Here is a 56,231-nt window from a genome sequence, read left to right on the forward strand (position 1 = left end):
CGCCACCGCCGTCACCATCTTCGCCCCGTGCTTCGCAATACCACCCGCCTCGTACTCCCGCCCCACCATGAACCCCGAGATGTTCTGCAGGAACACCAACGGAATCCCCCGCTGGTCACACAACTCGATGAAATGCGCCCCCTTCAACGCCGACTCCCCGAACAACACCCCGTTGTTCGCCACGATCCCCACCGGATGACCATGCAACCGCGCCGTGCCGGTCACCAACGTCGACCCGTACTCCCGCTTGAACTCCGCGAACCGACTCCCGTCCACGATCCGCGCGATCACCTCCCGCACGTCATACGGCGTCCGCGAATCCGTCGGCACCGCCGCATAAAGGCCGGCCGGGTCGACCGCGGGCTCCTCCACCGCCGCGACCGGCCAGGGCCGCGCCGCCCGCGGGGCCAGGTTCGCGACGATCCGGCGCACCGTCTGCAGGGCGTCGGCGTCGTCGTCGGCCAGGTGGTCGACGACCCCGGAGGTCTTCGCGTGCAGCAGACCGCCGCCGAGGTCCTCGGCGGCGACGACCTCTCCCGTGGCCGCCTTGACCAGCGGCGGCCCACCCAGGAAGATCGTTCCCTGGTTGCGGACGATGACCGTCTCGTCGCTCATCGCCGGGACGTAGGCGCCGCCCGCCGTCGACGAACCGAGCACCGCCGCGATCTGCGCGATGCCGGCCTTCGACATCGTGGCCTGGTTGTAGAAGATCCGGCCGAAATGCTCCCGGTCGGGAAACACGTCGTCCTGCATCGGCAGGAACGCCCCGCCGGAGTCGACGAGGTAGACGCAGGGCAGCCGGTTGTGCAGCGCCACCTCCTGCGCCCGCAGGTGCTTCTTCACCGTCAACGGGTAGTACGTCCCGCCCTTGACGGTCGCGTCGTTCGCGACGACGACGCATTCCCGTCCCGCGATCCGACCTATTCCGGTGACGATGCCCGCACCCGGCGCGTCGCCGTCGTACATCCCGTCGGCGGCCAGCGGGGACAGCTCCAGGAAGGGGCTGCCCGGGTCGAGCAGCACCTCGATGCGCTCACGCGCCAGCAGCTTGCCGCGCTCGACGTGCCGGCGCCGGACGGGCTCGGGGCCGCCCAGGGCCGCCGCGGCGAGCCGCTCGCGCAGCTCGGCGACGAGCGCGGTGTGGGTCTCGGAGTACCCGCGCGCCGCGGGCGAGGCGGCGTCGACGGCGCTGCGCAGCGGCGGCCCGGTGAGGTCCTCCGCCGCCGCGGCCCGTGCGCGCGCGGCGGCCGGACCGTCGCCGACGTTAACAGTCGCTAACATGGGTCCAGATGTTAGCGCGCGCTAACACCTCCGTCGACTGTCCGGCCCGGCTGGGACGTCCGCCACCGACCGGGTACTTCCGGCCACCGACCGGTGGGCCGCGCTTGGTAGCCTCTGCCCGAAGGAGGACCACATCGTGCCGTCGCGTGCCACCCGGGTGACGCCCCCGGCGGGTCTGGCCCCCACCTTCTCCGACGCCGCCACCTCCACCGCCGCGACACCGCCGGCCCCGGCGCCGGAACCCCATACCACCCCGGCCGCGGTCGCCCTCGACGCGACCCGCCCGGCACCCACCTCGCCCGTCACCGTCCCGCCGTCCACCCCGGAGCCCGACGCCGATCAGCCCGCGGCGCCCCCGGCCCGCCCGGACCCGGCCCGCCCAGATCAGACCAACGCGGACCCGACCGCGGCTGCGCCGGTTCGGCGGGCTCGCAGCGGGCGCCGGGACGACCTGCTGCAGGCGGCGGCCCGGCTGTTCGCCGAGCGAGGGTTCCGCGGGGTCGGCATCGAGCAGATCGGCGCCGCCGTCGGCATCCGCGGTCCCGGGATCTACCGGCACTTCGCCAGCAAGGACGCGATGCTCACGGAACTGCTCGTGGGCATCAGCCAGCATCTGCTCCACGGCGCCCAGACCGTGCTGAGCGCGGACCCGAGCGCGGCCGACGCCCTCGACCGCCTCGTCCGCCGACACGTCGAGTTCGCCGTCGGCAACCCCGACCTGATCGTCATCCACGACCGTGACCTGCACAGCCTGCCGGCGCCGGACGAGCACGAGGTCCGCCGGCTCCAACGCGCCTACGTCGAGCTGTGGGTCGGCGTGCTGCGCCGCCTGCGCCCGGAGCTGACCGCGCCCGCCGCCCGCGTCCGCGCCCACGCGATCTTCGGCCTGATCAACTCCNCCCCGCACAGCTCCGGCGCCCTCGACCCCGCCGTCAGGGCCACCACGCTGCACGCCATGGCGACCGCCGCAGCCACGGCATAAGCCTCCGCCGGGTGGGACTGACTCGGCCGCGCGCGACGCGGATGGTTACGCGGGTGCGGGCGCGGGCGCGTCCTCGGCGGCGAGGCGCTCGCAGCGTCGCTTCCCCCACTCACCCAGCGAGCGGAGAGCCTCGTTGAGTGACGTACCGTGCTCGGTGAGAGAGTACTCGACCCGGGGTGGGACCTCCCGATACACCTCGCGATGGATCAGGCCGTCTGCCTCCATCTCGCGCAGGTGCTGGATGAGCATCTTCTCGCTGACGCCGGGAAGGCCGCGCCGCAGCTCTCCGAACCGCCGGGTTCCATGGTTGTTNAGCTCCCAGAGGACCAGCGACTTCCACTTCCCTGACACCACGTCCATACCGGCGTCTATGCCGCAGACGTAGGGACCGCGCCTCGCGCTCGTCGCCATCAGACCCTCCACCTCACCTCAGCTGGACACATACTTCCCGGTAAGTATTGAACAAAATTGTAGGTACTTGTCGAAGGGGAAGGTCCGGGCGGAGGGTCGGGACAGCACGACAGTCAGACCACCAAACGGAGCAAGGGACAGTTCATGACGACCCGTACGACCTTTCTGGGNCTGGGCGCGATGGGCAGCGCGCTCGCCGCCGCGGCTCTCGACACCGGCCGACCATCCGTGGTGTGGAACCGCACTCCAGACAAAGCACGGGCCCTGGGCGAGCGTGGCGCCACCGTCACCGAGACCGTCGAGGAGGCGATCACCGGCGACGGGGTGGTCGTCGTGTGCCTGCTCGATCATCAATCGGTGCACGCTGTGGTCGATCCTGTCGCCGCACGTCTGGCCGGACGTACCGTGATCAATCTGACGACGACGACACCGAACCAGGCTCGCGGGCTCGCGACGTGGGCGGCAGAGCACGGCATCACCTACCTCGATGGCGCGATCATGGCCGTACCCAGGATGATCGGCCATCCGGATGCGGCGATCTTCTACAGCGGCCCCGAGGCCGCCTTCGGGGAGAACCGGGACCTNCTCGATCTGTGGGGGCGAAGCGACTACTTCGGGACTGACCCCGGCTTTGCCTCGCTCCGCGACATGGCGATGCTCGTCGGGATGTACACGATGTTCGCCGGTTTTCTCCACGGCGCGGCGATGGTCGGTGCCGAAGGAGTGTCGGCAACCGACTTCGCCCGTCGGCAGGGGCCTTTCCTCGCCTCCATGNCCGGCCAGCTGGCCGATCTCGCCACCGCAGTAGACGCCAAGGAGCACGCCGGGGCGGGCCAGCAGAGCCTTGAGTTCACCGAAGCCGCGCTGGACTTGCTGGTGACGGCCAGCCTGGATCAGGGCGTGAGCATCGAGGTGCTACGGCCCGTCCACGACATCGTGCACCGGCAGGTCGCCGCCGGGTANGGCAGGCAGGGCACCGCCCGCATCGTCGAGGCGCTCAGGAGCACCCGGTGAGCGGCGAGGGCGGACTGTCCTCCGTGACGGTCATCGGCCTTGGCCCGATGGGTCGAGCGATGGCCGCGTCCCTGCTGCGGTCCGGCCATCCGGTGACGGTGTGGAACCGCACCCCGGGGCGCGCCGACGACCTCGTCGCCGGGGGCGCCACGCTGGCGCCCACACCGACGGCCGCGGTCGCCGCCAGTGAGCTGACGATTCTCAGCCTCACCGACTACCAGGCGATGTACGACATCCTCGGCCTGGGCGGCGCGACCTCACGAGCCTCGAGCGTTCTGGCCGGCAAGGTCCTGGTCAATCTCAGTTCGGACACGCCTGATGCCTCCCGGGACGCGGCGCGATGGGCGGCCGTACACGGAGCGAGCTTCGTGACTGGAGGCGTGATGGTGCCCGCTCCCGCCGTGGGCGGTCCAGGGGCACACGTGTTCTACAGCGGGCCGCGTGCGGTGTTCGACGCGCACGAGCCCGCCCTCAGACAGATCGGCGAGCCCAGGTACCTCGGAGCGGACCCAGGCCTGGCCCAGCTCTTCTACCAGGCGCACCTCGACGTCTTCCTCACCGCGCTGTCGAGCCTNCTGCACGCCACCGCGCTCGTCGCCGTCGCCGGTGTCCCGGCCGCCNACTTCCTACCCGGCGCGATGGAACTCCTCACCGGCATACCGACGATGATCGGAGACGGACGGGACCTGGCCCGGCGCCTGGAGGCCGGCGAACACCCCGGCGACCTCAGTACGGCGCGGATGATGGGCGCCACAGCGAACCACATCGTCTGGACGAGTGAGAAGGCCGGCATCGACACGCGGCTACCGAAAGCCGTCAAGGCGCANTACGACCAGGCCGTCCTCGCAGGCCGCGCCAGCGAGAACTGGACCGTTCTCTACGAGTTCCTCAGAGCCGGCGGNTGACGACAACCCAGGACGGCCGGTGCTACCACCGGGCCATGCACACTGCTTATCCGGGGATGCCGGGGATGGTAGGGCCGTGCTGGGGTGTGCGGTTCCGCGGAACCGCAGCTGCTACTTGCCCGCGGTGACGGCGACTTCCGCGCCGGGCGCGTAGGTCGTCACGTTCGACGGGATTGCCTTGAGCTCATCGATCTTGGCGCAGGCCGGGCACTGTGCGTAGCCCGACTGACGCTGGCGGTTCGCCTCCGCCTCAGCCTTCGCCTCGGCGACCCGGGCCTGCGCCTCGGTGATCCGGGCAAACGCCGCCTGGGCGCTGTTCACTGCTCCCTGGACGTTCTCCGGCAGCGTGACCCGAGCCAGGGTGAAACGCAGGTTCTCCAGGAACGGGCCACCGAGATTGTCGTTGAGGTCGGTGGCCAGCGACTTGTTGATCGCGTTCTGGACGGCCTGGATGTTGCCGTTGCTCGACGCCGCGTTGAGGGTCGTCTGCGCCCCGGCCTGCTGGTTGGCGCCCATCTGGACCAGGGCGCAGGAGGAGACGAGGTCGGCGCAGGTGAAGTTGTTGATCTGCTCGCGCAGGTCGTTGTCGATGACCGGCCGGATGATCGCGCCCAGGAACGCCGACCAGCCGTCGTCACCGGACCAGGCGTAGTAAAGCTTCCCACCCTTGCTCGCCAGCGGGAACTTCCTGGTGCCGAACTTGTCGTCGAACCGGCGTAGGACGTCGTGGTCGAGGTTGAGGGTGAAGTAGAACGTGCCCTCGATCCCCATGCTCACGCCGTCCTTCGACGGTGTCGTCACGACGTCGACCTTGCCGCGGTCGCCCTCACCGGCGACGGACGTGATCGTGTAGTAACGCTGCTGCGCCGGATAGTTGTGCATCGAGGAATACAGGCCGACGTAGGTCCTCGACGAGNCGGGATTGACGATCTGGCGGATCCGGTGATTGTCGAACGGGCCCCCGTTGCGGACCACCGCGATCTNCCCGCCCGACGTCGACGCGAACGAACCGAGCGCACTCGCCCCCACGACCAGCCCGAAGATCACCGCCACCACCCCGACGACGGCACCGGCTACGAGCCCGACACGCCTACCTGACGCCACGCACGCTCCCCTGACCGACGATGCGACCCGTGGTCAGTATGTCCCGTATCCGTGGCCGGTCGACGGACGTGTCGGATAGCCGTCCCGGATCCCGTTCCACCCGGAGACGGTCGGGTCAGTNGAGCTGGAGGGTGAGGTCGGGTTCGGTGGCGGCGCGGACGTCGTCGACGGTGACGCCGGGGGCGAGTTCGCGCAGCACCAGGCCGCGGCCGGGGTCCACGTCGAGGACGGCGAGATCGGTGATGACCCGGTGCACGCAGGCCCGGCCCGTCAGCGGCAGGGAGCACTCCCGCACCAGCTTGTGGGTCCCGTCGCGGGCGACGTGCTCCATCATCACGATGACGCGGCGCGCGCCGTGCACGAGGTCCATCGCGCCGCCCATCCCCTTGACCATCTTCCCGGGAATCATCCAGTTCGCGAGATNGCCCTGTGCGGACACCTGCATCGCGCCGAGCACCGCGACGTCGACATGCCCGCCGCGGATCATCCCGAACGACGTCGCCGAATCGAAGTACGACGCCCCGGGCAGCACGGTCACCGTCTCCTTCCCGGCGTTGACCAGGTCCGCGTCGACCCGGTCCGGGGCCGGGTAGGGCCCGACGCCGAGGATGCCGTTCTCGCTGTGCAGCACCACCGTCACATCGGCCGGCAGGTAGCCCGGCACCAGCGTCGGCAGCCCGATCCCGAGATTGACGTACTGGCCGTCGACCAGCTCCCGCGCCACCCGCGCGGCCAGCGCCTCCCGCGTCAGCGTCATGCCGTCACCGTCCTGCGTTCGATCCGCTTCTCCGGGTCTGGCGCGTGCACGACGCGCTGGACGAGGATGCCCGGGGTGTGAATCTGATCCGGGTCGAGCTCGCCGGGCTCCACGAGCTCCTCGACCTCGGCGATCGTCACCCGGCCCGCCGCCGCGCACAGCGGGTTGAAGTTCGCCGCGCTCGCCCGATAGATCAGGTTGCCGTGCCGGTCGCCGCGCCAGGCGTGCACCAACCCGTAGTCGCAGACGATCCCCCGCTCCAGGACGTACTCGGTGCCGTCGAACACCCGGGTCTCCTTCGGCGGCGACGCGAGTGCCACCCGGCCGGAGGCGTCGTGGCGCAGCGGAACACCACCCTCGGCGACCTGCGTGCCCACCCCGGCCGGGGTGTAGAACGCCGGGATGCCCNCCCCGCCCGCGCGCAGCCGTTCGGCGAGCGTGCCCTGCGGCACCAGTTCAACCTCCAGCTCACCGGCCAGGAACTGCCGCTCGAACTCCTTGTTCTCCCCCACGTACGAGCCCGTCGTCCGCCGGATCCGCCCCGCCCGCAGCAGCAGGCCGAGCCCCCAGTCGTCGACCCCGCAGTTGTTGCTGACGGTCTCCAACTCGCGGACCCCGGCGGCCAGCAACGCGTCGATCAGGACGCTCGGGATGCCGCACAGCCCGAACCCCCCGACCGCCAGCGACGCCCCGTCGGGGATGTCGGCCACCGCCAGGGCCGCACTCGCGACCACCTTGTCCACCCGCGCACCCGCCTCCCGCACCAGTCGGCGGCACCACACCGGAACCGCCTGCACGTTAGCGTCCGCTAACCCAGACGAAGTTAGCCACAACTAACATTCCCGTCCAGCCCCACCGCCCGATCAGGCTCGGGCGACGGCGACGGCGACGGCGACGGCGACAGCCGAGTCGGGCCGAGCCGGGCCGGCCGCTCCCGTAGCCCGGCCGGCGNACCGTGACCCGCCGCGCGGCGCCGTCGCTAGCCCTTCAGGCCGGCGAGGATGCGGGAGATCACCTCGGGGGTGATGGGGGCGGGCGAGTAGAAGCTCACCCGGTCGGCGATGTCGCCGACACGCGCCCGGATCTGCTTCGGGATGTCCTCCGGGGTGCCCCGCNCCGTGAAGACCTCCAGCACCTCCTCGGTGACGAGCGAGCCGAGATCCTGCCAGCGGCCGTCCCGGGTCAGCTCGTAGAGGTCACGCTGCAGGCCGCCCCAGCCGTGTAGTTCCAGGACCGCGCTGTAGGCGGGGGTGGAGGCGTAGAAGGCGAAGTGCTGGNGCAGCTTCTTCTCCGACTCGGCCAGCTCCTCGTCGGTGTCGCCGGTGGCGATGAGGGTGGGGAAGGTCAGTTCGACGTCCGAGCGCTTGCGCCCGGCCCGCGCCAGGCCCCGTTCCAGCGCCGGCAGGGTCACCTCGCGCACGAACCGCTCCGACGACAGGCCGTGCAGCAGGATCCCGTCGGAGACCTCGCCGGCGACCTCGGTCATGCGCGGCCCGAGGGCGGCGAGCTGGATGCGCGGTGTCCCGTACGGGTTGGGCCCGGGGTTGAAGAACGGCGTCATCAGCGTGTGCTGGTAGAACTCGCCCTGGAAGTCCAGGCGCTCGCCGTCGTTCCAGCACCGCCAGATCGCCTGGATGGCCAGGACGATCTCCCGCATGCGCTTGGCCGGCTCGGACCACACGGCGCTGAAGCGCTTCTCNATGTGCGGCTTGACCTGCGATCCGAGCCCGAGGACGAACCGGCCCCGGCTGATGGTGTGCAGGTCGTTGGCGACCATCGCCAGGTGCATGGGGNTGCGCGGGAAGGCCACGGCGACGCCGGTTCGGATCATGACGCGTTCGGTCGCCTGCGCCGCGAGGACCACGGGCAGGAACGGGTCGTGCGCGGTCTCCGGAACGTACAGCGCGTCGTAGCCCAGGGACTCGAGTTCGCGTGATCGGCTGGCGATGTCGTCAAGATCAGCCCACAGACCAACGTCGACCTTCACGTCCACTCCTTAAGTTGGATCAGATAGATGATTTGAGTAAGCTACCTTAATAGTCGCTATCGTGGCAGCGGCGCCGACGGTCGGCTGCGTCACGGGCCGGCCCGACGGCGCCGCCGCGGTCCGCCGGACCGTCCCCTGCCGCGAGCGCCATCGGGCCGAACGGCGTTTGCTGGTCGAGGGTGNCGCCGGCGCCCAGGGATCGACCGGCGCCCAGGATCGAGAGGAGACCGCCCGTGCTTCCGGGTGTGACAGCGGACCAGAAACTGTTCGCCGAGACGGCCGAGCGCTTCATCAGGTCGACCTGCCCCGTCTCCACCGTGCGCCGGGTGGCGCAGCGCGAGGAGGAGCTCGACGGCGGCTACTTCACCGAGATCGGCGAGCTGGGCTGGCTGGCGCTGTTCGTGCCCGAGGAGCACGGCGGCGGCAGCCCGTCCGGTCAGCCGGTCCTCGACGCCGGCCTCATCGCCGAGCAGCGGGGCCGCTACCTGCAGCCCGGGGGCGTCGTCGGGGCCAACGTCGCGGCGCTGGCGATCACGCTCGGCGGCACCGGCGAGCAGCGTGCCCTGCTCGACGACCTCGCCGGCGGCAAGGCCCTCGCGGCCTGGGCGCTCGGCGACCCGGTGGGTGGCTGGGAGGCGTCGGCCGGCGTCGAGGTCCGCCGTGACGGCACCGGCTTCGTCCTGTCCGGCACCAAGAGCCTCGTCCAGGACGCCCACCTGGCCGACTGGTTTCTCGTCAGCGCCGCGGTGGACGGCCGCCCGGCGCTGTTCCTGGTGCCCGGCAGCACCCCCGGGCTCACCGTCGAGCCACGGGCCGGGCTCGACCTGACCCACCGCTACGCCGAACTGGTCCTGCGCGACGTCGGCGTGCCGGCCTCCGCCGTGGTCGGGCAGATCGGCGACGACGATCTCGGCGAGCGGCTGCTGCAGGTCGCCACGGTGCTGACGGTGGCCGAGATGGTGGGCGCGATCGGCGAGCTGTTCGCGATGACGCTGGAGCACGCCCGCACCCGGGCCGCGTTCGGTCGGGTGATCGGCTCGTTCCAGGCGGTGAAACACCAGCTCGCCGACCTCAGCCTCGCGGTCGAGTGCAGCCACGCCATCGCCACGGGAGCCCTCACGGCCGTGCAGGAGCAGGCGCCGGACGCCGCNGAGCTGGCCAGCGCGGCCAAGGCGTTCGTCGGCGACGCCGCGATCGACGTCTCCCAGGGCTGCCTGCAGCTGCACGGCGGCATCGGCTACACGTGGGAGCACGACCTGCACCTCTACCTGCGCCGGCTGGCGACCGACCGGGTCGTGTTCGGCGACCCCGGCTGGCACCGCGAACGCATCTGCCGGCTGCACGGCCTGTGAGAAGGGGCGACGACCGATGAGCACACCGCGACGACCGGAGGGCAGGCGATGAGCGGACAGACGGCCGAGGGCCAGGCGGCGGGCGGGCAGGCGGCGGGCGGGCAGGCGGCGGGCCGGACGGCGGCGGGCGCGGTGCCCGACCTCGACGACTACCGGCGGCAGGTGCGGGCGTGGCTCGCGGCGAACCTGGATCGCCGGGACGACGACGCCCCGGCCCGGCTGCGCGGCGGCGATGCCGCCAACCTCTCCCCCGAGCGGGTCGCCGAGCAGCGTGCCCTGCAGCGCCGCGTCTACGAGGGCGGGTACGCGGGTATCACCTGGCCCGCCGAGTTCGGCGGGCAGGGCCTCACCCCCGCCCACGAGGAGATCTTCGAGCAGGAGAGCCGCGGCTACGTCGTGGCGGACCTGGGCATCGCGGGCCTGACGACCACCCGGGTCTGCGGGCCGACGATCCTCGCCCACGGCACCGACGAGTTCCGCCGCACCCACATCCCGCGGATGCTCTCCGGCGAGGAGATCTGGGTGCAGCTGTTCTCCGAGCCGGGCGCGGGGTCCGACCTCGCCGGGGTGTCGACCCGGGCGACCCGCACCGACACCGGCGACTGGGTGCTCAACGGGTCGAAGGTGTGGACCAGCGGCGCCTACTACGCCGACTACGGCCTGTGCCTGGCCCGGACCGATCCGACCGTCCCGAAGCACCGCGGGCTGACGTGGTTCGGTGTGCCGCTGACCAGCGACGGCGTGACGATCCGGCCGATCCGGGAGATCAACGGCAGCTCGGAGTTCTGCGAGGAGTTCTTCGACGACGTGGTCGTCTCCGACGCCAACCGGATCGGCGCCGTCGGGGACGGCTGGACGGTGGCCCGCACGATGATGGTCTTCGAGCGGCTCGGCGGCGACCCCGACGAGGCGCCCCGCCACACCGGCGCCCGCGAGCTCGCCCCCGACCTCGTCGCCCTGGCCCGCCGGGTGGGCCGCCAGGGCGATCCGGTGACCCGCCAGCTCATCGCCCGCGCCCATGTCATCGACCTCGTCAAGGAGCAGCTCGACGCCTACGTCGCCGCCCTGACGGAGTCGGGGGCGGCCAACCCGAACCTGGGCTCGTACTCGAAGCTCGCCGCCGGCACGCTCAACCCGGTCCGGGCGTCGATCGGCCTGGAGATCGCCGCCGCGGCCGGCGTCGTCTGGCATCCGCAGGACACCGAGGCGTCGACGACGGCGCTGAACTACCTCAACGGCCGGATCCTGGCCATCGCCGGCGGCACCAACGAGATGCAGCGCAACGGGATCAGCGAACGGATCCTCGGGCTGCCCCGGGAACCCGCCCACGACCTCGACCGACCCTTCAACGAGCTGCGCCACAACTGATCACCTGATCACCTGATCACCGCCGGGCCGGATCCGGCCGCCCGAAGCAGGTCGTCGGCCGCTCAGCCCAACTGCATCGAGCGGCCGATGATCTCCTTCATGATCTCGTTGGAACCGCCGAGGATGTGGCTGATCCGGCTGTCGCGATACATCCGGGCGATCGGATACTCGTTCATCCAGCCGTAGCCGCCGTGNAGCTGCACCCCGGCGTCCACCGCGGCGTCCTCCAGCTCGGTGGCACAGAGCTTCGCCGCCGCCGCCTCGACCCCCGTCAGCTCGCCGACGACCAGGGCTGCCAGGCAGGCGTCGACGAAGGACCGGGCCATCCACGCCCGGGCCTGCAGGTCGGCGAGGACGAAGCGGGTGTTCTGGAAGCTGCCGATCGGCTTGCCGAACGCCCTGCGCTCGCGGACGTAGGCGGTGGTGAGCTCCAGCGCCCGGAAGACGTTCTGGATCGAGGAGATCGCGATCGACAGACGTTCCTTCGCCAGGTTGCGCATCAGGTAGTGCAGGCCCTCGTTCTCCTCGCCGAGCAGGTTGGCGACCGGGACGCGGGCGTCGGTGAAGAACAGCTCGGCGGTGTCCTGCGAGCGGGCGCCGACCTTGTCCAGGCGACGGCCGCGCTCGAAGCCGGGGGTGTCGCGCTCGACGACGATGAGGCTGATCCCCTGCTCGCCGTCCGCGCGGGTCGTCTTCGCGCACAGCACCACCAGGTCGGCGAGGATGCCGTTGCTGATGAACGTCTTGGACCCGTTGACGACGTAGTGGTCGCCGTCGCGCACCGCCGTGGTGCGCATGCCCCGCAGGTCGCTGCCGGCGACGGGCTCGGTCATCGCGATGGCCGTGATCAGCTCGCCGCGGACGTAGCCGGGCAGCCAGCGCGCCTTCTGCTCGTCGGTCGTCAGCTCCAGCAGGTAGGGGCCGATGAGGTCGTTGTGCAGCTGGATGGCGAAGCCGCCGATGCCGGCGGAGGCGAACTCCTCGGCGACGACGGCGCCGTAGCGGGGGTCGTCGACGCCCGCACCGCCGTACTGCTCGGGCACGGCCGGGCCGAGCAGGCCCACCTCGCCGGCCCGCAGCCAGGCGGTCCGGTCGACGATGCCCTCGGCCTCCCACCGGTCGTTGTGCGGCAGGCACTCCTTCTCGACGAAGGTACGGGNCAGCTGGCGGTACTCCTCGTGGTCGGGGGTGAAGACGGAACGCTGCATCTCGTGACCTCCGCGGGGATCGTCTGGCAGCATCACAGGGCAGACGGTAAAGAGAATCTAATCATCTTAAGGATGTAGCTTGTACAGGTGATGAGGGCTACAGTGCTGCCATGACCGGTCTCCTGCGCCGCGCGCCGGCGAACGACCACTGGTACGCCGCCGGGCTGCACACCACCCAGACCCTGGTCGACGCGTTACAGGACGGCGCCGCGCGGCACCCCCAGTCGTTGATGATCTTCGACTCGGAGACGCATCCGGCGTCGGCCCGGCTCATCGACATCCACCGCCGCGGCGCCCGCCTGGCCGGCGCGTTCGCCCGGCTCGGGCTGCGGCCCGGCGACGTGATCGCCTGCCAGGTTCCCAACTGGCTGGAGGGCGCGGTCGTCTACCACGCGGCGATCTCGCTGGGCCTGGTCCTGGTGCCCGTCGTGCACATCTACGGGCCGGTCGAGGTCTGCTACATCCTGCGGCAGTCGGGGGCGCGGGCACTGGTCATGCCCGACCGCTGGCGCACCATCGACTACCTCGACCGGTTCGCCACGGTCGGCGACTGCCCCGACCTGGAACATGTGATCACCATCGGCGAGCGGACGGCGCCGGGCGGGGTCACCCTGGCTGCGCTGGAGGCCCTCGACGCCGACCCGCCGGCGCCCCCAGCGCTGCACGCCGACGACGTCTGCATGGTCATCTACACCTCGGGCACCACCAGCGCCCCCAAGGGCGTGCAGCACACCCACAACACCCTGCTGGCCGAGATGCGGGCGCTGGCCGACGCCGANGCCGGCACCCCGGACGCGGTGCACCTCTCGCCGTTCCCCGCCGGGCACATGGGCGGCGTCCTGCTGCTCGGCCGGGCGTTCCTGTCGGGCCGCACCAGCATCCTCGTCGACTCGTGGAACACCGCACGCGTCGCGCGGGTGATCCGCGAACGCGGGGTGAGCTGGCTCGGGGCGACCCCGTTCTTCCTCAGCAGCCTGCTCGCCGACGTCCGCGACACCGGCGCGCCGATGCCGTCGCTCGACGAGATCCACCTCGGCGGCGCGGGCGTGCCGCCGGAGCTCGTCCTGGCCNCCGAGGCGGCCGGCTGGCGGGCGTTTCGCTCCTACGGCTCCACCGAGCACCCGACGGTCACGGTGTCCGCCGTGTCGGACCCGGTCGAGGTGCGCGCCTACACCGACGGCGTCGCCTTCGGCGCCAACCGCCTGCGGATCGTCGACGACGACGGCCTCGACCTGCCGCCCGGCACCCCCGGCGAGGTCGTCACCCTCGGCCCGGAGCTGTTCGTCGGCTACACCGACCCCACGCTCAACGCCGAGGCCTTCCTCGACGGCGGCTGGTTTCGCACCGGCGACATCGGCACCCTCGACGAGGCCGGCCACCTCACCATCGTCGACCGCAAGAAGGACATCATCATCCGCGGCGGGGAGAACATCTCCTCCACCGAGGTCGAGGGCGTCCTGCTGCGCCACCCGGCGATCGTCGAGGCGGCGGTGACCGCGATGCCCGACCCGCTCTACGGCGAGCGGGTCTGCGCGTTCGTCATCGTCGAGCCCGGCCGCGAACTCTCCCTCCGCGACCTCGTCGAGCACTTCGTCGCCGTCGGCGTGGCCAAGCACAAGACCCCCGAACGCCTCGAGATCGTCGCCGACCTGCCCCGCACCGCGGCCGGCAAGGTACGCAAGGCCGACCTGCGCGCCCGCCTACGCGCCCCCGCCCCCGGCCCTGTTCCCGCCGACGCCGGTCGGGGCAGCCGGGACTCCCAGCGCGCCGGCCACTGAGCGACGCGGACGGATCTGCGCCATGGTCCACGGACTCGACCGCGGCGAGCGCGCCGCGCTGGTCGTCAGCGAGTGCCTGCGGGGCACCCTCGACCCCGAACTGGCGATCTTCGCCGGGCTCGCCGAACAGGCCGCCGCCCGCGGCATCCTCGCGCGCATCGCCGCGCTCGCCGCGGACTTCCGCACCCTCGAGCTGCCGGTCGTGCACATCCACGTCGCGCACCGGCCGGACTTCGGCGCGTTCAGCGACACCAACCCGGTCTCGGCGAAGGTCCGCCGCGAACGGCGAGTGCTCGCCGGCACCCCGCAGGCCGAACCGATGCCCCAGGTCGCGCCGCAGCCCGGCGACTACGTCAGTACGCGCCGCTCGGGCCTGGCGATGTGGTATGGCACCGACCTCGACTCCACCCTGCGCAACCTGCGCGTCGACACGGTCGTCCTGACCGGCGTGTCGACGAACATGGCGCTGCTCGCCGGCGCGCTGGGCGCGACCGACCGCGGCTACCGCAGCGTCCTCGTCGAGGACGCGACCGCCGGGGCGAGCGCCGAGTCGCACGCGTGGATCGTCGCCAACCAGCTACGCATGCTCTCGACGATCGCCCGCGCCGACGAGATCCACGCCGACCTCACCCGCCGCGACGCCGCGACGACCACGCCCCCGCGCCACTGACCCAACACCCGCCCTGAGGACGGCTCCCCGACCGAGGTGACGATCATGCTGAGTTGAGGAGGATGTCGACGGGTTGGCTGTAGGGGTTTCGGCGGGGGGTCTGGGTGTGGTCGACCCAGGGGGGTGGGATGAGTTCGGGTCGGCGGTCGGCGCCGAGTCGGATGGTCCAGTGGTGATGGTGCACGTGGCGGTGATGCCAGGGGCAAAGCAGCACGAGATTGTCGAGGCAGGTAGGACCCTCGTCGATCCACGAGATGATGTGGTGGGCCTGGCACCAGCTGGGTGGCCTGCTGCAACCTGGGAAGACGCAGCCCTGGTCCCGGGCGACCAGCGCACGGCGGAGGTCGCCCGGGACGGTGCGCTGTGTGCGGCCGACGTCGAGGGGGACGCTGGCGGGATCGAGGATGATGCGGCTGACCGCGGCGTCGCAGGCGAGGCGCCGCACGGTGGCGCGTGACAGGGGCTGACCCCAACTGGTGGATGCGGCCGGCCCGCCGCGACCGACCAGGGTGGTCCAGGAGATCGTGACGGTGAGGTGCGGGCGCACTCCGCCGGAGATGGGAACGGCGGAGGCATCGAGCGCGCGGTGCACAAAGTCGACGAGGGCGTCGGCGCGGCGGCGGGCCGGGCTGCGCGGGTCGGGAGTGCCGTCGATGGCGGGCATGGGTGCGGCGAGGCTGTCGAGCGCGGTGCGAAGCAGAGCGGCGGCTTCCGCGTCGAGTTCGCCGCTGATCCGGGTCATGCCGTCAGAGAGATCGGTGATCCATAGTCGACGGCGGTCCGCTGGATCGCCGTCGCCGTCGGCGGCGCCGGAGGTAGCGCTCCTACCGGCGCCCTCACCGCCGTCCGGAGGGCTGTCGCTGTCGGCGTCTGCGTTGCCAGCGCCGTCGTTGTTGCCGGCGCCGTTGTCCTCGGGGTCGGGGTTGTCGCCGCCGGGGCTGGTATCGACGTCGGTGAGGCGTTCACGGAGGTGACGGCCGAGCCGGGCGAGTTCCGCGGGGTCGAACCTGGCGGCAGAGGTGAGCAGGAACTGTTCGGCGGAACGTCGGGTGGCGACGTCCACACCGCGGGGCAGGGAACGAAGCGCGAGGTGGATCGTCTGGGCCTGTTCGACGCTGATCGTGCCGGCGATCAGGGCGGCACCGGTTGCGGCCAGGTCGTCGTCCACGGCCAAGGNCAGGTCCACCAGCCGCTGGGCGTCGACGGGGCGGATGCGTAGCCGGGCACGGACCAGGGCGGCGGTACTGGTCGCGCCTTCCCGCAGCGCGCTGCCTCGGCCATGCATCTCCCGCACCAGACCGAGCCGGACCGCGGCGAGACGGGCAAGCAACGCCGAGCAGTCCAGGACGGCGCCGTCGAGCTCGGGGTCGGACAGCCCCCAACCGGGCATGTGCACCGCCTGCCCGACCATCGCGTCGAGCTCCGACAGGGCGGCCAGCAGCCGCGGACAACCCGCCAGGCCAGCACCGTCAGAATCGCTGCCGGTGCGGGAGGTTGAGCGCGGACCCGGATCAGGAGCGACGCCGGGGGCGATGCCAGCGGCTGAGCGTGAACCCTGGCCAGGGCCAGGGCCAGGGCCAGGGTTCGGGTCGGGGCCAGAACCACGGTCGGGGTCGAGATCGGAGTCAGGACCAGGTGAAGGGCATGGGTCAGGGCCAGGGCTGGGGCCGAAAGTGAAGGGCGTCACGGATCAACACTAGGTCGACCAGCCCCCGATGTCGAACGTATGTTCGGATTGGTGACCGGTGTGGGAGAAGGATCCACCGACGCGTGAACATCGTCGAGGCCGTGACTGTCAGCAGGGGTGGCGCCCGGTCAGCCAGAGACCGGGCGCACGTCGCGAGCCGGACTGGAGGCCGAGCCGAAGCTCGCAGGCCGTGGACCAGCCTCAGCCCGGGAGCCAGGTTCATCCGGGGAGNACACCAGGCACAGCCCTTCACCCGCCGGCCGGAGCCCGATGGTGACAACGAGGCGGCCGACGCCTCCTGGGCCGGTCCGGAGACGCTGGGCATCCCACCCCGGGGACGCTGGGCATCCCATCCCGGAGACGCTGGGCATGCGGGGCACGTCGGGGACGACAGCCAGCGGGAGACGGCATGCCCCGTTCGCTACGTCGGGTGGGATGACGGCGGGAAGAGCATGGGGCACCGTGACGGGAAGAGGGCGACCGGCCGTGCATGTGCCCGCCCTGGGGNGGTGTTTCGGCCGGTGGGGTGGTGGTGCCAGAACCGCCCACAGCGGGTCCTCGGTCCAAGTCTGTCATCACCCAAAACTGGACACGCCCGGAGATGGGACCAGACGAAGCCACGATGATTGAATAATCGCCCGGGACAATCGAGTATCGGCAGAATCGAGAGCATTCCATTCGACAGAAAGCCGGATACGATGAGCGAGAAGCGTGCCCAGTTGATTTACGGNAAAGGGCGGGAGGCATGTCCCGAAGGAAGCTTCTGCCTCTACCGCGCCGTCGAGTTCAACGCCGGTCAGCAGTCGGGTGTCGGCGACAAGATCCTGGTCATTCCGTCGGGCGTCTATGTCGACGACTTCGCCGAGTACGGATTCGACCACAGCGGTGACGGGGTCAGCGCCGTCGTCAACAACACGGACGAGGACAACACGCTGTTCTCCGCGGCCANCCAGCAGGGGCACGCTCTGCCGGTGGACCGGAACTCCTCGATCGCGAACCTGATCCGCGTCGCCATGGCCGAAAGCCCGAACGGTACCTGGAACGACCAGGCCCGGTCCGCGCGGGCCGCCCCCTTCGTGGGGAACCTGGTCGTCAGGCAGGAGTTCCGGGGAAAATGGCAGGACGCGGGAAAGGTGGTCTACTCCTACCGGATCACCGTGAGGGCCTCGACGACGCGGGTGGTGAAATGGGCCCTCGGCTTTGGTGATCTACCGGAGGGAACCTCGCTGTTCAAGGGCTTCAGCGACGTTTTCTGGGGCCAGATCCTCCGCGACGGTACCGAGGGCAGCGTCCTGCTCGCCTCCCCCCCGGGCGGCGATCACATCGTCGACCCCGAGGCGGATCTCCTCATCGACATCCAGGTTCTCTACCCGACCGAGAACCCCGCTCAGGAACACCTCACGAGCCTCAACGCCCAGCAACTGGCCTGACCTACCGAAAGGTGGACCGAGGACGGGACCGCTGCCACAAAGGCAGGGGTCCCGGACCGGCGGTCACCCTGCATCTGGTTGAGGAGACAGCAGGAAAGGTCATCGCTGACGAAGGTCATCGCCGACGTCGGACCGCGGGTCGCCGCGGGGCTGCTGTGGGGCCGGCCGATGCCGGCGGCTCGACCCTTCTGTCCAGTTCGGGGCTCCTGACCCTCGCCGGCGACGCTGTGGTCGTCCGGGCGGGCGCGGAGGTGGAGCGGGCCCTACGGGGCCGCCAGCCGGCGGAATCGCCGCCGACGATCAGGGACACGCCGGCATGACAGGCGATCATTTCGGTGTTCATCCAGTAGGCGTCGGGTGGGTCCTCGTCCGGCCGGGGCTGCGCGATGTCCTCCGCGGGCTTCGTCTGCGGCGGTCCGGGCTGCCCGCCGGGATGACCTGGGCGCGGGCTCTGCACACCGGGCTCGGGCGCGCGCGAACCATCTCCCTTGGGCTCAGCGGGATACACGGGCTAGAAGTCGGAGCCGCCGTCGACGTTGAGCAGGGCCCCGGTGATGTAGCCGGCGCGTGCGCTGCACAGGAAGACGATGGCGGCGGCGATCTCCTCGGGGCGCCCGGGGCGGCCGAGGTCGGGCACGAGGCCGCGGCCGGCGCCGCCCATGTCCCGGGAGATGGCGAGAAAGACCTCCTCGGTGCTCGGCGCTCCCACCGAGGCGGCCAGGGCGTCGGGCGCGACCCAGCGCTGCGGCCCGAACTGCTCGATCTTCTCGCGGACGCCCTCGGTGAGGATCGCGCCGGGGCAGACCGTGTTCACCCGGATGCCGTCCGGCCCGACGGCGCGGGCGAGGTTCTTCGACACGCTGGCCAGCGCCGCCTTCGCCGCCGTGTAGGCGACCATCGTCGGGTACTGCTTGCGGATCGACATGGCGGCCAGGTTGACGATGGCGCCGCCGCCGCGGGCCCGCATCAGCGGGATCGCCGCCCGGCAGGTCCGCACCCCGGCCATCAGGCCGATCTCCAGATGCGCCTGGAACAGCTCGTNGGAGGTCTCCGTCAGGGGCAGGTAGTCGTACTCGTCGCTGCCCAGGGTGTTGACCAGCACGTCGCAGCCGCCGAAGACGCCGCGCACCCGGTCGAACAGTTCCTCGGTGCCGGCCGCGGTCGCGAGGTCGGCCGGCACCGCCAGCGCGCGCACGCCGAGCGCCTCGATCTGCGCGGCGACGCGCGCGAGGGCCGCGGCGCCGCGGGCGACGACGACCACGTCCGCGCCCTCACGGGCGAACTCCAGCGCCGTCCACCGGCCCATTCCTTTCGACGCGCCGGTGACGACCGCGACCTTCCCGCGTAAACCGAGATCCATCTGGTCGTTCCCCCTCGATCAGGTTCGGTAGGCGATCGGGTGCGACGGGCGGCCGGGCGCGACGGCCGGGCGCGACGGCCGGGCGCGACGGGCGGCCGGGCGCGACGGGCTACTCGCGCGGGGCGGCGGCCCGCTGCTGGAAGGCACGCACCTTGGCCAGGTGCTCCTCGGAGGTCAGCAGCAGGGTGTTCGCGACCCGGTCGAAGTCGCGGGCGGTCGTGCGGTCGACGCTGGCGGCCGCGTCGATGGCGAGCTTGGCCAGGCCGAGGGCCTGCGGGGACAGCGCGACCAGCGAGCGGGCGAACTCCCGCACGCCCGCCGCGAACTGCTCGTCCGCGAACACGTCGTGGACCAGACCGATCGTCAGCGCCCGCTCGGCGTCGACCGGCCGAGCGGCCATCGCCAGCCACCGCGCCCAGTGCGGGCCGACGAGCCGGGTCAGCCGGCTGATGCCGCCGGAGCCGGGCAGCACCGCCAGGTTGGGCACCTCCGGCAGGGCGAAGGTGGTCCGCGGCGCGGCGAAGCGGAAGTCGCACGACACGGCGAGCTCGACCCCGAAGCCGCGGCAGGGCCCCTGCGCGGCGAGGATCACCGGCTTCTCGATCGCCTCGATCTCGTCCATGAGCAGGTGCAGCGCCCGGTAGGTGCGTCGCACCGACCGGCCGTTGACGCTGCCGTCGGGCTCGACGCCCATCCCGGTGTCGATCGTGGTGATGTCCATGCCGGCGGTGAAGTGCCGCCCCTCGGCGGTGATCACCAGCACCCGGACGGCATCGTCGTCGCCGAGGTCGGCGACGGCGCCGCGCAGCGCCGCCAGCATCGGGGCGCTGACGGCGTTGAGCTTGTCGTCGCGGGTGAAGGTGATCGTCAGGACGCCGTCGTCGAGCTCGCGCCGGAAGTGCTCGCTCATCCGACCGACGCCCCGCTTCGCCGCCGGATCACTGGGTTCGCCCCGCTGTGCCGAGCCGCTCGCTGCGGGAGCGGGCGGTGTAGCGGTGGCGCAGGATGCTGCCCGGTCCGCTGGTGAGGTCGGCGACCTCGGCGGTGGGGTCCGGTTCGCGCAGGACGATGAAGTGCGGCGTCAGCCAGGCGCGCCGGGCGTGCGGGCCGAAGCTGAACACCCCGCCGGGGCCNCCGGTGGCCGCGGGGACCATCTTCACCTTCTCCAGGCCCTCCTTCACGCCGTCCGGCGACAGCGGCGTGGCCTTCGACAGGCCACGGGCGATGACGACGCCGAAGTCGTAGCACAGCACGGAGAAGAAGTTCGCCGGCCGGTAGCCGAACCGCGCCTCGAACCGGTCCAGGAAGTCCTGGCCGACGACGTTGTCCTCGTCGTACTGGTCGACGCCGACCCAGCCGGCGATGCTCTTCAGGCCGCCGGGCAGGAACGGCGCCGCCATGAACCCCGAGCTCATCACCTTCACCGGGTCCCAGCCGGTACCGTCCAAGGCCGTGTTGAGGTGGGTCGCGGTCAGCCCCCAGCCGAGGTAGGCGATCGCGTCGGCGCCGGAGGCCTGCAGCCGGGCCAGCGCCGGGCTCAGGTCGGTGTCGAGCATGTTGATCGGTTCCTCGATGGCGATCTTCACGCCGTCGAAGGCACAGGCGTCGCGGAAGAACCGGGTGTACTCCTCCCCCGGCACGCACTTGTCGTAGACGACGGCGACGGACTCGACGCCGCGCACCCCGAGGTAGTTCGACAGCAGGTACGGCTCCTCCGGTAACGAGCCGTTGTTGATGCAGAAGCACCATTCNCCGTACCAGCGGTCGGTGCCGCTCATCGACAGGGTGGGGATGTGGCCGACGTCCTCGACGTAGGGGCGGATCGCCAGCACGTTGTCCGACGCCCACGGACCGAAGATCACCAGGACGCCCTCGGCCTCGAGTTCCTTCCAGGCGTTGAGCACGTCGAAGCTCGTCCCGCGGGGCAGGCCGTCGACGGCCCGCAGCACCAGCTCGACGGGACGGTCGATCTCGCCGTCGGCGTAGGACTCGTCGAACGCCAGCCGCAGCGCGTCGAGCATGACCTGCTGCGACGCCGGCGGCATCAGGAAGTCCTGCAGGACTCCCACCTTCATCGACGACACGGTGACCCCTCTCTCGATGGTTCTGCCTGCCTGGCCCCGAGCCGATGGCGGCCGGGGGCGATCACGGACGCGGCGACTACAGGTGCGGCAGTCACAGGTGCGGCAGTTACAGGTGCAGGGCGCGGGCGACGCGTTCCCGGTGCCACGTCGACCCGCCGTAGCTCAGCTCGAAGGTCTTGCCCCGCCGGGAGTGCAGCTGCAGGTCGTGTTCCATGGAGAAGCCGATGGCGCCGTGCACCTGGTGGGCGTGGACGAACACCCGGCGGATCGCGTCGTTGGCGAACGACTTCGCCGCCGCGACCTCGAAGTCGGCCGCGCCCGGCCCGCCCGGCGTGTCCAGCTTCCAGGCGGCCTGGTAGCACAGGTAGCGGCAGGCCTCCAGGTCGGTGAGCATGTCGACGCAGCGGTGCGCCACCGACTGGAACGCGCCGATCGGCTGGCCGAACTGGCGGCGACTGCGGGCATGCTCGACGCTGAGGTCCAGGGCGTGCTGGGCCCCGCCGATCGCGTAGGCCAGGCTCGCCACGGTCATCCGGTCCAGCGCCGTGGCCAGGGCGGCCCCGGCCGCCGCCGACGCGGCGAGCAGGTCCGCGGCGGCCACCTCGACGTCGCGCAGGACGACCTCGAACACCGGCTCGCCGCCGCCGTCGTGCTGGCGGCGCAGGGTCACCCCGGGCGCGCCGGGGTCGACGAGCACGAGGCGGCGTCCGCTGCCCGCACCGGCGCCGTCATCCGTGCCCGGGGTGACTGCGTCGGCGCCCGGGCCGGAGCCGGCGACCTGCGCGCCGACGACATTCACCACGACGACGAGGACGTCCGCGACGTGCGCGTAGGGGACGAGGATCTTCGTGCCGGTCAGCCGGTGGCCGGCGCCGTGCGGGGTCAGGGCGGCGTCCGGTGCGCCCCACTCGTCGCGGGCACCCGGCTCCAGCACGGCCACGGTGGCGATGGCCGTGCCGGCGCCGATCGCCGGCAGCCAGCGGGCCCGCTGCGCCGCGCTGCCGGCGAGGTCGATGAGGCCGGCGGCGAACACGGCCGAGGTCAGCAGCGGGGTGGGCATCGCGCCCCAGCCGAGCTGCTCGGCGACCACCGCCAGGTCCAGCACGCCCTGTCCGGCGCCGCCGTGCTCCTCGGGCAGCAGCAGGCCGGTCAGGCCGAGGCCGGCCAGCGTCTTCCAGTGCCCGTCGCCGTAACCCCGCTCCGACTTCTCGATCTCGCGGACGACCTCCGGNGGGCACTCGCGCTCGACCAGGTCGCGCACCGTGTCCGCGAGCAGGCGCTGCTCCGCGGTCAACGTCAGATCCATCCCCGCACCTCACTTCTGCGACTAGCGCGACCGCGGCAGACCCAGGGCGGTCTGGGCGACGATGTTCTTCTGGATCTCCAGGGTTCCGGCGCCGATCGTCGCCGGGATGTTGTGCACCCACTGCTGCTTGACCAGCCCGTGCAGCGGGGCGTGCTGGTCGGCGGGAGAACCGAGCCGCCCGCTCGCGCCGAGGATCTCCAGGCCCACGTGCCCGACGGCCTGTTCGAGCAGCGTGGCGTGGATGCGGGCGGTCGAGGCCTCGGCGGCCGGGTTGGCCCCGGCGGCGACCAGCGAGATCGCCCGGTAGGCGAGCAGCTTCGCCGCCTCGCAGCGCACCCGCAGGTCCGCGAGCTTCTGGCGGACGTCGGGTTCGCCCGCGCGGCCGGTCGCGCGGACGTGGTCGCACAGCCGCTCGACGACACGCTGGGCGCGGGCGTAGCGGGGGATGCCGATGCGTTCGAGCGTCAGCCCCGAACCGATCACCCCCCAGCCCTCGTCGAGGGGGCCGAGCAGGCAGTCACGCGGCACCCGGACCTCGTCGTAGAAGACCTCGTTGATCTCGTGCCAGCCGCCCATGCTCTCGATCGGGCGCACCGTGATTCCCGGCGAGGTCATGTCGACGAGCAGGACCGACATCCCCCGGCGCCGGCCGGCGTCCGGATTCGTGCGCACGAGCAGCAGGTTCCAGTCCGCCGGCGAGTCGGCGTAGCTGGACCAGATCTTCTGCCCGGTGACGACGAAGTGGTCGCCGTGGTCGACGGCGCGGGTGCGCAGCGCGGCGAGGTCGGAGCCGGCGTCCGNCTCGGAGAACCCCTGGGTCCAGATGACCTCGCCGCGGGCCATCGGCGGCAGGAACCGGTCCTTCTGCTCCGCGGTGCCGAACTTCATGATGAGCGGGCCGATGTAGTTGAGGTTCATGTACTGCGGTCCGCGCGGCTCGCCGCTGGCGGTCATCAGCTCGCGCAGCAGCGTCTGCTTCCAGACCCCGGCCCCCTGGCCGCCGTACTCCGCCGGCCAGCTCACCGTGAGCAGGCCGGCGCGGCCGAGGTCGCGGCAGAACTCGCGGGTGAAGGCCAGGGCCTCGCGATCCTCGGCGAAGAAGCCCTGCCAGTCCGCGGGCAGCTTCTCGTCGAGCAGCTCGGCGAACCGCCGGCCGAACGCGCGATCGTCCTCGGTGAACGCGAAATCCATGTCCCTCGATCCCTCCATGTCCCTCGATCGCCCCGCGGTCCCTCGGCCGCCCCGCAGTCCGTTGCCGGCCCTCGGTTCCTCGATCGCCCCGCGGTCCCTCGGCCACCTGCCGCGCCGGTCGGGGCTCATCGTCACACCCCGACCGGCCTCGGCGTCAGCGCTCGGCGCGGGTCGGCCGGCCCGCTACGGCAGGACGCTGGAGACGTCGAGCGGCTGCTCCGACGTCGGCTTGCCCTTGCTGTCGAGGGTCTGCACGAGCCCGCCGGTGGAGCAGACCGCGGGGGTGATGGAGACCTGCTTGCCGTCGCACTGGAACGTCGCGGTGCCGCCGAGGGGCAGTTTGGTCTTCGGCATCGCCGCGAGCGTCTTCTCGATCCCGGCGGAGGTGACCGGCGCGGTGAGGCCGGCCATCGCCCGGCTGAAGCCGAGCGTGACCACCCAGCCGCCGGCGGTGAGGCTCTTGGCGGTCGGGTCGGTACCGGGCTGGTACTTCTTCATCGCCGCCAGGTACAGCTTGTACTCCGGGTCGGCGACGTTCGTCGTCTGACCGCTGACGACCTTCATCCCGTCGTAGCCACCGGGGATGCCGGCGGCCGCCCCCGGGCTGACGCACTGCGACTGCAGGACGATGCTGCCCGAGTAGCCCAGCGTCTTGAGGGCCTTGAGCACGCCGGTGCAGAACGTCGGGTCGCCGACGAGGTTCACCTGCTCCGGGTTGCCGCCGANCACGGTCTGCACCTGCGGGGTCGCGTCCGCGGTGCCCGGCGGGATCGGCTGGATCGTCAGGCCGATGTTCGCCTTGGCGTAGAANATCTTGTCCAGGGAGTTCACCGGCCCGGTCGCGCCCGGCACGTCGAGCACGAAGATCGCGGCCTTCTTCACCCCGGCGTCCTTCGCCACCTGCGCGGGCCCCGCCAGGGCCGCGGTCAGCGGGCTGACCAGGATGTAGGCGCCGGACTTGGCGCCCAGCGTGGACTCGTCACCGTTGATGTCGAGCACCAGCGGGACCTTGGCCGCGCTGAGCACCTTGAACACCGGCGTGACGTTGCCGGAGTTGTTCATCAGCACGACCGGGACCTTGGCCGCGGTCATCTGGTTGGCGCAGTCGGTGGCGCCGGCGGGCGTCTGCTTGGTGTCGCAGACCGTCAGCGCCAGGCGGTGGCCGGCGACCCCGCCCTGGTAGTCGTTGAGGTAGGAGGTCGCGGCCTGCGCCGCGGCCACCTCGGTCGAGTTGTCCAGCGTCGTGCCCGACCCGTCGGTGATGAAGCCGATCTTTAACTCGTCGCCGGTGGCGGGTTTCGCCGGCCCCAGCGACTGCGCGGCGGCCGAGTCGGTCGAGCCCGAGCCGGACCCACCGCCCGAGCCGCCGTTCGAGCCGCAGGCTGCCACGCCGACCATCAGTGCNGCCGACATCCCGAGCGCGCAAACGCCCCGCTGTCGCCATCGAGTGCGCGGTCGCATCCGAACGTCCTCCCCACCTGTGCGTGCTGCGCGGATGGCCCCACGCACCGGGCAGCACACAGGTCCGGCGCGCCAGCGGAATATAGCTTAAGGATACGACTGAGGTAAATCAGCCAGCGAGAGATGCGCGTGTCGACTCCGCCTGCCGTCGGACTCGACCCCGCCGACACACGCGGTGACGCCTCGGCCACCCGGCGACGACCCGGTCACCCAGCGACAAATCAGTCACGGCACGCGACGGAGGAGCGAGGTCGCCGCCGGACGTCGCACAAAACCCGCAGGTCAGCGGCCCGGCGACGGAAATCTGACACCGAGTTCACGAACTCATGTAACGTCGGTTACAGCCGTATAGGAGGAGAAGCCATGNCGCTGCGGGACAGTCACCAGATCGTGTCCGTCGANGACCACCTCGTGGAACATCCCAGGGTCTGGCTGGACAGACTCCCCTCGAAGTTCGACGGTCGCACACCGCGGATCGAGGAGCAGGGCGGCAAGCACGTCTGGGTCTACGACGGCGTCGTGTTCCCCACGATCGGCCTCAACGCCGTCGCCGGGCGCGAGCCGCGGGACTGGGGGGTGGACCCCATGCGCTTCGAGGAGATGATCCCCGGCTGCTACNACCCGGTGGCGCGACTGAAGGACATGGACGTCGACGGCGTCCACGCCNCCCNGTGCTTCCCGTCGTTCCCCGGCTTCGCCGGCGGGGTGTTCCACCGGGCGCAGGACAAGGAGCTGGCGCTCGCCTGCATCCAGGCCTGGAACGACTTCATGGTCGACGAGTGGTGCGCCGCCGCCCCCGACCGCTACATCCCGCTGGCGCTGCTGCCGGTGTGGGACGTCGCGGCCTGCGTCGCCGAGGTCGAGCGGACGGCCGCCAAGGGCGCGCGCACGGTGTCCTTCCCGGACAGCCCCGTCCCGCTGGGCCTGCCCTCCTTCCACAGCAACCACTGGGAACCGCTGTGGGACGTCTGCGAGGCGACCGAGGTCTCGGTCTCGCTGCACTTCGGGTCCGGGTCCTTCGTACCCGGTTTCTCCTTCGCGGCGGCCAAGCCCGTCCCCGGCGGGTTGACCGCGCCGGACGCGCCGTTCGCGGTGGCGATCGCCTCGTTCGCCACCAACCTGATGTGGACCACCATCGACCTGCTGTTCTCCGGCGTCCTGCAGCGCCACCCCAAGCTGCAGTTCGCGCTGTCCGAGGGCGGCATCGGCTGGCTGCCCTACATCCTGGAGCGCACCGACCAGACCTGGGAGAAGCACCGCTGGTACCAGAAGGACATCGACTTCGACACCCGGCCGTCCGACCTGTTCCGCAAGCACTTCTGGGGCTGCTTCATCGAGGACAAGAGCGGCCTGCNCAACCGGCACGAGATCGGCATCGACCGGATCATGCTGGAGATCGACTACCCGCACTCCGACTCGACCTGGCCCAACAGCCGTAAGATCGCCGCCGACCTCATGAAGGACATCCCCGACGACGAGGTCGCCAAGATCGTCGAGGACAACGCGCGCACCCTGTACCGCTTCCCGCGCTCCTGACGGCACGCACGCCGGCGGCCCCCGCGCCCGCCCCTGGATTCCAGGGGTGGGGACGGGGGCCGTGGTGCGTCGGGTGACCGCCGTTCGGGCAGGCCGGCCGGTCAGGCCAGCCACTCGGGCAGGCCGGCCGGCCGGTCAGGCCAGCCGCTCGGTCCGGTTGCGGAACAGCTTCGCGGAGCCGACGCCGACGAAGGCCGGGCGCGGCTGCACCTGCGGGACCGCGGCCAGCGCCCGCAGCACCACCGCGGAGTAGGGGGCCTCGTCGTCGGTGGGCGTGGCGAACTCGACCCGCCCCACCCCGCTCCACCCCTGCTCGAACGACGTCGAGCCGTGGATGAGCGTCGGGTAGTCGGCGTCCGGGGCGTCGCGGCCGGGGATCGACTTCCAGCCGAAGATCTCCGAGTCCACCGACGCCCGGTTGACCCGGGCGAGCCGGTCGGCCGGCAGCGGGCGCAGCTCGCCGACCTCGCCGCGCAGCAGCAGCGTGCCGTACTCGCGGCAGTCCCACGCGGCCGTGTCACCGTCGCGGGTGAGGCCGGAGACGTCGCCGTAGATCTTCGGGTTGCCGTGCAGCTCCCGGCCCGCGATGATCGGCATCGTGTTGTTCTCCCAGATGACCACCGGGCAGGTCCGGGTCAGCGGCCCGCCGGCGGTGGCCAGCACGGCCGTCACCGCCACGTTGACGAGGTTGTAGCCCCGCCCCCGCATGTAGTCGACGTTCTCGAGCTGCTGGTAGGTGACGCTGAGCACCGGGCGTTCGGNCGGTTCGAAGCAGGGCGGCAGCAGGTGCGCCGCCGCCTGCGGCGTGGTGACGAAGGAGACCACCACCGTCGACTGCCGTTCGACCTCGGTCACGGGGGGCAGGGTCGTCGGCCCGAACCGGAGCCGGTCACCGATCTGCGTGGGCACGCTGTTCTCCTTGTACGACAGCCCCAGGGGGGACGGTTAGAGGACGGCCGACTTCTCCTTCAGGGCAATGATCTGGTCCCAGTCGAGGCCGAGCTCGAGCAGGATCTCCTCGGTGTGCTCGCCGTGCTCCGGGGCGGGGCTCAGCGGCGGCACCCGGTCGTCGTACTGCACCGGGTTCGAGGCCAGGGCGTAGCTGGTGCCGGCGGCGTTGGTCACCTCGGTGACGTAGCCGTTGGCCTGCACCTGCGGGTCGTCGTGCAGCTCCAGCGGTGACTTCACCACCGACCAGACCCCCTCGATCTTGCCGAACCGCTCCTGCCAGTAGGTCAACGGGTGGGCCGCGAACGCCTCCCGGATCGTCGCGATGCACTCCCGCCGGTTGTCGAAGCGCGCCTTCGCGTCGACGTAGCGGGGGTCGTCGAGCAGGTCCGGGCGCTCGAGCGCCGCGCAGAACTCCGGCCAGTGCCGGTCGGCCTGCAACAGGGAGAACCACAGGAAGCGGTCGTCGCCGGTCCGGTAGACGTTCGTCAGCGGGTTCGGCATCTCGGCGATGTCGAAGCGCTGCATCGTCGGCTGGTTCAGGATCTTGGAGCCGACGACGTCGAGGGACATGCCCCACATCGCCGAGGCGAGCAGGGAGACGTCGACGGTGCTGGCGGTGCCGGTGCGCTCGCGGTGGAACAGCGCGCCGACCACCCCGGCGGCCAGGTTGAACCCGGAGGTGTAGTCGCCGAACGCGGGGCGCATGAACGGCGGGTAGGACTCCGGTGACGCCAGCGCGTAGGCGATCCCGCCGCGGGCCCAGTAGGAGGCGACGTCGTAGCCGCCCAGGTTGGCGTCGGGGCCGTGCGCGCCCTGCCCGTGGCCGCGGGCGTAGATGATGTCCGGGTTGGCCTCCCGGATCTTCTCCACCCCGACGCCGAGGCGCTCGCAGGAGTCCGGCAGCAGGTTGGTGAGGAAGACGTCGGCACCCTCGACCAGCTTGTAGAGCAGCGCGAGCCCGTCCGGGGTCGCGACGTTGAGCCCGATGCTGCGCTTGCCGCGGTTGCACTGCTCGATGAGGTGGTTGACCCCGTCGAGGCCGGCGAGCATCCCGGAGGCGATCAGGCCGCGCTGAGGGTCGCCCGTCTCGGGATGCTCGATCTTGATCACGTCGGCACCCCAGTCCGCGAGCACGGCGCCGGCGGCGGGGACGAAGGTCCACGCCGCCAGCTCGACGACCTGGATGCCCTCCATGATGCCTGTCATGTCTCCTCTTCCCCGGCTCGCGGGCCGCCCGGCGTCCGTCGCCGTGGCCAGACCCCCACGCCGCGGCTCCGGTCACCCCGGATTTCCGTTGGATAATTAGACTAATTAGTTCGGAAGCCGAAGACAAGCGCCCCCCGCCCGGCATCCCCGGTCGTGCGCTCACCCTGCGCACCCTCTCCACACCGCCCCGTGCAGCCCGCGCACCCCTCCGCACCGCCCTACGCCCGCCGGGCATCGCGAGCAGGAACGGACACCACCCCGGAGTCGGGCTCGCCGCGGCCCACGGGGGCCTCAGCCCCAAGGGCATCGGGGTCACGAACCGGGATGATCCTACGCTTCAGTCAGATGATTTGAATCCTCACCGGTCGGGCACCTGGATGCGCGGGCTTACCCGCTGGTCAGACGTGTGGACCTCCGCCGAGCCCACGGAGGATCTTCGTGACTCATCCCACAAGTTGCGGTAAATTCCTCTAACTCAGTCAGACCTATCTGCGGCGCCGGCCAGTACCGGATCCAGCGGCCCGATCGCCCCCGCCTGCCCCGCCTGCCCGCGCCGACTCCCGCAGCCCGCTGACCGCTGCCAGCAGCCCGCTGCCCGCAGCCGGTGCGCCCCGGCCGATCCGGGGTGCGCGTCGAAAGGACGGACATGGTTCAGCATCTGGTCTTCCTGTGCCTGGGCATCGGGAACGGCTCGGTGTTCGCCGCCCTCGCCCTCGCGCTGGTGGTGACCTACCGCAGCTCGGGGGTCGTCAACTTCGCGACCAGCGGGCTCGCGCTCTACGCGGCCTACACCTATGCCCTGCTACGCCAGGGCAAGTTCATGATCCTCATTCCCGGGCTGCCGAAGACCGTCGACCTGGGTTCGCAGCTCGGCCTGGCCGCGGCGATGGCGCTCTCCCTGGCGATCACCGGCGTGCTCGGGCTCCTGCTGTACCTGGTCGTGTTCCGGCCGCTGCGGACCGCCCCGCCGGTTGCGCGGGCCGTCGCCTCGATCGGCGTGTCGGTGGTCTTCACCGGGCTCACCGCCGCCCGGCTCGGCACGACCCCGCTGTCCGTGGAGCCCATCTACCCGTCCAGGCTCTGGACGCACGNCTCGTTCCGGGTCGCCTCCGACCGCGTCTACTTCGCGCTGACGATCCTGGCGGTCGCGCTGGCGCTCGGCGCGCTGTACCGGTTCACCCGGTTCGGCCTGGCGACGCGCGCCGCGGCGGAGACGGAGAAGGGCGCCTACCTCAGCGGCATCTCCCCCGACCGCATCGCCGCCCTGAACTGGATCATCGGCGCGCTGGTCGCCGGGCTCGCCGGCATCCTCATCGCCCCGATCGTGCCGCTGGTGCCGGTGGCCTACACGCTGTTCATCGTGCCGGCGCTCGCCNCCGCCATCCTCGGCCGGTTCCAGTACCTGGTCCCGGCGGTCGTGGGCGGNCTGGCCATCGGCATGCTGCAGTCCGAGACGCAGCACCTGGAGAGCCTGCACCACTGGCTGCCCTCCTCGGGGCTGCCCGAACTGATCCCCCTCGTGCTGATCCTGATCGTGCTGGTCGTCCGGGCCCGCGCGCTGCCGGAACGCGGGGCGGTCATCCTCAGTTCGCTCGGCCGCGCCCCTCGACCCGCGCACATCCGGCTGAACCTGCTGGTCTTCGGCGCCCTCGCCGTCATCGGGTTGTTCGTGCTGCAGGGGCAGTGGCTGACCGCGCTCATCACCAGCCTGGTCTTCGGGGTGATCGCGCTGTCCATGGTCGTGGTCACCGGCTACGCCGGCCAGGTCTCGCTCACCCAGCTCCCCCTCGCCGGCGCCGCCGGCTTCCTCGTCGGCCCGCTGACCGACGACTGGCACCTGCCGTTCCCGGTGGCGCCGCTGGTCGCGGCCCTGTTCGCGATGGTGCTCGGCGTGGTCATCGGCCTGCCGGCGCTGCGGGTGCGGGGCCTGACGGTCGCGGTGGTGACGTTCGCGCTCGCCTACGCGCTGGAGGCGATCTGGTTCCGCAACAGCGACATCGTGCCGAGCAGCGGCGTCGACGTGCCCAGCCCGTCGCTGTTCGGCTGGGACCTGGGGATCGGCTCGGGGCCGTCGTATCCCCGGGTGCGCTTCGGCCTGCTCTGCCTGGTCGTGCTCGCGCTGACCGCGGTCGCCGTGGCCCGGCTGCGCACCAGCCGGCTGGGTTCGCAGATGCTCGCCGTGCGGGCCAACGAACGCTCGGCCGCCGCGGCCGGCATCAACGTCACCCACATCAAGATCGTCGCGTTCGCGATCGCCTCGTTCATCGCGGGCGTCGGCGGCTGCCTGGTCGGCTACCAGCAGGGCAACATCACCTTCGACCCGGTCAGCGCGTTCTCCGGCCTGGCCCTGTTCACCACCGTGTACATCGCGGGCATCACGTCGGTGTCCGGCGGCGTGCTGGCGGGCTTCCTCGCCGTCGAGGGCCTGTCCTACCTGATCATCGACAAGATCTTCTCCACCGGCCTGTGGTACGACGTGCTCAGCGGGGTCGGCGTCGTCCTCACCGTGGTCCTCAACCCGGAGGGCATCGTCGGGCCGGTGCACTCCTACGCCGAGCGCCGCCGGCGCCGCGGCCTCGGCGCGCCGGTGCTGGGCTCGCACGCCGCCCCGGTGCCCGCGCAGACGCGCCCGGCTCCGGTCCTCGGGCCCGACGTGCTGACCGTGCGCGGGCTGACCGTCCGCTACGGCGGCGTGGTCGCCGTCGACGACGTCTCGTTCGCCGCGCCCGAGGGGGCGATCGTCGGGCTGATCGGCCCGAACGGCGCCGGCAAGACCACGCTGATGGACGCGATCAGCGGCTTCGTCTCCTGCGCCGGCACGGTGGAGCTGGCCGGGACGCCCGTCGAGCGCCTGGCCCCGCACGAGCGCGTCCGCGCCGGCCTCGGCCGTACCTTCCAGGCCATCGAGCTGTACGAGGACCTGTCCGTCGCGGAGAACGTCAGCGTCGGCACCACCGCGCTGCGCGGGCGTGGCGGCGGCGGGCGCGACGGCGGCGGGCGCGACGGTGCGCACCGCGACGTCGAGGCCACCCTGGCGCTGCTGGGGCTGGCGGAGGTGCGCGACCGGCCCGCCGGCGAGCTGTCCCAGGGGCAGCGCCAGCTCATCTCCATCGCGCGCGCCCTGGCCGGCAACCCGCGGGTCCTCCTGCTCGACGAGCCCGCCGGCGGCCTGGACACGACCGAGAGCCAGTGGCTCGGCGAACGGCTGCGCGACATCCGCGACTCCGGCGTCACCATCCTGCTCATCGACCACGACATGAGCCTGGTCCTCGGTCTGTGCGACCACATCGAGGTGATCAACTTCGGGTCGGTCATCGCGTCGGGACCACCTGCGGAGATCCGCTCCGACCGCCGCGTCGCGGCGGCCTACCTGGGCAGCACCCACGCGGCGGAGGTGCCGGCATGACGACGACTCTCGACTCTCCCGGTCCCGGCGGCCCCGATCCGGCCGGCCCTGGCGCGGTCACCGGGACCGCGGTCCTGCGCACCCGCAACCTGGTGTGCGGCCACGGCCGGGTACCGGTGGTCCGCGGCCTCGACCTCGACCTCGACCGGGGCTCGGTGCTCGCCGTCCTCGGTCCGAACGGGGCCGGCAAGACGACGCTGATGACGACCCTCGCCGGCCTGCTGCCGCGCCTGGGCGGCGAGGTGCTCGTCGAGGGGCAGCCGCTGCCCAACGCCCGACCGGCCGCGACCAGCCGGGCGGGGATGGTGCTGGTCTCGGACGACCGGGCGCTGTTCTCCGGGCTGTCGGTCCGGGAGAACCTCACGATCGCCCGCCGGCGGGGCGGCCCGACCGTCGGCGAGGCGCTGGAGGTGTTCCCGGCCCTGAAGCGGCGCCTGTCGGTCAACGCCGGCGCCCTGTCCGGCGGAGAGCAGCAGATGCTGGCCGTGGCCCGCGCCCTGGTGCAGAACCCGCGCATTCTGCTCGTCGACGAGATGAGCATGGGCCTCGCGCCGGTGATCGTCGAGGAGCTGCTGCCGGTCGTGCGGCNCATCGCCGACGACACCGGCGCCGTCGTCGTGCTCGTCGAGCAGCACGTGCACCTGGCGTTGGAGGTCGCCGACCGGGCGATCGTGCTGGTCCACGGAGACGTCACCCTCAGCGGCGACGCGGCCGCACTTGCCCGGGACCCGCAGCAGCTCGAGGCCGCCTACCTCGGCACCGTCGAACCCGCCCCCGCACCCGGTTCACCGGCCACCGGGTCCGCCGCCACCGGGGCTGCCTGACCTCGGTGGCCGGGCCCGGGCCACCGGACGCGGACCAGGCCCGGCCACCGAGAGGTCCCGGCCACCGAGAGGGCCCGGCCGCAGAGAGGTCCCGGCCGCAGAGAGGTCCCGGCACCGAGAGGGCCCGGCCGCAGAGAGGGTCGCGGCCGCAAAGAAGCCTAGACCGCCGCGGGGCGTGGCCCCCGAGGCGGCGCCGCTCAGCTCATCATCTCGACGACGGTGGTGGCCAGCGGGCCTTCCAGGTAGTGGCGGGTGGCCTCGTCGAGGTGGCGCAGCCACAGCCGGTGGACGAGGTCGGGGCGGCCCCGCTTGATCAGGTCGACCAGGCGCACGTGGCTGCGATGCACCTCCACGGTCTCCTTGCGGGTCTGCCCCTGGTCGACGTTCAGCGCGTAGCGCCGCCGGGCGGTGCCGACGATGTGGTACATCATGTCGAGCATCACGGCGAGGGTCTGGTTGTCGGCGAGCTCCGCCATCAGCCGATGGAACTCCTCGTCGTGCACGATGAAGGCCGACGGCTCGTCCAGGTGCGCCTCGGCCCTGGCCAGGCACTCCTCCAGCCGGGCGATGTTCTCCGGCGTCGCCGAGGTCGCGACCAGCCGCGCCAGCGGGGCCTCCACCTCGGCCCGGGCCCGATAGACGTCGGCCATCGTGGTCCCGCGGTATTCCAGCACGTAGCCGACGTAGCGGGCGGCGACGTCGCCGTTGGGGATCTGCACCCGGGCCCCGCCGTGCACGCCGCGCCGCACGGTGATCAGCGACTCCGACTCCAGGATGCGGAACGCCTCGCGCAGCGTCGGCCGNCTGACGTGGAACTGCTCCATGAGGGCCGACTCCGAGGGCAGGAGATGGTCCTCGAGGAGCTCGCCGGTGATGATCTGCCGACGAATCGTCGCGGCCACGAGCTCAGCCGCCTTGGGTACCCGAATACCGGCGGTCGTCACAGCCGTCATCCCTCGTCTCTGCGGCTCCCCGGCGCGGGCCCGCAAACGGGGCGGAGCCGCGGCGTACGAGAGCCGACCTGGGCCGAAATTGTCTACCGGAATTGTGGACTCTACATCTTTGACGTCAGCACCGATCGCAGCCGACCACCCACACCGGCCCGCGTCACCGCGCTGCGACTCCCGGCCCCCGACGGCCGGCCGCCCCGAGCCCAGCACGGCCACGNCCACGGCCCGCGCTGCGCCGCANAGTCTGCCGAGCCGCGCCGGTGACCCACGATCCGCCGCCCATTCTAGGCCCTGCAGCCCGACCGACGGCGACGGAGGAGCACCCTCAAACGGTTATATGAATCACAGAATTATGTACTCGTGCCGACTCTCCGTCATCACCGTCCGGTCGATCCAGNCGGACAGGACCGAGCCAGGGCGGACCAGCGGGCCACCCGGCGGGACGGCGGCGCGCGGCCAGGCCCGCTCGCGTCGGCGGCTCCACCGGCGCGGCATCGGTGGACAGCATCGGAGCAATAAAGTTAGATGAATGTGCTCCGTAAGCTGATGTAGGTCTTTAACGAGCCGGTGGACGCCGGGTCAGAGGGACAATGTGAAGATCACGGGTCTCNCACTCGCGCTGCTGGACATCCCGGCGCGGTACACCCAGGAGTACAACCGCTGGTACGACCTCGACCACCTGCCCGAGCACGTGGCCAAGGCCGACGTCGTCGCCGGTCGGCGGTACGTGGCGACCCCGGCCACCCGGGCCACGCCCGGGACACTGGCGGGCGAGCTCACCAGCGGCCACCCGCCCTACGCGACCATGTACCTGTTCGGCGGCCCGCTCGACTTCATGTCCGAGCAGGCGTTCGCCGGCTGGCGCGACACCGACCGCGCGATCACCCGGGCGGGGCGCTTCTGGCGGCAGGGCCGGCCGGTCTTCACGAGCTGGTGGCGGCTGACGGCGGCGCACACCCGCCCGTCGATCGACGTCTCGGCCGACGCCGTCCCTCACCTGGCCCACCAGGGGGTCGTCGTCAGCATCGGCCGAGCCGGCCCCGGCGGACGCCCGGCGGCGCTGGACTGGTGGGAGCGCACCCAGCGCGACGACCTGTACGAGCTGCCCGGCCTGCTGGGGACCCTGCAGCTCGAACCGGTGGAGACCGGCGAGCAGGACCTGGTGCTGCACGTCCTGCTGTGCGCGCAGCCGGCGGCCGAGGTCCTCGCCGGACTCACCGCCGTCCGCGACCGCCAACGCCTCACCGGCCGGTTCCCCGCCCACGGCGGCGCCCACGAGACGCTCGCGCTGCTGCCCTACGAGCGGATCATCCCGCTCCAGTACGACTTCGACATGGGCGAGCCCGCCGAATCCGCCGAGTCCGCCGAATCCGACGCATCCGTCCAGCCCGCCGCACCCACGCCCACGCCCGCGGGCCGGCCGTGATGCGCTTCATGGCCGAGTACAACGTCCGCAGCGATCCGGACGCCGGCTGGCTGGACCCGGACAACGTGGCCACCTTCGCGCGGACGCTGGAGGAGGTCGGCTTCGGCGCGCTGGCGTTCACCGACCACCCGGCGCCCAGCGCGAAGTGGCTGGCGGCGGGCGGACACGAGACGTTCGACCCGTTCGCGGCGCTCACCTACTGCGCGGCCGTCACCCGGCGTATCCGACTGATGACGCACCTGGCGGTCGTGCCGTACCGCAATCCCCTGCTCCAGGCCCGGTCGATGACCACCGTCGACGTGCTCTCCGGCGGGCGGGCGATCTTCGCGCTCGGNACGGGCTACCTNCGCTCCGAGTTCGCCNCCCTCGGCGTGGACGCCCACGAGCGCAACGAGCTGTTCGACGAGGCCGTGGAGGTCATCCGCAAGGCCTGGACGCAGGACGTCGTCGAGCACACCGGCCGGCACTTCCACGCCACCGGGCAGGCCATGCTGCCCCGACCGGTGCAGCGCCCGCACCCCCCGCTGTGGCTCGGCGGCAACAGCGGGCTCGCACTCGACCGGGTGGCCCGGTTCGGCCAGGGCTGGGCCGCGCTCGTCGGCTCCCCGCAGCTCGCCCGCAGCGCGCGCACGACGTCGATCACCTCCACCGCGCAGCTCGCCGACCGCATCCGGGAGCTCGAACGTCGCCTGCACGCCCGCGGGCGCACGCTGGCCGAGATCGACGTCCTCGCCCCCACGCCCGCCGGCGTGCTCGCGAACGGGTGGTCGCCGGCGCAACGCCTCGACGAGCTGGCCCGCCTGCGCGAGGCCGGGGTGACCTGGGCCGGCGTCGTGCTGCCGGGCGGCGGGTTCGCCGCCGCGATGGACAGCGTCCGCCGCTTCGGCGCCGAGGTCGTGCCCGCCCTGACGCCATCTGACGACCATCGGAGGACAACGTGCTGCTAGATCTCGCCGGTACCTGCGCGCCGGCCTTCCTCGCCCCCCGGCAGGTGCTGACCGGCGCGGGGTCCGCCGCCACGGCGGGGGCGGCCCTGCGTTCCTGGGGGGTGGCCCCGGGGCGGGTGCTCGTCGTCGCCGACCGGGTGGTGTCCGAGGCGGGGCTGCTCGCCACCGTGGTCGGCGGCCTGGCGGACGCCGGCTTCGGGGTGACGGTGTTCGACGAGGTGGCCGGCGAGCCCACCGACGCCGTGGTCGCCCGGGCCGCCGAGCTCGCCCGCGCCCACGCGGTGACGGCCGTCGCCGGCGTCGGCGGCGGCAGCGCGCTCGACCTCGCCAAGGCCGTCGCCCTGCTCGCGACGAACACCGGCGGGATCGCCGACTGGGTCGGCGTGGTCGAGCCGCCGGTACCGGTCGCGCCGCTGCTGCTCGTGCCGACCACCACCGGTACCGGCTCCGAGGCGACCCGCATCTCGATGATCACGATCGGCGGCGCAAAGAGCATCCTGAGCTGCGCCCAGTTCGTCCCGCTCGTCGCCGTCCTCGACGCCGACCTGGTGGCCGACCTCCCCGCGGCCGTGGTGGCCTCGACCGGCATGGACGCGATCGCCCACGGCGTCGAGTCGATGCTGTCGACCACCCGCACCGCGCTGACCCTGGCGGTGGCCACCGAGGCGGTGGCGATCCTCACCGCCAGCCTCGAACGGGCCGCCCTCGACGGCGACCGGGCCGCCCGGGGACGCGTGCTGTACGCCTCCCACCTGTCCGGGCTGGCGCTCAACGCGGGGGTCGTGCTCGGGCACAGCCTGGCCTACGTCATCGCCCGGCACGCGCCGATGCCGCACGGGACGAGCTGCGCGCTGGCCCTGCCCTACTGCCTGGCCTACGACCGCGACGTGCCCGAGGCCCTGGCCGCGCACATCGCGCGGACCGTCACCGCCGGGGAGAGCACGCGGCTGCGGGCGGCGGCGGAGCGGGTCGACGACCTCGCCCAGCGGCTCGGCCTGCCCCGCTCGCTCGACGCCGTCGGCATCTCCGCCGACCTGCTGGCCCAGATGGCCGCGGAGACCGTCCGCGACTTCCCGCGCCCCACGAACCCGGTCCCGATGGCGACGGCGCCGGTGCACCGCCTGCTCACCACGATGCACCGCGGCAGCGTCGACGACGCGTGGGAGCTCGACCTCACCCCGAACCCGGACCCGAACCCCACCTCGGATGGAGTGGCCGCGTGACCACCACAAGCGATCGTCCCGTCCTCGTCGCCGGCGCCTGGGACGCCGGCGCGCACGACACCTGGATCCCCGTACTCGACCCCGCGGACCTGCGCCGCGTCGTCGCCCGGGTGCCCGCCCTGGACGCCGCCGACATCGCCCGCACCTACGACGCCGCCGAGGCCGGCGCCCGCTCCTGGCGCGCCGCCGGGCCCCTCGAGCGCGGCGCGGTGCTGCTGCGCGCCGCCGGCCTGCTGCGCGAACGCGCCGCCGACATCGCCCGCGACCTCGTCCTGGAGATGGGCAAGACCCTCGCCGAGGCCACCGGCGAGGTGGGAAAGGCCGCCGACTTCTTCGAGTACTACGGCAGTATGGCCCNCGCGCCCCACGGCTACGAGTTGCCCGACGGCCGGCCGAACACCAGCATCGCCGTGCGCTACGAGCCCGTCGGGATCGTGCTGGCCATCACGCCGTGGAACGACCCGCTGCTGACCCCGGCCCGCAAGCTCGCCCCGGCGCTCGGCGCCGGCAACGCGGTGGTGCTCAAGCCCGCCACCGACACCCCGCTGGTCAGCCTGCACCTCGCCCACGCGCTGCTCGACGCCGGGCTGCCCGCGAACGTGCTGTCCGTGGTGACCGGCCGCGGNCGCGACATCTCCGGCCCCCTGCTGGCCGACCGCCGCCTCGCCGCGGTCACCTTCACCGGCAGCAACGAGGTCGGGCTGGCCATCATGCGCACCGTCGCCGGGCGCAACCTGCGGGTCCAGACCGAGATGGGCGGGAAGAACGCCACCGCGGTGCTCGCCGACGCCGACCTCGACCTCGCCGCCGACACGATCGCCGCCGCCGCCTTCGCCCAGGCCGGGCAGCGCTGCACCGCGACGAGCCGGCTCGTCGTCGACGGCGCGGTCCGCGACGACCTGCTCGCGGCGCTGGGCCGCCGCGTCGCCGCGCTGCGGCTGGGCCCCGGCCTCGACGCGGGCACCACCATGGGCCCGGTGGTGAACACCTCGCAGCGCGACTCGGTGCTCGACCACGTCGCGCGGGCCCGCGCCGAGGGCGCGACGCTGCTCGCCGGCGGCGGCACCCCGGCGGACGACGGGCTGCGCCACGGCTGCTTCGTCGAACCCACGATCCTCGGCGACGTCACGCCGGCGATGTCGATCTGGCGCGACGAGGTCTTCGGCCCCGTCCTCGCGGTGCGCACCGTCGACGGCTTCGACGAGGCCGTCGACGCGGTCAACGACTCGGTCTACGGCCTGTCGGCGTCNCTGTTCACCCGGGACCTGGGCGCGGCCCACCTGTTCCTCGACCGGGCCGACGCCGGCCAGGTCGCGGTGAACCTGCCCACCTCCGGCTGGGACGTGCACCATCCCTTCGGCGGCTTCCGCGAGTCCGGCTCGCCGTTCAAGGAGCAGGGCCTCGAGGCGCTGCACTTCTACCGCCGGGCCAAGACCACGGCCATCCGGTTCCGGTGACGGGGGCGCTGGCGGGACGCACGGTGCTGGTCACCGGCGCCGGGCGGGGCCTGGGGCGGGCCATGGCGCTGGGCGTCGCGCAGGCCGGTGCCACGGTCGTCGCAGTGGCCCGCACGGCGGGTGAACTCGCCGAGACGGCAGCGTTGGCCGAGCCCGGCCGCGTCCACGTGCTGCCCTGGGACCTCGCCGCGCCCGACACCGCCGACGACCTCGTCGCCGGCGCGCAACGGCTGGCCGGACCGCTGCACGGCGTCGTGCACGCCGCCGGGATCCAGCACCGGGCGCCGGCGGCGGACTTTCCCGCCGACGCCTGGGCGCGCATCCTGACGGTCAACCTGAGCGCACCGTTCTTCCTGAGCACCGCGGTGCACCGGGCGCAGGCGGCCCGGGGCGAGTCCGGCAGCCACGTGTTCATCGGGTCGTTGGCGAGCTCGATCGGGCTGCGCAATGTCGCCGCCTACGCCGCCAGCAAGGCCGGCGTCCTCGGCGTCGTGCGCACGCTCGCGGTGGAGTGGGCGGCGAGCGGCGCCCGGGTGAACTGCGTGGCCCCCGGCTACATCCGCACCGCGCTGACCGAGGACCTGTTCGCCGACGCCGAGNGCGCCGCCTGGGTCGCCGGACGCATCCCCATGGGCCGCCTCGGCGAACCCGCGGACCTCGCCGGTGCCGTCGTGTTCCTGCTCGCCGAGGCGTCGGCGTACATCACCGGACAACTGATCAACGTCGACGGAGGGTGGCTCGCCGGATGAGCGTGTCGGAGGATCGCGGCGGGCGGGCGACGTTCGGGGTCGTGGGGGGCGGCATCATCGGGCTGGCCGTGGCCCGCGAGCTCGCGTTGCGCCACCCCGGCGCCGAGGTCGTCGTCGTCGAGAAGGAGTCGCGCCTCGCGGCCCACCAGACCGGGCACAACAGCGGGGTCATCCACGCCGGGCTGTACTACCAGCCCGGCTCCCTCAAGGCGACGCTGTGCCTGCGCGGCGGCGCGCTGCTGCGGGAGTTCAGCCAGCAGCACGGCATCGGCTTCCAGGAGCTCGGCAAGCTCGTCGTGGCCACGAACGACGCCGAGCTCGAGCAGCTGGCCGTCATCGAGGACCGCGCCCGGCGCAACCGGGTACCCGACCTGGTCCGCCTCGACCGGGCCGGGATGGCCGAGATCGAGCCGCACATCACCGGGATCGCCGCACTGCACTCCCCGCACACGGCGATCATCGACTACGGGGCGGTGTGCGAGGCACTGGCGGCGGACCTCACCGCACGGGGCGGTCGGGTGCTGCTGTCCAGCCCCGTCACCGCCATCCGGGACCAGGGCGATCGGGTCGCCGTCACCGCCGGCGGGCGCATCCTGCACGTCGACCGGCTCGTCGCGTGCGGCGGGCTGTCCAGCGACGCCCTGGCCGCGATGGTCGGCGACCCGGGCGACGTGCGGATCATCCCGTTCCGCGGCGAGTACTACCACCTGCGCGCCGGGCTGCGCGACCGGGTGCGCGGCCTGGTCTACCCGGTGCCGGACCCGCGCTACCCGTTCCTCGGGGTGCACCTGACCCGCGACCTGACCGGCGGCGTCCACGTCGNCCCGAACGCCGTGCTCGCCCTCGCCCTGGAGGGCTACCNCTGGCGCGACGTCAACCCGCGCGACCTCGCCCGGGTCCTGGCCTGGCCGGGGATGCGCCGGCTGGCCCGCGAGCACTGGCGCAACGGCCTGGCGGAGATGGCCGGCTCGCTGTCCCGGCGCCGCTTCGCCGCCGCGGTGCGCCGCTACCTGCCGCAGGTGCGGGCCGGCGACCTCACCCGGGCGCCGGCGGGCGTGCGGGCGCAGGCTGTGCGTCGCTCGGGCGAGCTCGTCGACGACTTCGTGATCCGCACCAGCGGGCGGGTCACGGTGGTGCGCAACGCCCCGTCCCCGGCCGCCACGTCGTCGCTGGCGATCGCCGAGCACATCGTCGGCGAGCTCGCCGTCACCGGAGGCGCCCGCCCCTGACCGGCTGGTGACGGTCCGCCGCCATTCGGACGCGCATCTCGCCCCGGTGCGCGGCAGGATGGCGACATGAGTGGAACCAGCACCGCGGGGCCGGGCGCCCCCTCCCACCCGGCGGAGAGCCACGCGCACGTCCGGGGCGCCGAGCTCGCCTACACCGACGCCGGCGCGGGCCCCCTCACCGTCTACGCCCACGGCCTCACCCAGAGCCGCGCGTCGGAGGCCGCGTCGGGCCTGTTCGACTGGGCACCCGTCGTCGCCGCGGGCCGGCGCCTGGTGCGCTACGACGCCCGGGGCCACGGGCGGTCCACCGGCGACCCGGTCCCGGCGCAGTACACCTACTCGCAGCTCGCCGAGGACCTGCTCGCGCTGCTCGACCAGCTCGCCGGGCCCGCGCCGGTGGCCGGGATCGGCTCGTCGATGGGCACCGCCACGCTGCTGCACGCCGCCGTGGCCGCGCCGGGCCGCTTCGACCGGCTGGTGCTGACCGCACCGCCGACCGCCTGGGCGACCCGGCCAGCCCAGGCCGACCTGTACCGGCGGGGCGCCGACCTCGTGGAGACGCGCGGCCCGGCGCTGTTCGCCGAGCTCGCCGCCGGCGCGCCCGTACCCCCGGTCTTCGCCGACGTGCCCGGCTATCCGCCGGCACCCGACGTCAGCGAGAAGCTCTTCCCGTCGGTCCTGCGCGGCGCCGCCGACTCCGACCTGCCCGCCGAGCAGGCCCTGGCCACCATCGACATTCCCGTCCTGATCCTGCCCTGGNCCGGCGACCCGGGCCATCCCGTCTCCACCGCCGAGCGGCTCGCCGCCCTCATCGACGGCGCCCAGCTCCAGGTCGCCGAGACCGGCGCGCAGCTGGCGAGCTGGGGCGCCCTGGCCGCGGACTTCCTCGGCTCGGGCAGGGGCGCGGGCAGCGCCTGATCACCGCCCCGGCCCCTCCCCCACAGCCAGATGCTGCCGGCGGCACAGGTGCTGGAGGTTGATCGGCCACCGCGCCGGCTGCAGGGCCACCGACCTCCAGCGATCCGCGCCCAGGCCGCGACCGCCCAGGAACCACGACCGCCCAGAACCACGGTCCGGGAACAGCACGGTCCGGGAACAGCACGGTCCGGGAACAGCATGGGAATCCCACGACCGCCTCCGGTTTCCCGGCCGGATGGCGGCCAGATCGTGCCGAGGTTTAGGCACGGTTTTTCGCCCAAAAACCGTGCCTAGCCCTCGGCACGATTCTGTAGTCAGGGAACGTCGGAAAGTGCCCGGCTCTCGGCGGCAGGCGGCAGGCGGCAGGCGGCAGGCGGCAGGCNGGCGGCAGGCGGCAGGCGGCAGGCGGCAGGCGGCAGGCCAGTATCGGGGCCGCCCGGCTACCGCCCCGCGACGCTCTCCACGGCATGCAGCAGGTGCTCGGCATGGCGCAGGATCGGCGCGTCGACCATCCGGCCCTCGAAGGCGAACACGCCCACGCCCGCCTCGCCCGCCGCCGCCAGCACGCGCCGCGCCCAGGCCACCTCGTCCGCCGACGGCGCGAAGGCCGCCCGGACCACCGGGACCTGCTTCGGGTGGATGCAGGCCTTGAGACCGAAGCCGCTGGCCGCGGCGTCGCGCGCCTCGGCGGCCAGCCCGTCCAGATCGGCGATGTCCAGATAGACGGCGTCGATCGCCTGGCGCCCATGCGCACCGGCGGCGAGCAGGATGGCCGCGCGGGCGTGGCGGGCGACGTCGCGGTAGCGCCCGTCGTCGAAGCGGCTCGACCGGCCGCCCAGCCCGGCGACGAGGTCCTCCGCGCCCCACATCAGGCCGACGACGTTCGCCGCCGCGGCCAGCTCCGGCGCCGCGAGCACCCCGCGGGCCGTCTCGCACAGCGCGATGACCGCGAAGCCGGCGAGCCGCTCGACCTGCGCCGCCGACTCCGCCTTCGCCAGCATGACCAGGCGCACGCCCGTCCCGTCCAGGGCCGCGAGGTCCGCGGCGAAGTCCTGGGTGCCGGCCGGGCTGACCCGTACGACGGTGCGGGCCGGGTCGAGGGTTGGCAGGGCGGCCACCAACGCCTCCCGGGCCGCGGGCCGCGCCGGGGGCGCCACGCCGTCCTCCAGGTCGAGGATGACGAGGTCCGCGGAGTCCGCCGCCCGGGCGAAGCGCTCCGGACGGTCGGCGGGGCAGAACAGCAGCGTCGTGCCGGTGAGCCCCGCCGTACCCGCCGATCCAGCCGCACCCGCCGATCCAGCCGCACCCGCCGATCCAGCCGCACCCGCCGACTCAGCCGACATCCGACCGCACCCCGTCCCGCGTGGCCGCGCCCGCGTCCACGTCCGCGGGGCGCAGGAGCATCAGCGCCGAACGGGTCGCCGTGGCGACCACGACGCCGTCCTGGTTGCGCGCCGTGTGCTCGAACTCGACGACGCCCGTGTCCGGCCGGCTGCTCGACAGCCGCCGGCTGCGCACGACCGTCTCCGCGTAGAGGGTGTCGCCCACGAACACCGGCGCGGGGAAGCGCACCGCGCCGAAGCCGAGGTTCGCCACCGTCGTGCCCTGCGTCAGTTGTGCCACCGACAGCCCCACCAGGGTCGACAACGTGAACAGGCTGTTGACCAGCCGCTGCCCGAACGGCTGCGTCGCACTCCAGGCCTCGTCAAGGTGCAGGGCCTGCATGTTCATCGTCAGCGTCGTGAACAGGGTGTTGTCGGCCTCGCCCACCGTGCGGCCCGGCCGGTGCCGGTACACGACCCCCTCGGCCAGCTCGTCGTAGTAGAGCCCGCGCTGCTCGATGACGGGCCGGCCGTCCACGGGCTGGCCGTTCACGGGCTGACCGTTCACGGGCCGGCCGTCCACCGCGGCGGCCATCAGCGGGCACCCGTCGTGGCGGGCGGACGACCGACGTGCGGCCTGCCGGCACGGGAGACCGAAGCGCGCATGATCACTCTCCTCTGGTCCAGGGCGAGCGCACGCGGCTTCACCTCGTCGACGACGACGGCCGGGCGCTCTGCCCGCCGGACCGCCGCACCCTCCCCTCGGCCAGCTCGTCTGCTCGATGACGGGCCGGCCGTCCACGGGCTGGCCGTTCACGGGCTGACCGTTCACGGGCCGGCCGTCCACCGCGGCGGCCATCAGCGGGCACCCGTCGTGGCGGGCGGACGACCGACGTGCGGCCTGCCGGCACGGGAGACCGAAGCGCGCATGATCACTCTCCTCTGGTCCAGGGCGAGCGCACGCGGCTTCACCTCGTCGACGACGACGGCCGGGCGCTCTGCCCGCCGGACCGCCGCACCCTCCCGGCCGGCGTCCGCATTCCCCATGGAAGACGGACCGGGGCGAGCTGACCGAACGCCCGCTCACCTGCCCGTCAAGGCGAATCCTAGCCGCCTGGCCTGGTCAGCGGGGCGCCATGCGGATCGCGCCGTCGAGGCGGATCACCTCGCCGTTGAGCATCGGGTTCGCGACGATGTGCTCGACCAGGGCCGCGTACTCGTCCGGGTTGCCCAGCCGGCTCGGATGCGGGACCTGCCGCCCCAGCGACTCCCGGGCCTGCTCGGACAGCCCGCCCAGCATCGGCGTCTCGAACAGGCCCGGCGCGATGGTGACCACCCGGATCGCCTTGTCGGCGAGGTCCCGGGCGATGGGCAGCGTCATGGCGGCGACGCCGCCCTTGGACGCCGAGTAGGCGGCCTGCCCGATCTGCCCCTCGAACGCGGCCACGGAGGCGGTGTTGACGATCACGCCGCGGTCGCCGTCGACCGGCTCGACCGTGGCGATCCGCTCGGCGGCGAGCCGGATGACGTTGAACGTCCCGATGAGGTTGACGTGGATCACCTTCGCGAAGGCCTCCAGCGGGAACACGCCGCCCCGCCCCAGCACCCGGATCGCGTTGCCGGTGCCGGCGCAGTTGACCACGACCCGCAGCGGGCCGAAGGCGACGGCGGCGTCGAGGGCGGCGCCGACCTCCTCGGGCTGGGTGACGTCGGCGGCGACGAACCGGGCGTCGTCGCCGAGCTCCTTGGCGACGGCGTCCCCGGCGGAACTCGGCAGGTCGAGCAGCACCACCCTCGCCCCGGCCGCCAGCAGGCGCCGCGCCGTGGCGAGGCCGAGTCCGGACGCGCCGCCGGTCACCAGAGCGATGCTGCCTGAGATGTCCATGCCTCGTTCTCCTTCGCGGGTCGGGTCAGTTCGTGGGGTCGCGGTCAGAAGGCGGCGTAGCCGCCGTCGAGCAGGATGNTGTCGCCGGTGTGGAAGGCGGACGCGGGCGAGNCCAGGTAGACGGCGATGCCGGCGAAGTCCTCCGGGCGGCCCCAGCGGCGCACGGGCATGCGCGGCAGCACCCGCTCGGTGAACCGTTCGTCGTGCAGGCCCTGGTGGGTCATGGGCGAGTCCGTCCAGCCGGGCAGGATGGCGTTCGCCCGGATGTCGTGGCGGGCCAGCTCCACCGCGGCCGCCCGGATCATGGCGGTCAGCCCGGCCTTGCTGGCGCCGTAGGAGTAGGCGCGGGCCTGCCCCTGCAGGACCGCGAGGCTGGCCGTGGCGACGAGGCTTCCCCCGTTGCCGAAGCGCACCATCGCGCGGGCCGCCTCCCGCAGGGTCACGAACGCCCCGTCGAGGTCGACCCGCGTCACCTCGCGGAACTCGGCGAGCGAGGTCTCCAGCAGCGGGTGGAACTGGGACGCGACCCCGGCGTTGACGAAGCAGGAGTCGAGCCGGCCGAAGGTCGCGGCGACCTCGCCCATCGCCGCGACCACCTGGTCCTCGTCGCCGACGTCGCAGAGATGGCCGGTGGCCAGCCCGCCCGCCGCGGCGATGCGTTCGACGGCGGCGGCGTTCTTGGCCGGGTTGGTCCCCCAGACGCAGACGTGGGCGCCGGCCGCGGCGAGCCCGCCCGCGATGCCCAGCCCGATCCCGCCGTTGCCGCCGGTCACCACGCTGACGTGGCCGGTCAGGTCGAACGGGTTGCGCCCGGCGGGCGCGTCCGCCGCCACGGCGCCGCCCGACGGCCGCCGGCCCGACTCCCGCACGATGCTCATCGCCGAGCCCTCGCTCATCGCCGATCCCTCCTGCGCCGGAACCGCTTCCGGGCGCGGTGCCGACCCGACCGTAGGATCACCACGGTATTTTAGTCAACCATCGCGTCGGTCAAATAAACTCTTGACTGCGAGCCCCGCCATGGGGGACGGTCGGCTCAGTCCCGACGTGACCCGCGCCACGGCCCCACACCCCCCGCGAACCGCCTGCACCGGCGGGCGGCTTCCCCTGACCGCCGCGGGGCCCGCGGCCCGCGGACCAGCCACGTACCCTCGCCGCGCCCACGGGCCGCGGACAGTCCCGACGGAGGTCGAGATGGACGAAAGCGCCAAGGGCAGAACCCTGGTCGAGGACGACCTCACGGTCTCCCCCGACGTGCTCGCCGCACTGGCCCGGGCCGTCGGCAGCCCCGCAGGGACGGCGACGGCCACCCTCGTGCCCTACTTCGGCGCGTCGGTCGGCGGCGAGTCGACGGCGGTCGACGGCCTCGGCCTCGACCTGTCCCGCGCCCTGCTCGCCGGCATCGACTACGACTGGCGCCGGCCCTTCACCCCCGGTGAGCGGGTGCACGTGCGGGTCACCGTGGAGGACGTCTTCCGCAAGGGCGCCAACCAGTTCGGCCTGCTCGCCGCCGAGTTCACCGACGCGGCCGGCGACCTCGTGCAGCGCCAGACCGTCACCTTCATCGAGCGTGGGAGCAGCAAGTGACCCAGGACGACAGCGCGACACTCACCCCCGGCGAGAACGTGGCCCTCGGCGAGCGCACGCGCGGCCCCGTGACCCGCGTGCAGATCGCCCGCTACGCCGGCGCGGTGGGCGACTTCAACCCCGTCCACGTCGACGACGAGTTCGCCCGCGCCTCCGGGCTGCCGTCGGTGATCGCGCACGGCCCGCTCACCGTGACGCTGGCGCTGGACGCCGTGGTCGAGCAGCTCGGCCCCCAGGCCCTGCGGTCGGCGAAGGCCCGGCTGTCCGCGCCGGTCTTCCCCGGCGACGAGCTGACGGTGGTGCCCACCGCCGACGGCGTCGAGGTCCGCAAGGCCGACGGCACCGTAGCGGCGACGGTCCGCCTGGAAACGGGCCGGGTGGAGACGGGGACCCGCTGATGGGGCACGAGTACATCACCCTGGACGACGAGCCCCGCGGCGTGCGGGTGCTCACGCTGAACCGGCCGGACCGGATGAACTCCTGGAACGCGGCGATGCGCCAGGAGCTGCGCGACGCCGTCGAGGACACCGCCCTCGACCCGGGGGTACGCGTCCTGATCATCACCGGCGCGGGCGGGCGCGCGTTCTCCGCCGGCGAGGACGTCAGCGGCATGGGCGACCTCACCGCGCTCGGCACCCGCGGGTTCCGCGCGCACGCCCGGCGCATCCACGACGTCTTCGACACGATCGAGGCGATGGAGATCCCGGTGATCGCCGCCGTCGACGGGGTGGCCGCGGGCGGCGGCTTCGAGCTGGCGCTGTCCTGCGACTTCCGGGTGGCCGGCGACAAGGCCNGGTTCGTCATGCCGGAGGCGAAGGTCGGCCTCATCCCCGGGTCGGGCGGCTGTTCGCGGCTCGTCACGTACGTGGGGCGGGGCCGGGCCAAGGAACTGGTCATGCTCGGCGGCACCCTGCGTCCCGACGCCGCGTTGCAGCTCGGCCTGGTCACCGAGGTCGTCCCGGCCGGTACGGCGCTGGACGCCGCCCGGGCGATGGCCGACCGGCTCGCCGCGATGGCGCCGCTCGCCCTCGGCATGGCCAAGCTCGTGCTCAACACCTGCGCGGACGTCGACGGCGAGACCGGCCGCCGGCTGGAACGCCTCGGCCAGAGCGTGCTCAAGACCACCGAGGACCACCGCGAGGGCGCCGCCGCGTTCATCGAGAAGCGGACCGCGCAATGGCAGGGGCGTTAGGCCAGGCCGTCGACCAGCGGTTCTGGAACCGGGCGACGCAGACCGCCGATCGGGAACGGCTCGACGCGCTGCACCTCGCCCGGATCCGCCACCTGGTCGGCTGGGCCTACGACCACTCCCCGCTGCACCGGCGGATCTACGACGCGGCGGGGGTGAAGCCCGCCGACATCCGCACCTGGGACGACTACCATCACCGGCTGCCGTTCACCGACAAGCCCGACTACGTCCGCGACCAGGAGAGCTCGGAGTCGGGTTTCGGCGGCCTGGCGCTCGGCCCGGAACACTGGCAGCAGTACTTCCACACCACGGGCACCACCGGCCGGTTCCTGCACGAGGCGTTCAGCCAGTTCGAGATGCACAAGGNGGGCACCCAGCTCTGCTACGGCCTGTGGAGCCAGGGCGCCCGGCCGNGGGACTCGATCTACTTCTGCTTCGACTTCGGCATGTGGGTCGGGCTGTGGACGTACTACTGGGGGGCGCGCAACCTCGGCCTGACCATCGTCTCCGGCGGCGGGGCCACCGGGGAGCAGNGGGTCCGCCAGATCCTCGAACGCCGCCCCGCCATCGTCTGCGGCACCCCCACCTACCTGCTGCACCTGGCCGAGATCGCCGAGCGGGCGGGCCTGGACCTGCGCCGCGCCGGGGTGCGCATCCTCGCCGGCGGCGGCGAGGCGGGGCTGTCGGTGCCGCGCATCCGCGACCGGCTCGCCGAGGCCTGGGGCGCCGAGCGGATCCACGACGCCTACGGCATCGGGGAGGCGCTGTTCATCGGCCAGTCGTGCGACGTGTGGGCCGGCGGGGTGCACGCGATCGAGGACGTCTGCCACTCGTACTCGGTGGATCCCGCCTCGGGCGAGCCGGTCACCGACTCGGACGGGGTCGGCGAGCACGTCATCACCAGCTACACCCATCTCGTGCAGCCGTTCATCAAGTACCGCACGCACGACCTCGTGCGCATCGACGACCGTCCCGACCACGGCTGCGGGTGGACGTGGAAGCACTTCCCCGGCGTCGTGCTCGGCCGGTCCGACTTCATGGTCACGATCCGCGGAGTCAACGTGTACCCGACCGCGGTGGAGAACCTGATCAGCGAGGTCCCCGGCCTGACGCACCACTACGAGCTGCACCTGTCCCGCCGCGACGGCATGGATCGGATGCTCGTCCGGGCCGAGGCCGCGGCGGGGGTCGGCGCGCTGGCCGACCTGGCCGCGCGGCTGTCCGCGCACCTGCGCGACCACCTCGGCGTCCGGCTGGAGACCGAGATCGTCCATGCCGGGACGCTGCCGCGCTACGAGCTGAAGACCAAACGGATCTTCGACGCCCGCGAGCCGGGCGCACGAGCCACCACCACCCGAGAGAGGCGCTGAACCATGGCCGGCGCGGTGCAGGGAACGCGGACCCGCCCGGATCTCGATCGACTCCCGCCACCGGGACCGGGCGCCGAGCCGAGGCCGGAGCAGGGCGAGGCGGCACTGGGCACCGAGGCGGCACTGGGCACCGAGGCGGCACTGGGCACCGAGGCGGGACTGGGTGCCGACGTCGAGCGGCAGCGCGCCCGCCTGCTCGCGGTGCATGCCCTGCTGGCCCGAGAGCGGGAAGGCGCCCTGTCACCGGCGATCGAGCGGGCGCTGGAGACGGCCCAGATGTACCTGTTTCTCGCGCTGGGCTACGTCGGCCACACCGACGAGCTGTTCCCCGACGAGCTCCACGACCCCAGCCAGCTCCACGACCCCGACGAACTCGACGAACCCGACGGGATCCGGGCCGCCCAGGCTGCCTCCCCGTCGACCGATCCGACCGAAGCCGAGGGAATCGAACCGTGACATCCGCCGACCACAGCGATGGCGTGCACGACGCCCCCGGCCTGCAGGGCGAACCCGACCTGGACGATGCCCCCCGCCTGCACGACGGCCCCCGCGAGCACGACGACCCCCGCGAGCACGACGACCCCGGCCTGCACGACGACCTCGGCGTGTACGTGCTACCCGGGCGGGCGAGCGACCCCGCCCGTGCCCTGCGGGAGGCGCGCGACGCCGAGCGGGCCGGCTTTGGCGCGGTCTACGTCAGCGAGCGGCTCGACCTCAAGGAGGCCGGGGTGGTCTGCGGGGCGCTCGCCGCGACGACCGACCGCTGCCGCGTCGGGACCGCCGTGATCCACCAGGGCACCCGTCATCCGCTCACCATCGCCGCGCTGGCAGCGACCGCGCACACGATGAGCGGCGGCCGGTTCGTCCTCGGGCTGGGCCGGGGACTGGGGGCGCTGGCGCCGTCGCTCGGCGTGGCGCCACCGACGCTGCGCGGTCTGGAGCACCTGGTGGGCGTGCTGCGGCGGCTGTGGGCGGGCGAGGCGATCCGGGAGGAGGGCGCGTCGGGGTCGTTCCGCGGGATGCGCTTCTCCGACCTGCCCCCGGACGGCGCGCCGCCGGTCGTCCTCGGCACCATCGGGCCGCGCGGGCTCGACCTCGCCGGTCGGGCGTTCGACGGGGTCATCCTGCACCCGTTCCTCACCGTCGACGCGGTGGCCGCCTCGGTGGCGGCGGTGCGCGGCGCTGCGGAGCGGGCCGGGCGCGATCCCGCCTCGGTCCGCGTCATCACCACCCTCGTCGCCGCGCCCGACCTGCCGCCCGACCGGGCGGACCTGGCCGTGCGCGCACGGGCGGTCAGCTACTTCCAGGTCCGCGGCCTCGGGGAACTGCTGGTCGAACGCAACGGCTGGGACCCGGCGGTGCTCGAGCGGCTACGGGCCCATCCCACCCTGACCGGCCGCGGCATCGCGGACACCGCCGTCACCCGCGACCGGCTGGTGGAATCCGCCGAGCTGATCCCCGCGCAGTGGTTCGACACCGGCGCGGCGATCGGGTCCAGCGCCGCGTGTGCGCGGCGGGCGGCGGACTACCGCGCCGCGGGCGCCGACGAGGTGCTGGTGCACGGCGCCTCCCCCGCCGAGGCCGGCGCCATGGCCGCCGCCTGGGGTGCCCTGCGCTCTCGTCCGAGCGCCGCACCCGCCTTCGCCACCGCGGGCGGCGCGGGCGCCGGCTGACCAGCCCCCCCCCGCAAGGAACCACCCGGCCCGCCACCTGCAACCACTCCCGCCACCGGCAACCACTCCCACCACCGGCAACCAGGCCCCGACGAGCACGGACAGGAGTCGCCGTCATGCAACGCACGCTCTTCGAGGCCGAACACGAGGAGTTCCGCGAACTCGTGCGGACCTTCGTCACGAAGGAATGCCAGCCGCACCACGAGGAGTGGGAACGGGCCGGCGTCGTCGACCGCAGCGCCTGGCGCCGGGCCGGCGAGATGGGCCTGCTCGGGCTCACCGTGCCCGAGCAGTACGGCGGCGCCGGGCTGAGCGACCCCCGCTTCGACGTGATCGTCACCGAGGAGCTGGCGTTCGGCGGCATCACCGGGCTCGGGCTGTCGCTGCACAACGAGCTGCTCGCCCCCTACCTGGTCGGCCTCACCACCGACGAGCAGAAGGCGCGCTGGCTGCCCGGCTACTGCTCCGGCGAGACCGTCACCGCCATCGCGATGAGCGAGCCCGGTGCCGGCAGCGACCTGCGCGGCATCCGCACGACCGCCCTGCGCGACGGCGACCACTTCGTCGTCAACGGCGCCAAGACGTTCATCAGCAACGGCCTGCTCGCCGACCTCGTGGTCGTGGCGGTCAAGACGGACCCGGGCGCCGGGCGGGGCTCGCTCAGNCTGCTCGCGGTGGAGCGCGCCACCCCCGGCTTCGAGCGGGGACGCAAGCTCGACAAGGTCGGCCTGCGCGCGCAGGACACCGCCGAGCTGTTCTTCAACGACGCCCGGGTGCCGGCGGCCAACCTGCTCGGCGAGGAGCACCGCGGGCTGCACTACCTGATGCGCAACCTGGCGGCCGAACGGCTGTCCATCGCCGTCGGCAGCGTCGCCAGTGCCCGCCGCGCCCAGGAGCTGACCAGGCAGTACGTCCGCAGCCGCACGGCGTTCGGCACCACGATCGGCAGCTTCCAGAACACCCGGTTCGTCCTGGCGGCCCTGCACGCCCGCACACTCGCCGTCCAGGCGCTCGTGGACGGCTGCGTCCAGGCCAGGATCGCCGGCACCCTCACCCCCGAGGACGCGGCCGCGGCCAAGCTGCTCGCCACCGAGCTGGANTTCGACGCGGTCGACGCCGGCGTCCAGCTCCACGGCGGCTACGGCTGGATGGAGGAGTACCCCATCGCCCGGATGTACCGCGACGTCCGCATCACTCGAATCTTCGGCGGCAGCAGCGAGATCATGAAGGAGGTCGTCGGCCGNGCCCTGCGCCTCGACGACCCCACCGCCCCCTGAACAACCCACCAACCCGGCTCGGCCTGCCCCGCTCGTCCCNCTCGCCCGGCCCGCCCGGCGTGCTCGGCCTGCCCGACTCGCCCGGCTTGCTGGGCCCGCTCGGCCTGCCCCGCTCGCCCGGCCCGGACCACCCTGGACCCTGCTGTCCCTCGTGGCCGCAGAAACGCTTGGCTTCGAGGCCGTCCCACCCTGTCACCACCCCGGCCCTGGGGCGCGTTTCCACGCCCGAAGGCATGGTGTGCGGGAGGAGGCCGGGTTGGCTGGCGCCTGCCAGGTCTGGTTGCGTCGGCAACTGCAGGAGGTGGGTGACCCCGTGCGGCAGCTGGGACGCACACAACCTCCAGCATCTGCTGACCACGATCTGGTCGGGGCCACCGCGGGCCGCCCTCCGTATCCGTAGGTGATCGGTGGGGTACGGGAAGGCGTCAACCCGGACCCCAAACTGGTGATCAGCATCTTCGGTGGAGTCGTGCCGCNCATCACCCCCTGGCACCGAACCACCAGACCAGCACACAGCCGGCACACCGCACGGCGACGGGCCCAGCCGCCTGTCCGGAGGCTTCCGTGTCCGATTTATCCCTCTGGATAAGCAGGGGTCGATTTCATTCGACTCATGAGTTGACAATAATGGTGGACCTTCCTACGATGAGGTCATGGCAGATGCGATGGTGGGCGAGCGTCGGGTGTACCGGGAGAACGACGCCGACATCCCGAGCGAGTTCTCCGACCTGCTGGTGCGCATGCTCGTGCACCACCTGGAGAACTCGACGAACCGGTACTACACCGAGCTGCTGAACCACCTGTGGGAACGCTGCATGACGCTCGCTCCCGAGGAGCGGCTGAAGACGACGTTTGCGAAACTCATGCAGCAGGAGGTGGAGCACGGCGTCATCACGGCGCGAATCCTGGCGGGCCTGGGCGTCGGGGTGGTCGAACAGCCGATCAAGCAGTACCTCTTCCACCTGCCCATCGACACGTTCTGCGACATGGCGTACTTCAACGCCCTGGGCGACCGGGTGGGCTGCTACATCGGGGAGACGTGGGAGGACGTGCCCTACGAGCCCCTGCTGAACGTGGCCGAGCGCCTGCACAAGGACGAGGTTTTCCACGCGACGTTCGGGATGTCGAACCTGCGCCGCGTGTGCGCCGACCCGGCCGGGCTGGCCGAGGCCAACGAGAAGATAAAGATCTGGTGGCCGGCCGCGCTGGACATGTTCGGCCGGTCGGACTCGNAGTTCAGCGACGCGTACGTTCGCTGGGGCCTGCGCAAGCTCAACAATGAGCAGCTCCGCCAGCAGTACATCGCCGACACCCGTCCGCTGCTGGAGGAACTCGGCATCACCGTTCCCGCGGACACGGCGAACCGCCGTTTCCTCTGATGGCGCGGGCACGAGTGATGGCGCGGGCACGAGGCAGGCGGGCATGAGGCAGGCGGGGGCATGAGGCAGGACGGGGCACCGTCCCCCGCCGATCCCGCACCGGGTCCCGCAACGCCGCGCACCCGGACGGTCGACGTCCACCGCTACGGCCCCGACGCCGTCGTCCTCGACGTCCACCTCGGGCAGTACCGCGAGGTCTTCTTCGTCCTCACCGGCGACAAGAGCGTGACCATCACGATGCTCGACGGCAGCGACCCGACCCATCACGAGGCCCAGGTCTTCGTCTTCGCCAAGCCGTGGCAGTGGTCGCTCGACGCCCCCGACGACGAGGTCCTGCTCCGGGTGTGGCAGTCCGTCGGCGTCCAGCGCTGACCCACCCGTGAACCACCGTCAGCGTCGCATCAGCGCGAAGACCCCCCAGCCGAGGTATTCGCGCTGGTACCTGACCTGGNGGGCCGGCTCGGTGGCGAGTTCGGCCCGCAGCTCGGCGGNCAGCTCGTCGCCAGGATTGCGGTCAAGCCAGCGGCGGATTTGAGCCACTGCGCCGCCCTGTACCGGTCCCAACCGTCCTGATAAGCAGCTCGACCGTGCCGACCACACCGTCGCCGATCCAGGTGGCACCGAGGCACGAGGCGAGATCGACCAGGTCGTCGGTGACGTGACCGCAGGCATCGCCGTGCACGAAGGCCACCTGCTCGGCGCCGCCCAGCTCGTCGGCGCGCGCACGCGCCTGAGCGGTGAACACCGTGCTGATGTCCACCCCGGTCCCGGTGATCTGGTGGTCGCGCGCCCAGGTGCACAGCATCTCGCCCGACCCGCTCGCGAGGTCGAGCACCCGAGTTCCCGGCGCCAGAACCAGCGCCCGTCCCAGCGCGGCCAGCTTGTCGCTGCCGAACGGATTGTGGATGCGGTGGGTGCTCTCGCGGATGGTGAAACTACGCGGAAGATCCACTTCTGGGATTCCTGACGTCCGAGGAGGTCGTGGCGGTTACGGCGGTTACGGAAAGCGGCCGGGCGGAACTGGCCGTAACTGCCTGGACCGTCATCACCTGCACCTCACAGGACGTGTGGGCGTCGGACCCGGGTGAAGGTACGACGCCCGTGGCCATGGCGTCCACCGGTTTTGCCCGGCCTTCTGCTGGGCCCCGGCTCCGGCTCCGGCTCCGGGACAATGTGTTCCGNGGAACCGTCCCGCGCGTCGGGGTGGATTCCCGGGCCGTGGCGATCGCCGCCCCGGGACCTGCGGCCGGCCGCGTCCCAGCGGCTTGGCGTACTTCGCCGCCGCGTACTGGCAGGTCTTCATCCCGGAGTCGGCGTCGGGCAGGTCGAATCGGCGTCGCCGTTCCCGCGGACACGGCGAACCCCCGTTTCCTCCGAGGCCTGCACTACGTCGACTTCCTCGGCCGGACGGTGGCGTGGTGAACGCCGATCCCGACCAGCGGGCCTGGGCCCTCATGCAGCGGTTCGTCGAGGCCCAGAACCGCCGGGGCGAGCTCGCCGAGGCGCTCGGCTTCCGCCTCGGCGGCGGCCGGGGAAAAATCCTCCTGCAGCTTCGCGACGGACCGGCGACCCTCGGCCAACTCGCGCGGTCCAACGGCGTCGACGCCCCCTACGCCACCCTGATCGTCGACAAGTTGGCAGCGCACGGCCTGGTCGAACGCCGCCCGCACCCCGATGACCGGCGCCGCAAGCTGGTCGCGCTCACCGCCGCCGGGCACGACGCCATCGCGACCGCCGACGCCATCCTGCTGCGCCCGCCCCCGGCGATCAGCAACCTCCCGGCCGCCGACCTCGGGCAGCTCACCCGGCTCCTCGCGCGTCTGCTCGAGGCAGACGCGACCGAACCCGAAGCGCCGACGTCGTCCGCGCCCGCGGCACCGACTCCCGGATCGGGTGGGCGGCGCGCCGGGGCGCCGGCCGGCGGGGGCGGGGCCGGCCGGAAGCCCGGGAGGTAGGCGGGGTCAGCTCGCCGGGGCCAGCAGGTTGACCGGCTTGTCGTTGAGGCCGTCGCGGACGCTCGTCCACTTGCCGCCGGAGTACTGGTCGACGCCGATCTGGTGGCCGCAGACGGCGACGAACGGCGCCTGGCCGCACTTGAGCGGGCCGACCTGGAGCATCGCCGGGCCGGCGAAGNCGCGCAGTGCCCGGTCGACGACGTCGAACGACGTGGCCTTGTCCACGCCGAGCTGATTGACGATCTTGGCTGCGGTCATCACGGTGCCGAACGTCGGTCCACTGAAACCGCGCAGCTCGACGGGGGCGCTTCCCAGCGGCTTGGCGTACTTCGCGGCCGCGTACTGGTAGGTCTTCATCCCGGAGTCGACGTCGGGCAGGTCGAAGTTGTAGCCGTAGTTGGCGTAGTACCAGCCGTCGGGGACGGCGCCGGGGGCACCC

43 protein-coding genes and 46 pseudogenes (1 of these 89 running past the window's edge) are annotated in these 56,231 nt (G+C 72.5%); 47 read left to right on the plus strand and 42 right to left on the minus strand.

What is annotated here, in order from left to right:
* On the minus strand, nucleotides 1–1,281 hold a 1,281-nt coding region (locus UK94_RS27230; protein WP_055752081.1), incomplete at its 3' end, for a carboxyl transferase domain-containing protein.
* Nucleotides 1,282–1,417: 136 nt separating this feature from the next.
* On the opposite strand from UK94_RS27230, the gene UK94_RS33160 reads away from it, so the two are divergent.
* On the plus strand, nucleotides 1,418–2,179 hold a 762-nt coding region (locus UK94_RS33160; protein ID WP_235490147.1), incomplete at its 3' end, for a TetR/AcrR family transcriptional regulator.
* A 129-nt stretch (nucleotides 2,180–2,308) separates the two neighbouring features.
* Here UK94_RS33160 and UK94_RS27240 read toward each other — a convergent pair.
* Nucleotides 2,309–2,575, minus strand: a 267-nt coding sequence (locus UK94_RS27240) for a winged helix-turn-helix transcriptional regulator (protein ID WP_235490149.1), incomplete at its 5' end; no start/stop codon positions are given.
* A 1-nt stretch (nucleotide 2,576) separates the two neighbouring features.
* Nucleotides 2,577–2,674 (minus strand): annotated as a pseudogene (locus UK94_RS76565) (transcriptional regulator); the annotation flags it as partial.
* 180 nt (nucleotides 2,675–2,854) lie between these two features.
* On the opposite strand from UK94_RS76565, the gene UK94_RS67080 reads away from it, so the two are divergent.
* A partial coding sequence (locus tag UK94_RS67080; RefSeq protein WP_235490151.1) for an NAD(P)-binding domain-containing protein occupies nucleotides 2,855–3,258 on the plus strand: 404 nt, incomplete at its 3' end.
* A 453-nt stretch (nucleotides 3,259–3,711) separates the two neighbouring features.
* Nucleotides 3,712–4,262: NAD(P)-binding domain-containing protein (locus UK94_RS67085; RefSeq protein ID WP_268761674.1), on the plus strand; the 551-nt coding region annotated here is incomplete at its 3' end.
* A 442-nt stretch (nucleotides 4,263–4,704) separates the two neighbouring features.
* Here the strand turns inward: UK94_RS67085 and UK94_RS27255 are convergent.
* The 10 genes and pseudogenes from UK94_RS27255 to UK94_RS67135 form a co-directional block, all read right to left on the minus strand.
* Nucleotides 4,705–5,509, minus strand: an 805-nt coding sequence (locus UK94_RS27255) for an SPFH domain-containing protein (RefSeq protein WP_235490154.1), incomplete at its 5' end; no start/stop codon positions are given.
* A gap of 309 nt (nucleotides 5,510–5,818) precedes the next feature.
* Nucleotides 5,819–6,120: pseudogene (locus UK94_RS67095) on the minus strand (CoA-transferase); the annotation flags it as partial.
* 1 nt (nucleotide 6,121) lies between these two features.
* Nucleotides 6,122–6,454: pseudogene (locus UK94_RS67100) on the minus strand (CoA-transferase); the annotation flags it as partial.
* The coding region (locus UK94_RS67105) for a CoA-transferase (protein WP_313949605.1) at nucleotides 6,451–6,862 on the minus strand (412 nt) is incomplete at its 5' end. The gene UK94_RS67105 and the pseudogene UK94_RS67100, both read right to left, overlap by 4 nt.
* Before the next feature lies 1 nt (nucleotide 6,863).
* Nucleotides 6,864–7,197 (minus strand): annotated as a pseudogene (locus tag UK94_RS67110) (CoA-transferase); the annotation flags it as partial.
* 236 nt (nucleotides 7,198–7,433) lie between these two features.
* Nucleotides 7,434–7,569 (minus strand): annotated as a pseudogene (locus UK94_RS67115) (LLM class F420-dependent oxidoreductase); the annotation flags it as partial.
* 1 nt (nucleotide 7,570) lies between these two features.
* Nucleotides 7,571–7,731: pseudogene (locus UK94_RS67120) on the minus strand (LLM class F420-dependent oxidoreductase); the annotation flags it as partial.
* Between the two features lies 1 nt (nucleotide 7,732).
* Nucleotides 7,733–8,153: pseudogene (locus UK94_RS67125) on the minus strand (LLM class flavin-dependent oxidoreductase); the annotation flags it as partial.
* 1 nt (nucleotide 8,154) lies between these two features.
* Nucleotides 8,155–8,247 (minus strand): annotated as a pseudogene (locus tag UK94_RS67130) (hypothetical protein); the annotation flags it as partial.
* A 1-nt stretch (nucleotide 8,248) separates the two neighbouring features.
* Nucleotides 8,249–8,447: pseudogene (locus UK94_RS67135) on the minus strand (LLM class flavin-dependent oxidoreductase); the annotation flags it as partial.
* A 239-nt stretch (nucleotides 8,448–8,686) separates the two neighbouring features.
* Between UK94_RS67135 and UK94_RS27275 the strand changes: the two are divergent.
* The 3 genes and pseudogenes from UK94_RS27275 to UK94_RS27280 form a co-directional block, all read left to right on the plus strand.
* On the plus strand, nucleotides 8,687–9,591 hold a 905-nt coding region (locus UK94_RS27275; protein WP_235490206.1), incomplete at its 3' end, for an acyl-CoA dehydrogenase family protein.
* A gap of 1 nt (nucleotide 9,592) precedes the next feature.
* Nucleotides 9,593–9,793, plus strand: a pseudogene (locus tag UK94_RS67140) (acyl-CoA dehydrogenase family protein); the annotation flags it as partial.
* A gap of 48 nt (nucleotides 9,794–9,841) precedes the next feature.
* Nucleotides 9,842–11,161, plus strand: a complete 1,320-nt coding sequence (locus tag UK94_RS27280; protein ID WP_095213033.1) for an acyl-CoA dehydrogenase family protein — start codon at nucleotides 9,842–9,844, stop codon at nucleotides 11,159–11,161.
* 62 nt (nucleotides 11,162–11,223) lie between these two features.
* Here UK94_RS27280 and UK94_RS67145 read toward each other — a convergent pair.
* From UK94_RS67145 to UK94_RS75210, 3 genes and pseudogenes are all read right to left on the minus strand, one after another.
* Nucleotides 11,224–11,355: acyl-CoA dehydrogenase family protein (locus UK94_RS67145; RefSeq protein ID WP_268761675.1), on the minus strand; the 132-nt coding region annotated here is incomplete at its 5' end.
* Between the two features lies 1 nt (nucleotide 11,356).
* Nucleotides 11,357–12,320, minus strand: a pseudogene (locus UK94_RS27285) (acyl-CoA dehydrogenase family protein); the annotation flags it as partial.
* Between the two features lies 1 nt (nucleotide 12,321).
* Nucleotides 12,322–12,402 (minus strand): annotated as a pseudogene (locus UK94_RS75210) (hypothetical protein); the annotation flags it as partial.
* A gap of 197 nt (nucleotides 12,403–12,599) precedes the next feature.
* Between UK94_RS75210 and UK94_RS67150 the strand changes: the two are divergent.
* From UK94_RS67150 to UK94_RS27295, 4 genes and pseudogenes are all read left to right on the plus strand, one after another.
* The coding region (locus UK94_RS67150) for an AMP-binding protein (protein WP_235490208.1) at nucleotides 12,600–13,147 on the plus strand (548 nt) is incomplete at its 3' end.
* 1 nt (nucleotide 13,148) lies between these two features.
* Nucleotides 13,149–13,439 (plus strand): annotated as a pseudogene (locus UK94_RS67155) (cyclohexanecarboxylate-CoA ligase); the annotation flags it as partial.
* 1 nt (nucleotide 13,440) lies between these two features.
* Nucleotides 13,441–14,147, plus strand: a pseudogene (locus UK94_RS67160) (AMP-binding protein); the annotation flags it as partial.
* A 22-nt stretch (nucleotides 14,148–14,169) separates the two neighbouring features.
* On the plus strand, nucleotides 14,170–14,817 hold the full coding sequence (locus UK94_RS27295; RefSeq protein ID WP_011604291.1) for a cysteine hydrolase: 648 nt from the start codon (nucleotides 14,170–14,172) through the stop codon (nucleotides 14,815–14,817).
* A gap of 43 nt (nucleotides 14,818–14,860) precedes the next feature.
* On the opposite strand, the gene UK94_RS27300 is transcribed toward UK94_RS27295, so the two are convergent.
* From UK94_RS27300 to UK94_RS67215, 15 genes and pseudogenes are all read right to left on the minus strand, one after another.
* Nucleotides 14,861–15,993 (minus strand): HNH endonuclease signature motif containing protein (locus UK94_RS27300; RefSeq protein ID WP_235490156.1); only part of this gene is annotated, 1,133 nt, incomplete at its 5' end.
* A 1-nt stretch (nucleotide 15,994) separates the two neighbouring features.
* Nucleotides 15,995–16,504 (minus strand): annotated as a pseudogene (locus UK94_RS67165) (DUF222 domain-containing protein); the annotation flags it as partial.
* A gap of 1,941 nt (nucleotides 16,505–18,445) precedes the next feature.
* Nucleotides 18,446–18,975 (minus strand): SDR family oxidoreductase (locus UK94_RS67170; RefSeq protein WP_235490159.1); only part of this gene is annotated, 530 nt, incomplete at its 5' end.
* Nucleotide 18,976: 1 nt separating this feature from the next.
* Nucleotides 18,977–19,294, minus strand: a pseudogene (locus tag UK94_RS67175) (SDR family NAD(P)-dependent oxidoreductase); the annotation flags it as partial.
* Between the two features lie 109 nt (nucleotides 19,295–19,403).
* Entirely contained in the window at nucleotides 19,404–20,204 is an 801-nt protein-coding gene (locus tag UK94_RS27315) for an enoyl-CoA hydratase/isomerase family protein (RefSeq protein WP_011604285.1), read from the minus strand.
* 28 nt (nucleotides 20,205–20,232) lie between these two features.
* Nucleotides 20,233–20,427 (minus strand): annotated as a pseudogene (locus UK94_RS67180) (amino acid ABC transporter substrate-binding protein); the annotation flags it as partial.
* A gap of 1 nt (nucleotide 20,428) precedes the next feature.
* Nucleotides 20,429–21,045: pseudogene (locus UK94_RS67185) on the minus strand (ABC transporter substrate-binding protein); the annotation flags it as partial.
* 1 nt (nucleotide 21,046) lies between these two features.
* Nucleotides 21,047–21,369 (minus strand): annotated as a pseudogene (locus UK94_RS67190) (amino acid ABC transporter substrate-binding protein); the annotation flags it as partial.
* Nucleotides 21,370–21,484: 115 nt separating this feature from the next.
* The coding region (locus UK94_RS27325) for an acyl-CoA dehydrogenase family protein (protein ID WP_235490162.1) at nucleotides 21,485–22,609 on the minus strand (1,125 nt) is incomplete at its 5' end.
* Nucleotide 22,610: 1 nt separating this feature from the next.
* Nucleotides 22,611–22,684 (minus strand): annotated as a pseudogene (locus tag UK94_RS75215) (hypothetical protein); the annotation flags it as partial.
* A 21-nt stretch (nucleotides 22,685–22,705) separates the two neighbouring features.
* On the minus strand, nucleotides 22,706–23,320 hold the full coding sequence (locus UK94_RS67195; RefSeq protein ID WP_313949606.1) for an acyl-CoA dehydrogenase family protein: 615 nt from the start codon (nucleotides 23,318–23,320) through the stop codon (nucleotides 22,706–22,708).
* A gap of 165 nt (nucleotides 23,321–23,485) precedes the next feature.
* A pseudogene (locus tag UK94_RS67200) lies at nucleotides 23,486–24,004 on the minus strand (acyl-CoA dehydrogenase family protein); the annotation flags it as partial.
* 54 nt (nucleotides 24,005–24,058) lie between these two features.
* Nucleotides 24,059–24,600, minus strand: a pseudogene (locus UK94_RS67205) (branched-chain amino acid ABC transporter); the annotation flags it as partial.
* 1 nt (nucleotide 24,601) lies between these two features.
* Nucleotides 24,602–24,685 (minus strand): annotated as a pseudogene (locus UK94_RS67210) (hypothetical protein); the annotation flags it as partial.
* 1 nt (nucleotide 24,686) lies between these two features.
* Nucleotides 24,687–25,273, minus strand: a pseudogene (locus tag UK94_RS67215) (ABC transporter substrate-binding protein); the annotation flags it as partial.
* A 465-nt stretch (nucleotides 25,274–25,738) separates the two neighbouring features.
* On the opposite strand from UK94_RS67215, the pseudogene UK94_RS67220 reads away from it, so the two are divergent.
* The 4 pseudogenes from UK94_RS67220 to UK94_RS67230 form a co-directional block, all read left to right on the plus strand.
* Nucleotides 25,739–25,954: pseudogene (locus tag UK94_RS67220) on the plus strand (amidohydrolase); the annotation flags it as partial.
* Between the two features lies 1 nt (nucleotide 25,955).
* Nucleotides 25,956–26,002, plus strand: a pseudogene (locus UK94_RS75220) (hypothetical protein); the annotation flags it as partial.
* Nucleotides 26,003–26,007: 5 nt separating this feature from the next.
* Nucleotides 26,008–26,690, plus strand: a pseudogene (locus UK94_RS67225) (amidohydrolase family protein); the annotation flags it as partial.
* Between the two features lies 1 nt (nucleotide 26,691).
* Nucleotides 26,692–26,872, plus strand: a pseudogene (locus tag UK94_RS67230) (amidohydrolase family protein); the annotation flags it as partial.
* 135 nt (nucleotides 26,873–27,007) lie between these two features.
* Here the strand turns inward: UK94_RS67230 and UK94_RS27345 are convergent.
* The 3 genes and pseudogenes from UK94_RS27345 to UK94_RS27350 all read right to left on the minus strand — a co-directional run.
* Nucleotides 27,008–27,633, minus strand: a 626-nt coding sequence (locus tag UK94_RS27345; protein WP_235490164.1) for an acetoacetate decarboxylase family protein, incomplete at its 5' end; no start/stop codon positions are given.
* 1 nt (nucleotide 27,634) lies between these two features.
* Nucleotides 27,635–27,781, minus strand: a pseudogene (locus UK94_RS76570) (acetoacetate decarboxylase); the annotation flags it as partial.
* A gap of 36 nt (nucleotides 27,782–27,817) precedes the next feature.
* Nucleotides 27,818–29,029, minus strand: coding sequence for a CoA transferase (locus UK94_RS27350; protein WP_011604278.1), 1,212 nt, complete (start codon nucleotides 29,027–29,029; stop codon nucleotides 27,818–27,820).
* A 646-nt stretch (nucleotides 29,030–29,675) separates the two neighbouring features.
* Here UK94_RS27350 and UK94_RS67240 point away from each other — a divergent pair.
* From UK94_RS67240 to UK94_RS67255, 6 genes and pseudogenes are all read left to right on the plus strand, one after another.
* A pseudogene (locus UK94_RS67240) lies at nucleotides 29,676–30,120 on the plus strand (ABC transporter); the annotation flags it as partial.
* A gap of 1 nt (nucleotide 30,121) precedes the next feature.
* Nucleotides 30,122–30,404: pseudogene (locus tag UK94_RS67245) on the plus strand (ABC transporter); the annotation flags it as partial.
* A gap of 1 nt (nucleotide 30,405) precedes the next feature.
* Nucleotides 30,406–30,454: pseudogene (locus tag UK94_RS67250) on the plus strand (hypothetical protein); the annotation flags it as partial.
* Between the two features lies 1 nt (nucleotide 30,455).
* Entirely contained in the window at nucleotides 30,456–32,435 is a 1,980-nt protein-coding gene (locus UK94_RS27355; RefSeq protein ID WP_235490167.1) for a branched-chain amino acid ABC transporter ATP-binding protein/permease, read from the plus strand.
* On the plus strand, nucleotides 32,432–33,023 hold a 592-nt coding region (locus tag UK94_RS27360), incomplete at its 3' end, for an ATP-binding cassette domain-containing protein (RefSeq protein ID WP_235490170.1). The genes UK94_RS27355 and UK94_RS27360, both read left to right, overlap by 4 nt.
* A gap of 1 nt (nucleotide 33,024) precedes the next feature.
* A pseudogene (locus UK94_RS67255) lies at nucleotides 33,025–33,259 on the plus strand (ABC transporter ATP-binding protein); the annotation flags it as partial.
* A gap of 197 nt (nucleotides 33,260–33,456) precedes the next feature.
* Here the strand turns inward: UK94_RS67255 and UK94_RS27365 are convergent.
* Together UK94_RS27365 and UK94_RS67260 are read right to left on the minus strand one after the other, a co-directional pair.
* On the minus strand, nucleotides 33,457–34,062 hold a 606-nt coding region (locus UK94_RS27365), incomplete at its 5' end, for an FCD domain-containing protein (RefSeq protein ID WP_235490173.1).
* A 1-nt stretch (nucleotide 34,063) separates the two neighbouring features.
* Nucleotides 34,064–34,212 (minus strand): annotated as a pseudogene (locus tag UK94_RS67260) (GntR family transcriptional regulator); the annotation flags it as partial.
* 1,431 nt (nucleotides 34,213–35,643) lie between these two features.
* Here UK94_RS67260 and UK94_RS67265 point away from each other — a divergent pair.
* The 13 genes and pseudogenes from UK94_RS67265 to UK94_RS67315 form a co-directional block, all read left to right on the plus strand.
* On the plus strand, nucleotides 35,644–35,969 hold a 326-nt coding region (locus UK94_RS67265; protein ID WP_235490175.1), incomplete at its 3' end, for an LLM class flavin-dependent oxidoreductase.
* Between the two features lie 29 nt (nucleotides 35,970–35,998).
* Nucleotides 35,999–36,582 (plus strand): annotated as a pseudogene (locus tag UK94_RS67275) (LLM class flavin-dependent oxidoreductase); the annotation flags it as partial.
* Nucleotides 36,573–37,805: an iron-containing alcohol dehydrogenase gene (locus tag UK94_RS27380; RefSeq protein WP_055752100.1), complete on the plus strand. Its 1,233-nt coding sequence runs from the start codon at nucleotides 36,573–36,575 to the stop codon at nucleotides 37,803–37,805. The pseudogene UK94_RS67275 and the gene UK94_RS27380, both read left to right, overlap by 10 nt.
* Nucleotides 37,802–38,162: aldehyde dehydrogenase family protein (locus UK94_RS67280; RefSeq protein ID WP_235490177.1), on the plus strand; the 361-nt coding region annotated here is incomplete at its 3' end. The genes UK94_RS27380 and UK94_RS67280, both read left to right, overlap by 4 nt.
* A 1-nt stretch (nucleotide 38,163) precedes the next feature.
* Nucleotides 38,164–38,430 (plus strand): annotated as a pseudogene (locus tag UK94_RS67285) (aldehyde dehydrogenase family protein); the annotation flags it as partial.
* 1 nt (nucleotide 38,431) lies between these two features.
* Nucleotides 38,432–39,054: pseudogene (locus UK94_RS67290) on the plus strand (aldehyde dehydrogenase family protein); the annotation flags it as partial.
* Nucleotide 39,055: 1 nt separating this feature from the next.
* Nucleotides 39,056–39,262, plus strand: coding sequence for an aldehyde dehydrogenase family protein (locus UK94_RS67295; protein ID WP_235490179.1), 207 nt, complete (start codon nucleotides 39,056–39,058; stop codon nucleotides 39,260–39,262).
* On the plus strand, nucleotides 39,259–39,861 hold a 603-nt coding region (locus UK94_RS27390), incomplete at its 3' end, for an SDR family NAD(P)-dependent oxidoreductase (RefSeq protein WP_235490182.1). The genes UK94_RS67295 and UK94_RS27390, both read left to right, overlap by 4 nt.
* A gap of 1 nt (nucleotide 39,862) precedes the next feature.
* Nucleotides 39,863–40,011, plus strand: a pseudogene (locus UK94_RS67300) (SDR family oxidoreductase); the annotation flags it as partial.
* A partial coding sequence (lhgO, locus tag UK94_RS27395; RefSeq protein ID WP_235490184.1) for an L-2-hydroxyglutarate oxidase occupies nucleotides 40,008–40,833 on the plus strand: 826 nt, incomplete at its 3' end. The pseudogene UK94_RS67300 and the gene lhgO, both read left to right, overlap by 4 nt.
* Nucleotides 40,834–40,873: 40 nt before the next feature.
* A pseudogene (locus tag UK94_RS67310) lies at nucleotides 40,874–41,240 on the plus strand (L-2-hydroxyglutarate oxidase); the annotation flags it as partial.
* A gap of 66 nt (nucleotides 41,241–41,306) precedes the next feature.
* The coding region (locus UK94_RS27400; RefSeq protein WP_235490186.1) for an alpha/beta hydrolase at nucleotides 41,307–41,999 on the plus strand (693 nt) is incomplete at its 3' end.
* A 1-nt stretch (nucleotide 42,000) separates the two neighbouring features.
* A pseudogene (locus tag UK94_RS67315) lies at nucleotides 42,001–42,158 on the plus strand (alpha/beta hydrolase); the annotation flags it as partial.
* 440 nt (nucleotides 42,159–42,598) lie between these two features.
* Here the strand turns inward: UK94_RS67315 and UK94_RS27405 are convergent.
* From UK94_RS27405 to UK94_RS27420, 4 genes and pseudogenes are all read right to left on the minus strand, one after another.
* Nucleotides 42,599–43,501, minus strand: coding sequence for a CoA ester lyase (locus UK94_RS27405; protein WP_235490188.1), 903 nt, complete (start codon nucleotides 43,499–43,501; stop codon nucleotides 42,599–42,601).
* Nucleotides 43,491–44,075: a MaoC family dehydratase gene (locus tag UK94_RS27410; protein WP_055752104.1), complete on the minus strand. Its 585-nt coding sequence runs from the start codon at nucleotides 44,073–44,075 to the stop codon at nucleotides 43,491–43,493. The genes UK94_RS27405 and UK94_RS27410 overlap by 11 nt, the downstream gene beginning before the upstream one ends.
* Before the next feature lie 528 nt (nucleotides 44,076–44,603).
* The gene (locus UK94_RS27415; protein ID WP_011604263.1) at nucleotides 44,604–45,365 is read right to left on the minus strand and encodes a 3-hydroxyacyl-CoA dehydrogenase; all 762 of its coding nucleotides are present in this window, start codon (nucleotides 45,363–45,365) and stop codon (nucleotides 44,604–44,606) included.
* 112 nt (nucleotides 45,366–45,477) lie between these two features.
* Nucleotides 45,478–46,261: pseudogene (locus UK94_RS27420) on the minus strand (SDR family oxidoreductase); the annotation flags it as partial.
* Between the two features lie 295 nt (nucleotides 46,262–46,556).
* Between UK94_RS27420 and UK94_RS27425 the strand changes: the two are divergent.
* The 13 genes and pseudogenes from UK94_RS27425 (at nucleotide 46,557) to UK94_RS27465 (ending at nucleotide 54,209) form a co-directional block, all read left to right on the plus strand.
* On the plus strand, nucleotides 46,557–46,949 hold the full coding sequence (locus tag UK94_RS27425) for a MaoC family dehydratase N-terminal domain-containing protein (RefSeq protein ID WP_011604260.1): 393 nt from the start codon (nucleotides 46,557–46,559) through the stop codon (nucleotides 46,947–46,949).
* Complete coding sequence (locus UK94_RS27430) at nucleotides 46,946–47,347, plus strand: MaoC/PaaZ C-terminal domain-containing protein (protein ID WP_011604259.1); 402 nt, start codon at nucleotides 46,946–46,948, stop codon at nucleotides 47,345–47,347. Before UK94_RS27425 ends, UK94_RS27430 begins: the two co-directional genes overlap by 4 nt.
* A partial coding sequence (locus tag UK94_RS67320) for an enoyl-CoA hydratase/isomerase family protein (protein WP_235490190.1) occupies nucleotides 47,347–47,742 on the plus strand: 396 nt, incomplete at its 3' end. The genes UK94_RS27430 and UK94_RS67320, both read left to right, overlap by 1 nt.
* Before the next feature lies 1 nt (nucleotide 47,743).
* Nucleotides 47,744–48,141 (plus strand): annotated as a pseudogene (locus UK94_RS67325) (enoyl-CoA hydratase-related protein); the annotation flags it as partial.
* A gap of 1,034 nt (nucleotides 48,142–49,175) precedes the next feature.
* On the plus strand, nucleotides 49,176–49,508 hold the full coding sequence (locus UK94_RS67330; RefSeq protein ID WP_235490212.1) for a hypothetical protein: 333 nt from the start codon (nucleotides 49,176–49,178) through the stop codon (nucleotides 49,506–49,508).
* Between the two features lie 3 nt (nucleotides 49,509–49,511).
* Nucleotides 49,512–49,964: a hypothetical protein gene (locus UK94_RS27445; protein ID WP_055752107.1), complete on the plus strand. Its 453-nt coding sequence runs from the start codon at nucleotides 49,512–49,514 to the stop codon at nucleotides 49,962–49,964.
* Nucleotides 49,961–51,181, plus strand: coding sequence for a TIGR03857 family LLM class F420-dependent oxidoreductase (locus UK94_RS27450; RefSeq protein ID WP_095213036.1), 1,221 nt, complete (start codon nucleotides 49,961–49,963; stop codon nucleotides 51,179–51,181). The genes UK94_RS27445 and UK94_RS27450 overlap by 4 nt, the downstream gene beginning before the upstream one ends.
* 116 nt (nucleotides 51,182–51,297) lie before the next feature.
* The coding region (locus UK94_RS67335; protein WP_235490192.1) for an acyl-CoA dehydrogenase family protein at nucleotides 51,298–51,845 on the plus strand (548 nt) is incomplete at its 3' end.
* A gap of 1 nt (nucleotide 51,846) precedes the next feature.
* Nucleotides 51,847–52,280 (plus strand): annotated as a pseudogene (locus UK94_RS67340) (acyl-CoA dehydrogenase family protein); the annotation flags it as partial.
* A gap of 1 nt (nucleotide 52,281) precedes the next feature.
* Nucleotides 52,282–52,424: pseudogene (locus UK94_RS67345) on the plus strand (acyl-CoA dehydrogenase family protein); the annotation flags it as partial.
* A gap of 687 nt (nucleotides 52,425–53,111) precedes the next feature.
* Nucleotides 53,112–53,690, plus strand: a 579-nt coding sequence (locus UK94_RS27460; protein WP_235490195.1) for a Phenylacetic acid catabolic protein, incomplete at its 3' end; no start/stop codon positions are given.
* A 1-nt stretch (nucleotide 53,691) separates the two neighbouring features.
* Nucleotides 53,692–53,837: pseudogene (locus UK94_RS67350) on the plus strand (phenylacetic acid degradation protein); the annotation flags it as partial.
* 60 nt (nucleotides 53,838–53,897) lie between these two features.
* Complete coding sequence (locus tag UK94_RS27465) at nucleotides 53,898–54,209, plus strand: hypothetical protein (RefSeq protein WP_011604251.1); 312 nt, start codon at nucleotides 53,898–53,900, stop codon at nucleotides 54,207–54,209.
* A gap of 142 nt (nucleotides 54,210–54,351) precedes the next feature.
* Here the strand turns inward: UK94_RS27465 and UK94_RS27470 are convergent, their stop codons facing one another.
* A complete protein-coding gene (locus UK94_RS27470) occupies nucleotides 54,352–54,789 on the minus strand; it encodes a methyltransferase domain-containing protein (protein WP_235490196.1) in 438 nt (145 codons plus the stop codon).
* Between the two features lie 466 nt (nucleotides 54,790–55,255).
* On the opposite strand from UK94_RS27470, the gene UK94_RS27475 reads away from it, so the two are divergent.
* Nucleotides 55,256–55,792, plus strand: a complete 537-nt coding sequence (locus tag UK94_RS27475; protein ID WP_235490198.1) for a MarR family transcriptional regulator — start codon at nucleotides 55,256–55,258, stop codon at nucleotides 55,790–55,792.
* Between the two features lie 179 nt (nucleotides 55,793–55,971).
* On the opposite strand, the pseudogene UK94_RS67355 reads toward UK94_RS27475, so the two are convergent.
* Nucleotides 55,972–56,231: pseudogene (locus tag UK94_RS67355) on the minus strand (hypothetical protein) (its annotated part continues 120 nt past the right edge of the window); the annotation flags it as partial.

Origin of the sequence: Frankia sp. AvcI1 (assembly GCF_001420875.1) — a bacterium.
In the GTDB taxonomy this organism is placed as follows: domain Bacteria; phylum Actinomycetota; class Actinomycetes; order Frankiales; family Frankiaceae; genus Frankia; species Frankia alni.

Coding starts and splice junctions, on each gene's coding strand:
- UK94_RS27350 (WP_011604278.1), bottom strand. CDS start 29,029: ATGACAGGCATCATGGAGGGCATCCAGGTCGTCGAGCTGGCGGCGTGG.
- UK94_RS67330 (WP_235490212.1), top strand. CDS start 49,176: ATGGTCACGATCCGCGGAGTCAACGTGTACCCGACCGCGGTGGAGAAC.
- UK94_RS27425 (WP_011604260.1), top strand. CDS start 46,557: ATGGACGAAAGCGCCAAGGGCAGAACCCTGGTCGAGGACGACCTCACG.
- UK94_RS67195 (WP_313949606.1), bottom strand. CDS start 23,320: ATGTCGGTCCTGCTCGTCGACATGACCTCGCCGGGAATCACGGTGCGC.
- UK94_RS27315 (WP_011604285.1), bottom strand. CDS start 20,204: ATGAGCGAGCACTTCCGGCGCGAGCTCGACGACGGCGTCCTGACGATC.
- UK94_RS27280 (WP_095213033.1), top strand. CDS start 9,842: ATGAGCGGACAGACGGCCGAGGGCCAGGCGGCGGGCGGGCAGGCGGCG.
- UK94_RS27295 (WP_011604291.1), top strand. CDS start 14,170: ATGGTCCACGGACTCGACCGCGGCGAGCGCGCCGCGCTGGTCGTCAGC.
- UK94_RS27445 (WP_055752107.1), top strand. CDS start 49,512: ATGGCCGGCGCGGTGCAGGGAACGCGGACCCGCCCGGATCTCGATCGA.
- UK94_RS27415 (WP_011604263.1), bottom strand. CDS start 45,365: ATGGACATCTCAGGCAGCATCGCTCTGGTGACCGGCGGCGCGTCCGGA.
- UK94_RS27410 (WP_055752104.1), bottom strand. CDS start 44,075: ATGGCCGCCGCGGTGGACGGCCGGCCCGTGAACGGTCAGCCCGTGAAC.
- UK94_RS27465 (WP_011604251.1), top strand. CDS start 53,898: ATGAGGCAGGACGGGGCACCGTCCCCCGCCGATCCCGCACCGGGTCCC.
- UK94_RS27405 (WP_235490188.1), bottom strand. CDS start 43,501: ATGTCGGCTGAGTCGGCGGGTGCGGCTGGATCGGCGGGTGCGGCTGGA.